The organism is Rhodococcus sp. P3_B8, from assembly GCF_056402775.1.
Window position 1 is genome coordinate 112150 of the sequence record NZ_JBFUGT010000002.1, and the last position, 57671, is coordinate 169820.

The window sequence follows — 57671 nt, forward strand, 5'->3', positions numbered from 1 at the left end:
GTCATCACCACCCCGCACGACGCGGAGCAGTTCCGCCGGCTCCTCGGCGACGGCTCCCAGTTCGGGGTGAACCTCACGTACAAGGTGCAGGAGGAACCGAACGGCCTGGCGCAGGCGTTCGTGCTCGGCGCCGACCACATCGGCAACGAGTCCGTGTCCCTCGTCCTCGGCGACAACATCTTCTACGGCCCCGGACTCGGTTCCCGGCTGAACCGCTTCGAGAACATCGACGGCGGCGCCGTGTTCGCCTACTGGGTATCCGATCCCAGTTCCTACGGTGTGGTCGAATTCGACGACACGGGCCGGGCGATGTCGATCGAGGAGAAGCCTGCCACCCCGAAGTCGAACTTCTCGATCCCCGGGCTGTATTTCTACGACAACGACGTCGTGTCGATCGCGCGCGACCTGAGGCCGTCGGACCGCGGCGAGTACGAGATCACCGACGTCAACCAGGCGTACCTGCAGGCCGGACGGCTACAGGTCGAGGTGCTTCCCCGCGGAACCGCCTGGCTCGACACCGGCACCGTCGATTCGCTGCTCGAGGCGGCGAACTTCGTGCGCACGCTCGAACACCGGCAGGGGCTGAAGATCGGCGTTCCGGAAGAGGTCGCGTGGCGCCGCGGGTTCATCACCGACGCCGAATTGTGCGCCCGCGCCGACACTCTCGGCAAGTCCGGATACGGGGACTACCTCCTCGAACTTCTCGAACGCGGCAAGGACTGGTGACGTGGAGTATCGGGAACTGAAGGTTCCGGGCGCCTGGGAGATCACCCCGCGGCAGTTCGGCGACGACCGCGGCGTGTTCCTCGAATGGTTCAAGGGCTCGGAGTTCGAGGCCGCCGTCGGGCACAGCCTCGAACTCGCGCAGGCCAACTGCTCGGTGTCCGCCGCCGGTGTCCTGCGCGGCATCCACTTCACCGACAACCCGCCCGGGCAGGCGAAATACGTCACCTGCGTCAAGGGTGCGTTCCTCGACGTCATCGTCGACCTGCGCGTCGGGTCGCCGATGTTCGGGCAGTGGGATTCGGTGCTCATCGACGACGTCGACCGCCGTGCGATCTACCTTCCGGCCGGTGTCGGCCACGCGATCCTGTCCCTCGAGGACGCGTCGACCGTGATGTACCTGTGCTCGATCGAGTACACCCCCGCCCTCGACCACGACCTCCACCCACTCGATCCCGAACTGGGAATCGATTGGCCCACGGTGGGCCGGGACGGCAGCCCGCTGACGTTCCAGCTGTCCGAGAAGGATTCGGCCGCACCGTCTCTGAAGCAGGCCCTGGACGCCGGAGTGCTGCCCACCTACCCCATGTGAGTGTTTTTGCGTGCCCGAGCACTCGATGGCACTCACATGGGGTGGCAGGATGCGGACATGACAACTGACACCGGCGAGCGGTTGGAGGTCCGGCGGGCTGTCGCCGCGGACCCGGCGACGATCTTCGGCCTCCTCTGCGATCCCGTGGGACACGTGGCGATCGACAGTTCCGGGATGCTGATGTCCGCGGAAGGGGACCGCGTCACGGCGGCGGGCGACACGTTCGTCGTGCACATGGACCGCGACGCGTTGAACGACTTCGACCTCGGTCTCTACGACGTGACGGTGACGATCGAGACGTTCGTGCCCGACCGGGAGATCTCCTGGAAGGTTCTCGGCCAGATCCGGCCGCAGATCGGGCACGTGTACGGGTACCGGCTCGAGCCGATCGACGAGGGAACGATGGTGACCTCGTTCTACGACTGGTCGTCCATCGACCCGGTGTGGCGCGATTCCGGGATCTTCCCGGTGATTTCCGAGAATGCCCTGCGCGCGACGCTGGGCATCCTCGCGCGCACGGTCGCCCCCGGGCGTCCGCGACCACAAATCGATCCACAGAATTGAAACGTGTTCTAGTATCGAGTGCGTGAACTTCGTCGTCGTCGACCACCCCCGGCCGGGCATCGCCCTCGTAACGCTCAACCGCCCGGAACGCATGAATGCGATGGCGTTCGACGTGATGATCCCGTTCCGCGACGCACTCGAGGAGATCAGCAACGACAACGCGGTGCGCGCGGTGGTGATCACCGGCGCCGGCCGCGGCTTCTGCTCCGGCGCCGACCAGAGATCCGCGGGCACGCTCCCCCACGTCGACGGCCTCACCCCGCCGACCGTCGCCCTGCGGGCCATGGAGATGCTCGACAACGTGGTGCTCTCGCTCCGCCGGATGCACCAGCCGGTGATCAGCGCAGTCAACGGCGCGGCCATCGGCGGCGGCCTGTGCCTGGCGCTCGCCTCCGACATCCGGATCGCGGCAGACGACGCCTACTTCCGGGCGGCGGGAATCAACAACGGCCTGACCGCGAGCGAACTGGGCCTGAGCTACCTGCTGCCCCGGGCGATCGGCTCGTCCCGGGCGTTCGAGATCATGCTGTCCGGTCGCGACGTGCACGCCGACGAGGCCGAGCGGATCGGACTCGTGTCGCGGTGCGTGCCCGGCGAGGACCTCCTGGACGAATGCTTCGACCTCGCCGAGCGCATGTCGCGGTTCTCCCGGCCGGGCCTGGAACTGACGAAGCGCACGCTGTGGTCCGGGCTCGACGCCGCCTCACTCGAAGCCCACATCCACCAGGAGGGACTCGGGCAGCTGCTGGTGCGGCTGCTGACCGACAACTTCGAGGAGGCCACCGCCGCGCGGAAGGACAAGCGCGAACCCCGGTTCCGGGACCGGCGCTAGGAGTATCTTTCGGACATGTCGAAGCCACCTCTGACACCGAAAGCCGCCGAGATGTTCGCTCGGCCCAATTACGCCACCATCGCCTGCGTCCGACCCGACGGCCAGCCCGTGTCCGTGGCCACCTGGTACCTGTTCGAGGACGGCAGGGTGCTGGTCAACATGGACGCCGAGCGTCGACGCCTGGACTACCTGCGCGGCGACCCCCGCGTCAGCCTCACCGCGATGGACCCCGACGACTGGATCACCCACGTCAGCGTCCAGGGCCGGGTGGCCGAGTTCGTGGACGACGAAGAACTCGCCGACATCGACCGCCTCGCGACGCATTACACCGGCAAGCCGTACCCCGTCCGCGACCGCAAACGGGTCAGCGCCTGGATCGAGATCGACACCTGGCACGGCTGGGGATCGCTGAAACAGTCCTGAACCGACTCCGCGACGACGACAACCGGGCATGACGACCCCCCGCGTCGCAACGGTCCTCGCCGTGGCCACGGCGGTGATCGGCAGCCTGCTGCTGAGCGCACCACCGGTCCGCGAACCGGGGACGCCCGCGGCGACGGTCGCTCAGCCCGCAGCGCCTCCTCCGCCGCCGCCCGTGGTCCTGACCCCGGAGGAGGTCGAGGCCAGGGCGATCCCGGCGATCGTCACGCTCGTCGCGGATTCGGGCCTCGTCGAAACCGCGGGAACGGGGATCGTGCTCACCCCCGACGGCGTCGTCCTCACCAACCATCACGTGATCGACGGCGCCCTCGACATCAGCGCGGTGAGCCTGGGCAGCGGTGCGGAGTACGTCGCGGACGTCCTCGGGTACGACAGTTCCCGCGATGTCGCGGTACTCCGGCTCCAGGGCGCGGGCGACCTCCCGGTGGCGACCCTCGCGAAGGACACCGCCATCGGAATCGGCGACCCGGTGACCGCGGTGGGTAACGCGGAGGGAGGCGGGGTTCCGGTGGCGGCCCGCGGGTTCGTGACCGACGTCGAGCAGACGATCACCGCCCGCAGTTCCACCGACGGTTCCCGGAACCGGCTGAACGGGCTGATCCAGATCGACGCGGCCGTACGTCCCGGCGACTCCGGCGGCCCCCTCGTCGACGCCACCGCCGCCGTCATCGGCGTCAACACCGCGGGCAACGCCGACTCCGACCCCACGAAACCCGCTCCCATTCAGCCGAGATCGTATGCGGTGCCCATCGACATCGCGATGACGATCGTCGATCAGGTCCGCGCCGGAACCACGTCCGCCACCGTGCACATCGGCGACACCCCTCTCCTCGGGATCAGCGTCACCGACGACGATCGGGGCGCCGAAGTGCTCTGGGTCAGCATCGGCACCCCCGCCGACGACGCCGGCATCGAGATCGGAGACGTCATTACCGAATTCGACGGAACACCCGTCCGGTCCTCGGACGATCTCAGCGAACGCATGCTCGCGCGGCACCCCGGCGACGAGGTCGCGGTGCGCTGGTTCGACGAGAGTGGACAACAGCGATCGACGACGATCGTGCTCGAGAAAGGCCCGCCGCGGTAGTCAGGCGGTCTTGTCCCGGGCGACACCGTCTTCCGGTCGCACGCGTGTCGTGACGAAACGCGCGATACGCCGAAGCACCGCACGGCTTTCCGGCAGACCGGGCCACAACGCCGGGAACGCGTGCACCTGGCCGTCCCAGATCTGCAGCGTCGTCGGAACACCCGCAGCGCTCAGCCGATACGCCATCAGCTCCGAATCCGACCTCAGCACCTCACCTTCCGCAGCGACCAGCAGCGCAGGCGGCAGACCCTCGAGAGTCCCGTTCACGGGCGACAGCGCGGGGTCGAGCACGCCGTCCACCTCGCCGCCGAGCTTGCCGATGGTGACGAGCGCCTCCACGGGCGCGAACACGTCGCGGGCGGCATTGGCGTGCACCAGCTTGTCTGCGCAGTCCAGGTCCAGCAGCGGCGACAGTCCGACCAGGCCGGCGGGCAGATCGACGCCCTCCTCGCGGGCCTTCAGCGCGGTCGCGAAGACGAGGAACCCGCCGGCCGAGTCGCCGGCGAACACCGTCCCGCCCGCGCGGGCTCCGTTCTCCAGCAACCACTTGTACGCCGTCAGGCAGTCGTCGACCGAACCGCTGATGTTCGTGTCGGGCAGTTGCCGGTAGCCGACGTGCATCACCGGCAGCCCGGTCAGCTTCGCGATCGTCGCGACCACCGGCCGATGCGTGTTCAGCCCGCAACACAGGAACCCGCCGCCGTGCAGGTAGAGGACGACACCGTCACCCAGATCCGGAGACACCCCCGGCGCGCGCACGATCTCCGCGTCGAATCCGGGCAGTCGCACCTTCTGTCGGCGAATTCCGGACGCGGGACGGATCCCCGCCGCCAAGTCCAGCAACGCGGCCCTGCGAATCGCCGATTCGTTGATCGGGGCCATCCGCACCACAGGCCGGAGAAACCACCTGCACGCCTGGTAGAGAACCTGGGATTCGATACTCGGCCCCGCGAGCCTCGCCCCCGAACGGTACTGGACGATCGGTGTCCCGCTCCGCTGCTGCGCGGACGGCTTGCGGTCGTTCGGCACAGATTTCATGCCTTCTCCCCTGGTCGCCGGTACCCGTCGCCGTTGACGGATACGTAACTTCAACCTTGGAGTACCCGCCGCGGTCGTGTGTCACTCATGGTGGCTTCGGCCCCAAGTCGTTATCCCCTTTGCCCGAATCGTTATCGCAGGCGTGGCAAGTGGGCCATCGAGGGGTCGACTCAGCCGAAATCGAGCTCGTCGAGCTCGTCCACCACGGTGACCTTGCGCTTTCGTCCGCCCATCATCCTGCCGATGCCGCGACGCCCGCCGGTGTCCGCGTTGCCCGAGGGCAGGATCCGCTGCGGCGCCACCCGGGGTCGTGCCACGTGCACGGGGGGAAGCGTCGCGGCCGGGGGTTCGACGGTGTCGGGAGTCGCTACGGGTGCCCGGGGCGGGAGGGGAGGCCGGGGCGGGAGCGGAGCCGGCACCGCGATCGCGGGCGGCGGCGGCAGGACCGGTTCGAAGACCCGCTCGCGGCGAGGCACGTCCGTGTCCCGGAGATCGACGTCGTCGAGATCGACCACCCACCGCACCCGGTTCTCGAGGCCGCGGTCCTGCAGCTCGGCCCAGATCTCGTCGTGCCACGTCGAGGGTTCGCCGCTGCCGAACGCCCGGGAGTTCGCACTGACCCACACCACGTCCTCGGACGGGCGGCGATCGGCGATGTCCAGGACCGTCAGCCAGTTCACCGTGGCGGTGTAGCCGTACCGCTTCTTGCCCACGTACGGGCGACGACGCTGCAACTCGCGACCGGCGATGTCGAGGTGCGATACGTGGGCCGGCTCGATCACGTCGCAGCCCATCGCCTCCAGCTGCCGGGCGAGCGAGTCGACGTACCCGTCGGCCTTGGCCCGGGCGGCGTCCACGAAGACCGACAGGTCCTCCCGGAGCCCGAGCCGGTCGTACATCCGCGCCTGGACGGTCAGGGCGTCGATCATGGCGACGGATTCCCGCTGGTACCGGTGCGCTACCTCGACGAGGACGAGGCGGGGAACGAGCACCCGGCCGCCGTGGTCGAGGGCGTCGCGGACGAACGTCTCGAAGCGCGCGTCTCGTGTGACGGCCGAGGTGTCGAGAACAATCAGCATTGATCGATTCTCACCGAACACGCCTGCCGCGCCAGAGAAGTTGCTGAGTCGTTACCGAAACACCCGGATCGGGGTCATCGCAGCACCCATCGGGGCATTGCCGTGTGGTTGCCCGGCAGGCCCTAGTGGATCTTGAAGATCACCGCGCGCTGCACGACGAAATTGATGACCGTCGCCGTGCCCTGGGCGATGACGAACGCAAGCGGCAGACGCCACCATTCGTCGGGGAAAGCGTGATACATCACCCAGTTGAGGCCCACCTGCACGGCGAACGTGACCGCGTAGAGGACGACGACGGCCACGAAGCGGGCACGGCTCGGTTCGGCCTTGAACGTCCACCGGCGGTTGATCAGGTACGCGGTGGTGGTGCCCGCGATGAAGCTGATCGACTTCGCCACGTTCACGGGGAGCCCGACCACTTCGAACAGCAGGACGTACAGGCCGAAGTCGACGATCGCCGACAATCCGCCGGTCAGGACGAAACGGATGATCTGCGTCTTCAGGTCCAGTGCGTCGTCCGCGATGTTTTCGGTGACGGGGATCTCGACGGGGAGCGGAACGTGCGGTTCGTGCTCGTGACTCGGCTGGGTTTCTGACACGACGACGAGGCTAGCGCCCCGTGAGTACTTGTCGACCGCGTGCGGTGGATAAGCACGCACGGGCCCGCGGGGCCGGCCTCCGGGTACCCTCTACCTCGATGTCCACGACAGCAGAAGAGACGCCCACCCAGGCGCTCCCCACACAGACCCGCACCCTCACCGGCTGGGGACGCACCGCGCCCACCACCGCGCAGGTGCTGTCCACTCCCGACGTGGAAGTGATCGCGCGAGCGGTCGCCCAGGTCGCGGAGCAGAACGAGTCGAAGCCCGCTCACCTGCAGCGTGGGGTGATCGCCCGCGGCCTCGGCCGCTCCTACGGCGACCCGGCGCAGAACGCCGGTGGCCTGGTCATCGACATGAATGCGCTGAACCGGATCCACCGCATCGACCGCGACACCCACCTGGTGGAGGTTGACGCCGGCGTCAACCTGGACCAGCTGATGAAGGCGGCCCTGCCGTTCGGTCTGTGGGTTCCGGTGCTGCCGGGCACCCGGCAGGTCACCATCGGCGGCGCGATCGGCTCCGACATCCACGGCAAGAACCATCACAGCGCCGGCAGCTTCGGCAACCATGTGGTGTCGCTGGACCTGCTCACCGCCGACGGCAAGGTGCGCACGCTGACGCCGAAGGGCGGCCGCAACGACCCCAGGGGCGCGCTGTTCTGGGCGACGATCGGCGGCATGGGCCTGACGGGCATCATCCTCAAGGCGACCATCAAGATGACGCCCACCGAGACGGCGTACTTCATCGCCGACGGCGACGTCACCCAGACGCTCGACGAGACCATCGCGCTGCACAGCGACGGCAGCGAATCCAACTACGAGTACTCGAGCGCCTGGTTCGACGCCATCGCGGCGCCGCCGAAGCTGGGTCGCGCGGCGATCTCCCGCGGTTCGCTCGCGAAGCTCGACCAGTTGCCGGCCAAGCTGCAGAAGAACCCCCTCGCGTTCGATGCCCCGCAGCTGCTGACGTTCCCGGACGTCTTCCCGAACGGCCTTGCCAACAAGTTCAACTTCTCGATGATCGGCGAGCTGTGGTTCCGGAAGTCCGGCACCTACCGCGACAAGGTTCAGAACTTGACGCAGTTCTACCACCCGCTCGACATGTTCGGTGAGTGGAACCGCGCCTACGGATCCAACGGGTTCCTGCAGTACCAGTTCGTGGTGCCGACCACCGCGGTCGAGGAATTCAAGGCCATCATCCGCGACATCCAGAAGTCGGGGCACTACTCGTTCCTCAATGTGTTCAAGCTGTTCGGCGAGGGCAACCAGGCCCCGCTGAGCTTCCCGATCCCGGGCTGGAACATCTGTGTCGACTTCCGCATCAAGCCGGGCCTGAACGAGTTCGTCACCGAACTCGACAAGCGGGTCCTGAAGTTCGGCGGCCGCCTCTACACGGCCAAGGACTCGCGGACCACCGCCGAGACCTTCCACGCCATGTACCCGCGGATCGACGAGTGGATCGCCACCCGCCGCAAGTACGACCCCACCAATGTCTTCGCCTCCGATATGTCCAGAAGGTTGGAACTCTAGTGATCAACGCTGTCGGGAACCCCCAGACTCTGCTGCTGCTCGGTGGCACCTCCGAGATCGGTCTCGCGATCTGCGAGGAGTACCTGAAGAAGGCGCCGATGCGGGTGATCCTCGCCGCGCTGCCGGGTGATCCCGGTCGCGATGCCGCCGTCGCCCAGTTGAAAGCGGCCGGCGCCAACGCCGTCGACGTCATCGACTTCGACGCCGTCGACACCGAGAGCCACCCGAAGGTCATCGACGAGGCGTGGGCGAAGAGCGACGTCGACGTCGCCATCGTCGCGTTCGGCCTGCTCGGCGACGCCGAGGAACTGTGGCAGAACCAGCGCAAGGCCGTCCAGATCGCCGAGGTCAACTACACGGCCGCGGTGTCGGTGGGCGTGCTCGTGGGCGAGAAGATGAAGGCACAGGGCTTCGGCCAGATCATCGCCATGTCGTCCGCCGCGGGCGAGCGCGTGCGCCGCTCCAACTTCGTGTACGGATCCACCAAGGCCGGACTCGACGGCTTCTACCTCGGACTCGGTGAGGCGCTGCGCGAGTTCGGTCCGCGCGTCCTCGTCATCCGTCCCGGCCAGGTCCGCACCCGCATGTCCGCGGACGTGAAGGAAGCCCCGCTCACCGTGAACAAGGAAGACGTGGCCAAGCTCGCCGTCACGTCGGCGGAGAAGGGCAAGGATCTCGTGTGGGCGCCGGGCGCCTTCCGCTACGTGATGATGATCCTGCGGCACATCCCGCGACCGATCTTCAAGAAGCTGCCCATCTAAGCTTCGCCCTCGTGACGGAAGCAGACGTAGCACCGGCCCGACGGTCCCTGTCGACAGCTGTCGAAATGCTGCTGGGGGCCGTCGCGGCCGCAGTGGTGGCGGCGGTCGGACTGTTCGCGTTCGCGCGGGTGCAGTGGCCGGCGTTCAACTCGTCCAACGTGACCCAGGCCGTCACCACGGTCGGCCAGGTCGTGGCCATCGCCGGTATCGCGGTGTCCGTCCTGCTCGTACGACTGCACCGGGCCCCGCGGTTCGCCCGGCTGCTGTCGTGGGCGAGCCTGTCCGGGTTCGTGACCGTCACCCTCGGTCTGCCTCTCGCAGCCACCAAGCTCTACCTGCACGGCGTCTCCGTCGACCAGGAGTTCCGCACCGAGTACCTCACCCGGCTGACCGACTCGGCGGCGTTGCGCGACATGACGTATGCCGACCTGCCGCCGTACTACCCGGCCGGCTGGTTCTGGGTGGGCGGGCGCGTCGCCAACCTCCTCGGCATGGACGGCTGGGAAGCCTTCAAGCCATACGCCATCGGATCGCTCGCCGTCGCAGCCGTCGTGGCACTGGTGTTGTGGAGCAACCTGATCCGCCACGACCTGGCCATCGTCGTGTCCCTCGCGACCACGGCACTCGTCCTGGCCTACGGATCACCCGAACCGTACGGCGCCGTCATCACCCTGCTGATCGGTCCCGCACTCGTCCTCGCCTGGGGCGGGCTGAACCGCGTCGACGGGCGCGGCGGCTGGGGCGCCGTGATCGGCACCGGACTGTTCCTCGGCCTCGCCGCTACGTTCTACACGCTGTATCTCGGGCTCGCCGCCTTCGCGATCACCCTGCTCGCACTGCTCGCCGCGACCCTGCGGATACGCGCCCGGAAGTCGTGGCGGGCGGCGATCGATCCGCTGGTCCGGCTGATCGTGATCGCCGCYGTGTCCGGCCTTCTCGCACTGACGGTCTGGTTGCCGTATCTGCTGAAGGTCGTGGGCGGTTCGCCCGCGGCGTCGGGAACAGCGCTGCACTATCTGCCCGAGGCAGGCGCACATCTGCCACTGCCGATGATCCACTTCTCCCTCACCGGGGCACTGTGCCTGCTCGGCACCATCTGGCTCGTCGCCCGCGCGTCGACGTCGCGGCGCGCGCAGGCACTCGGCGTCGGGGTGGTGGCCATCTACCTGTGGTCGCTGCTGTCGATGGCGGTCACCGTGCTCGGCAGCACCCTCCTCTCGTTCCGACTCGAGCCTGTGCTGATCGTCCTGCTCGGCGCGGCAGGTGTCTTCGGATTCGTCGAATTCGCAGGCTGGCTCGTGCTCGCGACCAGCGACAACCCGCGGGTCAAGGGGGCGGTCCTGGTGATCGGCGTGCTGGGCGCGCTGTCGTTCGTCCAGAACATCCCCAAGTTCCTCGACTCCGACATCGCCGTCGCCTACACCGACACCGACGGCAACGGTGAACGCGCCGACCAGCGCCCACCCGGCGCCGCCGCTCACTACGCGGCAGTCGACGAGCTGATCCAGGCGCAGGTCCCCCGCGACCGCGACGACACGGTGGTCCTCACCGCCGACACCAGTTTCCTCAGCTTCTATCCCTACCTCGGGTTCCAGGCGCTGACGTCGCACTACTCGAATCCCCTGGCGGACTTCGCCGGACGCGCCGGGACCATCGCGGACTGGAGCGAACTCGAGACGCCCGACCAGCTGGTGACCGCACTCGACGCGGCGCCGTGGCGCGCCCCCGACGCGTTCGTGTTCCGCCAGGGCCCCGACGGGTACACCTTGCGGCTCGCCGAGGACGTGTATCCCAACGATCCCAACGTGCGCCGCTACACCGTCACGTTCCCGAAAGAACTGTTCGACGACCCCCGATTCACGGTGTCGGAGACCGGGCCGTTCGTGGTCGTCACAAGAAACTGATCGGTCTGTTCACGTTTATCTCGCCACCTCGCGGGAACCCCGCAGCCAATCAGGGAGGCGGGTATTTCCCGCGCCCCGAGGGGAATTGTCGGGTCGTCGCGAGGAGCGGTCATGCCGGATGCAGTGGAGCCTCGACGTGCCGATAGCGGTGCCGAAGACTATCTCCTCGGCACCGCCGGCGGTGAGGTGGTCGTGCATGCCGGACTCGCCGTGACGATCGGAGCGATCGTCGGTGTCTACGCCGGGCACTGGGTGCTTTTCGTAATCGCCTTGCTCGGCGCCGCCGTATGGATCACAGGCGACGCCGTCGTCCATGTCAGTCGACAAAGGTCGCCGGACATCAGTCCGGCGACCCCTGTCAGGCACCCTGTCGGGCGGGCTGCCTAGTTGAGCTTCTGCGGCACACCGTAAGTCATCACGGTGTCACCGTTCTCCGTCACGGCCATTGCGTACGGACGGATGGTGACCGGCCCGATAGCACCGGAGATGGAGCCATGAACTCCCTGCATCCTGACCACAGCGGCCGATCCGTCGAACTCCTGACCCTCGAGGATCGGAACGGTGGTGATTCCACCGGGCTCCAGGTCGATGTCGAGTTCCTGCGACGGAATGATGTCACCGGCGAGTTCGACGTTCGTCCCGGCATTCAGACCCAGCGAGAGCTCCGGGAGGAGTCCCAGGTCGATTCCGTTGCTCGACCCGATCGCGAACCCGAGTCCGGGCGTGTTCAGGACGATCGTCGCGCCGGCCAGTGCGACCGGGTAACCGATCTGATAGCCGACGGTGAGCTGAGTTCCCTCGAACTCTTCCGCGTTCGGCCCGGTGATGGCGACCCCGGCGTAACCGTTGTGGAAGAACTCCACGCTGGTGGGTACGCCGTCCAGCGGCGGAACTGTCTGATACTGCGTGTCGCCCTGCACGACTTCGATGCGATTTCCCTGTGCATCGATCACGGAACTGGAATTGTCCACGCCGGCCGACGCGGTGCCATTGCCCATGACCATGGCGAGCGCGGCGATGCCAGCGACTGCCACCGAGCGTGTAAACCGTTTGTACCCAAATCGAGATGTGCTGATGTCCGTCATGCCGACCCCATTCAGAGTGCACTGCAACCGATACGAAAAAGCATGCTGAGCGTAACCAGTGGGGCAGGAGAATATCCCTGTATTGATCAGAAGTTCACAAATCAACTTGATGTGATACACGCAACAATCACGAGATCGCAACCAAGGAAGCTCTCAGCGACCTCCGGTACCCTCGGTCGATTGACATCGACCCGAGAACCGGAGGCGCAGCTGCGTGACTGAGATACTCACCCAGGTCGAGACCACTCGGCAGGCAGAGAGCACCAGCACCACTGCTCGCCCTCTCCGCTCCCGTCTCCGGCCACACCCGGCCGATGTCGCGGCGGTCGTCTTCTACGTCGGCCTCGCGGCATTCGTGTTGGCCCGCCAGTGGAAACACCTCGGGACCGGCTATCTGGTGCGCAGCGGCCAGGACCAGACGATGTGGGAGTGGTTCTTCGCGGTCGCCGCACGCTCACTGGTCCATCTGGACAATCCGCTCTCCAGCGACCTGCAGAACTACCCGCTGGGCGTCAATCTCATGGGCAACACGGCGATGTTCGGCATCAGCATTCCGCTGGCGCCGGTCACGCTGTTGTTCGGACCGAACGTCACCTTCACTCTCGCGCTCACACTTGGCCTGTCGGGCACGGCAATTGCCTGGTATTGGGTGTTTTCGCGGCATGTCGTGTCGTCGCGACTCGCGGCCGCCGTCGGCGGTGGTCTGTGCGGTTTCGCCCCCGCCCTGATCTCGCACACCAACGGGCACCCCAACTTCGTCGCCCTGTTCCTGTTGCCCTTCATCGCGCTGGCCGTGATCAGGCTGGGCAGCGGTGCGCGCCCGGTGCGCGACGGCATCGTCCTCGGCTTGCTGATCGCCTATCAGATCTTCCTCGGCGAAGAACCTCTGCTTATCTACGCGCTGGCGTTCGCGGTTTTCGGTGCCGCCTTCGCGGCGTCGCGTCCGCGCGCGGCATTCGCGGCGGTCACTCGCAGCATCAAGGGTTTCGCGATTGCCGGCGGCGTCGCGCTGGCCATCGCCGCCGTGCCCCTGTGGTGGCAGTTCTTCGGGCCCGACAGCTACCGGGCGATCGAACACGGCCCCGTCGGCAACGACACCGAAGCGTTCACCAGCTTTCCGACGTCCTCGCTGGCAGGCGAGCCCGGGTCCGCCGAGTTCAGCATGAACGCCACCGAGGAGAACGCGTATTTCGGCTGGCCCCTGCTGATCCTCCTCGGCCTGTCGGCTCTGTGGCTGTGGCGCATGCCGCTGGCTCGCGCCGCGGCCGCGACCGTCGCAGTGATGGGCGTCCTGTCGCTCGGAACTTCGCTGACGATCGGTGGCTGGGACACCGGAATTCCCCTGCCGTGGAAGCTGATCTCACACCTGCCGCTTCTCGAATCCGTACTCGAATCGCGCTTCGCGATGGGCTGCCTGCCCGCCGCCGCCCTGCTGCTCGCGCTGGGCACCGACCGCGCCCTGGCGTCCGCGCGCGAGGGCCAGCGGACCACCACCCTGCTGTGGGTCGGCTGGCTCGCGGTGGCGCTGCTTCCGCTGGCGCCCACGCCGCTCGCCGTCGTCCAACGCGATACCGCACCGAGTTTCTTCGCCGACGGCACGTGGCGGGAGTACGTCACCGACGGCTCCGTCGTCACGGTGCCGCTTCCCTCCCCGGAGAACGCGCGGATGCTGCGCTGGCAGACCGAGCAGGATCTCGCATTCCCCATCGCCGGTGGGTATTTCGTCGGACCGGCCGGCAGCGAGGACAGGGGTAAGTACGGTCCCGACGACCGCCCCACCGCCCTACTGCTCGCGTCCGCGCAGTCGTCCGGCCAGGTGCCTGCCATCGACGAGGCCACGAAAGCCCAGGCACTGGCGGACCTGAAGTTCTGGAACGCCGACGTCCTGGTCCTGCCGCACACCCAGAACGATCGCGTTCTGCGCGAGACGGTCCAGCAGCTCGTCGGGGCACCCGCGAAGCCGGTCGACGGCGTGTGGGTGTGGGACGTGCGAGCACTGACGTAGGAAAGTCCTACCGCGTCAACACTTCCGGTCCGTCCTCACCGATGGCGACGGTGTGCTCGCTGTGCGCGGCACGGGCGCCCGTCGCCGTGCGGAGCGTCCAGCCGTCGGCCTCGTGCCGGTAGTCGTCGGTGCCGTCGGCGATGAGCATGGGTTCGATCGCGATCACCATCCCGGGACGCAACAGCATCCCCTTCCCGACGCGACCCTCGTTGGGCACGTGCGGATCTTCGTGCATCTGCCTGCCGATGCCGTGCCCGCCGTGGTCGGCGAGCATGCCGTACCCCGCGCCGCGCGCGAACAGTCCGATGGCGGCACCGATGTCTCCCAACCGTTTTCCCGGCCGGGCGGCCGCAATACCGTGCGCGAGAGCGGCTTCGGTGGCCTCGACGAGGGCGATGTCGGCCGGGTCGGCCGTTCCCACGACGAAACTCACGGCGGCGTCCCCGCACCAGCCGGCGAGCCTGGCGCCGCAGTCGATGCTGACGAGGTCACCGTCGCGGAGTCGGTACTCGCCGGGAATGCCGTGCACCACCGCATCGTTCACGCTCGCGCAAATAACCCCGGGAAACGGGCTGGGCGCCCAGTTCGGGTGATAGTTCAGGAACACGGGCTCCGCCCCCGCGTCGCGGATCACCGTCGCGGCCACCGCATCGAGGCCCTGAAGTGTCACCCCGATCGCGGCCGCCTCGCGCACTGCGGCCAGGGCGTCGGCCACCACCCGGCCCGCCGCGCGCATCGCCTGCACCTCGGCCGCCGACTTCAACTCGACCACGGCTCACCCTCCACGTCGGGATCCAATTTCTATACCGGTATTACTATATGGCACATGGTGCGTGTGCCGTTGACAGCAGAGGAACTCGAACGCGGGCAGAGGCTGGGTGAGCTGCTGCGATCCGCGCGGGGAGACATGAGCATGGTCACGGTCGCACTCGACGCGGGCATCTCCGTCGAAACCCTGCGCAAGATCGAGACCGGACGCATCGCCACACCCGCGTTCTTCACGATCGCCGCGGTCGCCCGGGTTCTGGACCTCTCCCTCGACGACGTCGCCGCGGTCGTGACCTTCGGTCCCGTGAGTACTTCTTAACCGCCGCGCGTTAACAAGTACTCACGGGTGGCGGAGCCACCATCGCCTAACATCGTCCTGTGCCGTCCCAACCCCCGCCGCCTGACCTTCGGACCATCCGCACTTCCCGGCTCGTCGCGATCGTCACCGGCCTGATCGGGTTCGTGCTCGCGCTGGCCACCCCGTTCCTCCCGGTGAAGCAGGACGCCGCGTCGATCGACTGGCCGCAGGACGGCACCGTGAACAGCGTCGAGGCGCCACTCGTCTCGTACACACCGCTGGACATGCAGGTGACCGTGCCGTGCTCGGTGTTCACGCAACTCGGACCCGATGGCGGCACCGTCGTCTCCACCCTCCCGAATCGCGCGCCCGACTTCGAGAAGAACGGCCTCATGGTGAAGGGCGGCTCCGGCGGCACGGTCGACGTCACGATTCGCGGCATCTCCCTGATCTCGGCGGACGCCGCGGATGTCCAGGGCTGCACCGCCCTCACGGTCACGTCCGACCACCAGCGGACGTCGGCGGAGATCACGGGCACCGTCGAACCCCTCGCCGGTTCCGTCGAGGGCGACCAGCGCCCGCAGATGGTCGGCCTGTTCACCGACCTGCAGGGGGCGGCGCCGTCAGGGTTGAACGTGCACGTCCACCCGGACTCCCGATTCTCGTCCAGCCCCACCCTGCTCAAACTGCTGGCGATGATCGTGTGCGTCCTCGCAACACTGACGTCGCTGTACGCGTTGCACCGTGTGGACGGCATCGACGGTCGCCGCGCGCGCCGCTTCCTGCCCGCGCACTGGTGGAAGTTCACCGGTGTCGACGCCGTGGTGATCGGGACGCTGCTGCTGTGGCACGTGGTCGGCGCCAACACCTCCGACGACGGTTATCTCCTCGGCATGGCGCGGGTGTCGGAGCATTCCGGCTACATGGCCAACTACTTCCGCTGGTTCGGTGTCCCCGAGGCCCCGTTCGGGTGGTCGTACGAACTCCTCGCGGCGCTGGCGAAGGTGAGCACGGCGAGCATGTGGATGCGACTGCCGACGCTCCTCGCCGCCCTGCTCTGCTGGATGGTGATCAGCCGGGAGGTCATTCCCCGCCTCGGTGTGGCCGTGCGGCGCAACAGAACTGCCCTCTGGACCGGCGGACTGGTCTTCCTGGCGTTCTGGTTGCCGTACGACAACGGGCTGCGTCCCGAACCGGTCATCGCGCTCGGCGCCCTCCTCACGTGGTGTTCCATCGAGCGCGCCATCGCCACCGGACGACTCCTCCCCGGTGCCGTCGCCGTGCTCATCGCCGCGTTCTCCCTCGCGGCCGGACCGTCGGGCCTGATCTGCATCGCCGCCCTGATCGCCGGTGCGCGGCCGATCCTGCAGATCGTCATCGCGCGCGGCCACCGGGTGGGATTCGCGTCCCAGATCCTGCCGATCCTCGCCGCGGGAACCGTCGTGATGGTGGCCGTCTTCGCGGATCAGACATTGGCGACGGTGCTCGAGTCGACGCGGGTCCGCACCGCCCTCGGCCCCAACGTGGCCTGGTTCGACGAGCGGCTGCGCTGGGATTCGCTCATGGGGATCTCGCCGGACGGCTCGCTGGCCCGCCGGTTCGGCGTGTTCGTGATGCTGCTGTGCGTCGTGGTCTGCGTGATGCTGATCCTGCGCAAGGGGAAGGTGCCCGGGACCGCGATCGGACCGTCCCGCCGCATCCTCGGCATCGTGTTCGCGTCGCTGCTGCTGATGATGTTCACGCCCACCAAATGGACCCACCACTTCGGTGTGTACGCGGGTCTCGCCGGCTCCGTCGCGGTGCTCGCCGCGGTCGGGGTGGGAGCCGCGAGCATCCGCTCCAAACGGAACCGCACCCTGTTCGCCGCGGGTGTCCTGTTCATCCTCGCCGTCGCGTTCACCAGCTCCAACGGCTGGTGGTACGTGTCCAGCTACGGCGTCCCGTGGTGGGACAAGCCGCCGATGATCGCGGGCAAGGGCTTCTCCACGCTGTTCCTGGGCCTCACGGTCCTGACGCTGCTCCTCGCCGCCTGGTACCACGTCCGCGAACCGTACGAGAGCGGCAAGAAACCCAACGGCAAACGTGCCCGGATGCTGGCGCCGTCGCCGCTGACCGTCGCGGCCGGTGCCGTCGTCCTGTTCGAGGTGCTGTCGCTGCTGAAGGGTGCTGTCGCGCAGTACCCCGGGTACTCCATCGCGAAGGCCAACATCGAGTCGGTGACCGGCAACTCGTGCGCGCTCGCCGACGAGGTCCTCGTCGAGACCGACCCCACCGCCGCACTGCTGCAGCCGCTCACCCCGGTCACCGACCCGAACGGCGCAGGCGCGTTCGGCACGACGTCCGCGGAGGGCTTCACCCCCAACGGCATCGCCGACGACCTCACCGCCGACTCCGAGAAGATCGCCACCGGCGGCGCGAACACCGTCGACACCGAGACCGACGAGACGACGACGGGCACCAGCTCCGGCACCGGTGGCGGCACCGAGGCCACCGCCGGCGTCAACGGCAGCGCCGTGACGCTGCCGTTCGGCCTCGACCCCGCCCGGACCCCGGTTCTCGGCAGCTACCAGCCGGGCGGGGATCAGACACCCGCCTCCCTCACCACCGGCTGGTACGGGCTGCCCGACCGCAGCGACGACGCACCGATCCTCACCCTCTCGGCCGCCGGGCGCATCCGGTCGGTCGACGCGGACGGCGTCGTCACCCCCGGTCAGAGTCTGAAGGTCGAGTACGGGGTCACCGGCCCCGACGGGTCCGTCACCGCGCTCGGCACCGTCGACCCGATCGACATCGGGCCGTCCCCGTCGTGGCGCAACCTGCGCGTGCCACTCGACCAGCTGCCCGCCGAGGCGAACACGGTCCGGCTCGTCGCGGACGACCCGGATACCGACCCCGGCCAGTGGCTGGCGGTCACACCGCCCCGGGTGCCGACGATGCAGACCCTGCAGACCGTCGTCGGCTCCAGCGACCCCGTGCTCCTCGACTGGGCCGTCGGGCTCGCTTTCCCCTGCCAGCGGCCCTTCGACCACCGCTACGGCGTCGCCGAGGTCCCGCAGTGGCGTGTTCTCCCCGACCGCATCGGCGCCGAGTCCACCAATGCCTGGCAGGACAAGTTCGGCGGCGGCCCGCTGGGCTGGACCGACCAGCTGTTGTCGGCGAGCACCCTGGCCACCTACCTGTCGAACGACTGGGACCGCGACTGGGGCTCGCTCGAGCGGTACACACCGCTCGACGAGTCGGCGACGCCCGCGCAGGTCGAGTCCGAACAGGTGACCAGGTCTGGTACCTGGTCGGCCGGACCGGTGCGTTACTACTAGAAGTGTCCCTACCCTCTGGTAGGCGGCAATATGCCTACTCAGGTTCCTGACATACCATCGACAACCGTGCCCGACGCTCTGACAACTTCCGTCTCCGACGCCGAATCCACTTCGCCACCTGCTCGCCAGGACCGGCGGAGTGAATACCGGACCGCTCGTCTGATCGCCATCGTCACCGGACTCATCGGGTTCGTGCTGGCAGTGGCCACCCCGTTCATGCCGGTGCAACAGACCACCGCAGCGGTGAACTGGCCGGAGAACGGCGTCGTCGGCGACCTCGAGGCACCGCTGATGTCGCAGGTCCCGGTCGACCTGTCGGCGGCGATCCCGTGTTCCGCCGTGGCCGGGCTCCCCCCGCAGGGCGGAATCCTGCTGGCCACCGCCCCCGCACAGGGCGAGGGTGCGGCACTGAATGCGATGTTCGTGCGGGTATCGGACAGGTCCGTCGACGTGCTCGACCGCAACGTCACCATCGCGACGGCGCCGCGCGAACAGGTGCAGTCGGGCGCCTGCACCGAGATCCGCATCACGTCGAACATCGACGCGACGTCCGCCGAATTCGTGGGTCTGACCACTCCGACCGGTGACCCGATCGCCGGTTCCCTCACCGGCGACCTCCGCCCGCAGGTGGTGGGCGTGTTCAGCGACCTCCGTGACGGGGCGGCGCCGGCAGGCCTGTCGTTCACGATGAACGTCGACTCCCGGTTCTCGTCGAGCCCCACGCTGATCAAGCTCGTCGCCATGATCGTGGCCCTCCTCGCCACGGCCGTCGCCCTGGTCGCCCTCGGCCGCCTCGACGGCACGGACGGGCGCGGGCACCGCAACTTCCTGCCGTCGCACTGGTGGAAGTTCACCGGACTCGACACGATCGTCGTGGGCACGCTGGTTCTGTGGCACTTCATCGGCGCCAACACGTCCGACGACGGCTACCTGCTCACCATGGCCCGGGTCTCCGACCACGCCGGCTACATGGCCAACTACTTCCGCTGGTTCGGTGTCCCCGAGGCGCCGTTCGGCTGGTACTACGACGTCCTGGCCGCGATGGCGAAGATCTCGACGGCCAGCCCGTTCATGCGACTGCCCGCCCTCATCGCCGGCATCCTGTGCTGGATGGTGATCAGCCGGGAGGTCGCTCCGCGCCTCGGCCGGTCCGTCCGGCGCAACAAGGTCGCGCTCTGGACCGGCGGACTCGTCTTCCTCGCGTTCTGGCTGCCCTACAACAACGGGCTGCGGCCCGAGCCCATCGTGGCGCTCGGCGCCCTGCTCACGTGGTGCTCCATCGAGCGTTCCATCGCGACCGGACGTCTCCTCCCCGCGGCTGTCGCCGTCCTGATCGGCGCGTTCACGCTCGCGGCCGCCCCGACGGGACTGATGTGTGTGGCCGCCCTGCTCGCCGGCGCACGTCCGCTCGTCCGGATCGTCGTCAAGCGCCACCGCCAGGTGGGGACACTGCCACTGCTGGCTCCGATCGCGGCCGCGGGCACGATCGTCCTGGTGGTCGTGTTCGCCGACCAGACCGTCGCCGCGGTGATGGAGGCCACCCGGGTCCGCACCCTGATCGGCCCGAACCTCGAGTGGTACAAGGATTTCCTGCGCTACTACTACCTCTTCGTCCCGACCGTCGACGGTTCCGTGGCTCGTCGTTTCGCGTTCCTGACGATGATTCTGTGTCTGCTGACGACGCTGTTCATCCTGTTGCGCCGCAAGCGGATCCCCGGCGCCGCCACCGGACCGTCGTGGCGTCTGCTCGGTGTCGTGTTCGGCACGATCTTCTTCATGATGTTCAACCCCACCAAGTGGACCCACCACTTCGGGGCGTACGCGGGCATCGCCGGTTCCCTGGCCGCACTCACCGCCGTCGCGGTGTCGGCGTCCGCGCTGCGGTCGCGCCGCAACCGCACGATCTTCCTCGCCGGCCTGCTCCTCATGCTGGCCCTGACGTTCGCGGGCATCAACGGCTACTGGTACGTCTCGAGTTACGGGGTGCCGTGGTTCGACAAGACCGTCTCCATCGGCGGCCGCCAGTCCAACACGTTCTTCCTCGTCCTGTTCGCGCTGGCCGTCGCGCTGGCCGCCTGGCAGTACCTGCGTGAGGGATTCGCGGCGCCACCCGCCCGCGCCAACACCGAGAAGGGCAGGCGGATCAGGAAATTCGCGGCCGCCCCGCTCACCGTCATCGCCGGCATCATGGTGCTGTTCGAGGTCCTCTCGCTCCTCAAGGGCGCCGTCTCCCAGTACCCGGCGTACTCGCTGGCACGCTCGAACTTCGACTCCCTCACCGGGCAGACGTGCGGACTCGCCGAGGACGTCCTCGTCGAAGGCGACACCAACGGCGGAAACCTCACACCCATCAACGATCCCGCGCAGCCGCTGGCGAACCCCGCCGACCCGCTCGGCGGAGCCGATCCCGTCGGCTTCTCCCCCAACGGGGTGCCGTCCGACCTGACCGCCGACTACGTCGAGGTCAAGCAGGGCATGGGCAACACCGACAACCAGAGCGTCGGGCCCAGCTTCGAGACCGGATCGAGCGCCGGAACCAGCGGCGGCACCGGCAACGTCGGCGTCAACGGCAGTACCGCCAAGCTGCCGTTCGGACTCGACCCCGGCACCACACCCGTCATGGGCAGCTACCAGGAAGGCGTGCAGGAACCGGCGACGCTGTCGTCCAGCTGGTACGCACTCCCCGAGCGCAGCGACGACGCCCCGCTGATCGTCATGTCCGCCGCGGGCCGCATCTGGTCGGTCGACTCGACCGGCGCCCTCACCTACGGTCAGTCACTGCTCCTCGAATACGGCAAGCGTCAGCCCGACGGCACCGTGCAGGCCCAGGGCACCTACCTGCCCAAGGACATCGGTCCCGCACCGTCGTGGCGCAACCTGCGCGTCCCGATCAGCGAACTGTCCCCCGACGCCGACTCCGTCCGGATCGTCGCCAACGATCCCAACCTCACCGGCGACCAGTGGCTGGCCTTCACCCCGCCGCGGGTTCCGAAGCTCGAGACCCTCAACTCGACGATCGGCAGCTCACAGCCGGTGCTGCTGGACTGGGCCGTCGGGCTGCAGTTCCCGTGCCAGCGTCCGTTCGACCACCAGTACGGTGTCGCGGAGATGCCGAACTACCGCATCCTCCCCGACCGCCCGCTGGCCGTCAGCTCGACCGACACCTGGCAGTCCCCGGAGAACGGTGGCCCCCTCGGCTTCACCGAACTGCTCGCCAGCGCCACGGCCATCCCCACCTACATGCGGGACGACTGGGGCCGCGACTGGGGCTCCCTCGAGCGCTTCGACCGGTATTACCCGGACGCCACCGCGGCCACGGTCGACACCGAGACCGCCACCCGCTCCGGACTGTGGAAGCCGGGCACCCTGCGGGTGTACAGCAGCCCATAGACCTGCCTGCCTGCGCCTGCTCTGCTTGCGTCGCCCGATGTGACATTCGTTCACTCTGACTGAACGAATGTCACATCGGGCGCCCCGCCGGGTGGTCCGAAACGGCGAGACAGCTCCGCCGCCCGCGGAGTTGTCCACAACCTTCCGTCCATCCACAGGGCAATTTCCGACGTGCGCTTTCCGGCGACGGTCCGATTCGCCCGCGGCATGCTCGGACCCATGCGACGAGGAACCTGGGCCGAAGATCTCTCTGCGATAGCCGCCGTCAGCCGCGACGGTGTGATCCGCGCGGCCACCCTGGAACGGCTGGGGGGTCGCGAAGGGCACCATCTCCGCACGCTGCACCGACGGCGGTCCCTGGCAGCGGATCCTCCCCGGCGTAGTCCTGCTGCACAACGGGCCGCCGACGACGCTGCAACGCAATCTGGCGGCGCTCGAATACGGCGGTCTGGACGCGCTGCTGTCGGGTCACGCCGCGCTCGCCGCGTTCGGCTACACGTCGTCGGCGGCCCGGAACGACGTGCTGCTGCTCATCCCGTCCACCCGGCACCGTCGGGACTGGGCGTACGTGAAGGTCGAGCGGACGTGGCGCATGCCCGCACCGGTCCACCGGGGGCTCCTGCGCCTCGCTCCCCCGGCGCGCAGCCTCCTGGACGCCGGACGTCGCACGCTTCAGGCCGACAGCTGCCGGGCGCTCCTCGCCGGCGGCATCCAGCGCGGCGACGTGACCGTCGACGAACTCGTTCGTGAACTCGCGCACGGCAGCGACCGCGGAAGCCGCCTGCCCCGCGCGGTCCTGCGTGAACTGAGCGACGACGCGCATTCCGTCGCCGAGGTCCACGCGCAGAAGGTGTATGCGACGAGTGGTCTTCCGCCGATGCGGCACAACGTGGACGTCCTGTCCGCTGCCGGGCTGTGGATCGCCCGTCCCGACGGCTGGCTGGACGATGTCGCCGTCGCCTGGGAGATCGACTCGCTGAAGTACCACTTCTCGCCCGAACTCCACGAGGCGACGATGAGGCGGCGGGCGCGCATGCAGCGCGAGGGCATCATCGTCGTGACGCACCTGCCGAAGCAGATTCAGGCCGACCCGGCGACGGTGCTCGCGGACCTCCGCGCGGCGCACACGCTCGCGGCGTCGCGCCCGCGGCCGCCGGTGTTCGTCCACACCGAACCGAAGCTGCGGTCGGCATGAGTCACCTACAGAGGCATCAGATCGTGCTTGCGCGGGTTGCGCTGCACCTTCTTGTCGCGCAGCATCGTCAGCGCCTTGCGAATCTCGAGCCGGGTGGTGGCGGGCTCGATGACGGCGTCGATGTAGCCACGCTCCGCCGCGATGTACGGCGTCGCGATGTTCTCGTTGTAGAAGTTGATCAGCTGCCTGCGGACGGCGGGAGCGTTCTCACCCGCGGCCTCGATCTGCCTGCGCCCGATGAGGTCGACAGCACCCTCCGCGCCCATCACCGCGATGCGGGCGGTCGGCCACGCGAAGTTGATGTCGGCGCCCAGCTGCTTCGAGCCCATGACGGCGTACGCGCCGCCGTACGCCTTGCGGATCACGACGGTCACCTTCGGGACCGTCGCCGTCACGAACGCGAAGATGAACCGGCCGCCACGCTTGATGACGCCGATCCGCTCCTGTTCGAGGCCGGGAAGGAACCCGGGCGTGTCGACCGCGAACACCAGCGGGATGTCGAAGGCGTCGCAGATGCGGATGAAATGCGCGGCCTTGTCCGAGGCCTGGGCGTCCAGCGCGCCCGCCGCGACCAGCGGCTGGTTGGCGATCACGCCGACCGTGCGCCCGTCCACGCGGGCGAAGCCGGTGATGATGTTCAGCGCCACCTGCCCGCCGATCTCGTGGAACTCACCGTCGTCGAATATCCGCAGCAGGATGTCGTGCATGTCGTAGCCGGCGTTGTCGGCGTCCGGGATGAACGTGTCGAGGTCGCGGTCGGAGTCCGTGATCTCCGGTTCCAGACCCGGGTTGACCACCGGCGGCTTCTCCATGCAACTCGACGGCAGGAAGCTGAGGTACTTGCGCACCCACTCGAACGCGGCCTTCTCGTCGGCCGCCACATGGTGCAGGTTGCCGTACTGGGCCTGGTTCCGGGCGCCGCCGAGTTCTTCGAGACTGACGTCCTCGCCGGTGATCTTCCGGACCACGTCGGGTCCGGTGACGAACATGTACGACTCCTCGGTGGCCACCAGGACGTCGGTGTTGATCGGCGCGTACACCGCACCGCCCGCGCACTTGCCGAGGATCATCGAGATCTGCGGGCACATACCCGACAGCGGTTCCTGCCGACGGCCGAGCTCCGCGTACCAGGCCAGCGACGTCACCGCATCCTGCACCCGCGCTCCACCGGAGTCGTTGATGCCGACGCAGGGGCAGCCGATCTTGGCGGCGAACTCCATGATCGCGGCGACCTTGCGGCCGAACATCTCGCCGACGGAACCGCCGAACACGGTCTGATCGTGCGAGAACACCGCGACCGGGCGTCCCTCGACGGTTCCGTGGCCGGTGACCACGCCGTCGCTGTACAGGGCACCCGGATCACCGGGCTGGCGCATCAGGCCGCCGACCTCGATGAAACTTCCCGGGTCGAGCAGCATGTCGATGCGTTCGCGCGCGCTCGGGATGCCCTTCTTCGCGCGCTTGGCGATAGCCTGTTCGCCCGCGGGTTCCTTTGCCGTTTCAAGCTTTTCGCGCAGTTCGGCAAGCTTCTCTGCGGTGGTGGTGGTCACTGATGCGCTCCGGTTCCGGCGGCCTGGATCGCCGCCAGCTTCTTGGTGAGGTCGGCACCGACCTTCGCGATGTACGGCTCGTCGACGATCTGGATGTGATCGCCGCCCACGTGGATGATCTCCAGGTTCTTCACCGCGTCGCCCCAGCCGCCGTCCGGCTTCCGGGTCTTGAACGCGGGCTCCAGGTTCATCACGTCGTCGTGGTAGCGGTCGGCCATGTACAGGACGACGTCGCCGTCGTACTGCTCGAGCTCGGCGGTCTGGATGGCCCGGTTGTCGAGCCACGACGTGCGCTGGTGCTCGATGATTCCGCCCGGAATCTTCGTGCCACTCAGCTTGAGCAGTTCCGTCAGGATCTTGATCTGCTCTTCGTCGCTCTCTGCCGCGGCGAGTTTGTCGTACGGCAGCGGGTAGTCCACGTTGTACGTCTTCTTCGCGAACGCGGCGTACCGCTGCCAGCGCTTACGGATCTCGTCCGGGGTGTCCTCGACCTTCTCACCGGCCATGACCGTGTCGATCAGGCCGACGATCCGGACGTCGGCGCCCGACTCACGCAGCAGCTTCGCCACCGCGTAGGCCAGCACACCGCCCAGCGACCAGCCGTACAGCACGTACGGTCCGTCACCCTGGATCTCGCGGATCAGCGGCAGGTACTCCGCCGCCCGGACCTCGATCGGACCCTCGGTGCGCTCGAACCCGTACATCGGCGTGCCCTCGGGCAGACGCTTCAGCAGCGGCTCGTACGCGACGGTCGAACCACCGGCCGGGTGGAACACGAACACGGGGACGGCGTCGGATCCTTCCGGGCGAGGCCGCAGCGCGCGGACCAGCCCGTCGATCTTGCCGGAATCCTCGAGGAATCCACGCACCACGTTAGCCAGTTCCTCGATGGTGGTGGAGTCGAGGACGTCGTCGAACGTGATTTCACCGTTCGCGCGTTCCGACAACCGCGCCGCCAGCTTCTCGGCCGTCTCGTCGTTCAGGATCGGCAGCGTGTTGAAGATGCCCTTGGCGGACTCGCCGGTGACGACGGCCCACGTGGCGAACGTCAGACGCTCGGCGGCATCGCGCGGCGGAACGTCGGAACCGGTCGCGTCGGCGAACGCCTCCTTGCTGTCCACGGGGGCCGTCTCGGGAGCCGCGGCCGTCTCCGGCGCCGGGGTAGTGGCGAGGATCGCCTCGGCCTCGGCCTCCACGGACGTGTCCTCGGCGTCGAGCGGGGAGCCGGAAGCCTCCGAGTCACGGTCGGCCTCCGCGCCCTCCGCGGCCTCCTCCGCCTCCTTCTCGGCCTTCTGCTTGTCCGCCAGCGCCTGCACCTCTTCGCGGTTCTCGACCGCGTAGCGCAGGTACTTGCCGACCTCCATCAGATTCGCGTCGCGGACCGCCTGCAGCTGCAGCTGCGGGATGTCGAACTCGTACTCGACGCGGTTCTTGATGCGGACGGCCATCAGCGAGTCGAGGCCCAACTCGATGAGCGGGATCTCGGCGGGCAGGTCTTCCGGGGCGTAGCCCATGGACTCGGCGACGATCAGCGCCAGACGGTCTTCGAGGGTCTGCGAACCGTTGGGGTCCCACTTCTCGCCGATATCCTCGACGACCTCGGGCAGCTCCTCCACCGGGGAGGTCGACTGCACCGGCGGCGCGACGACGGGTTCGGGAAGCGCCTCACCGGACGTGACGGCGGCATCGAACAGCAGCGTGAAACTCGGGCCGCTCTTCGCGTGCACCTGCAGCGACGCGCCACCCGGATGCGGGTTGAGCGTGGTGGTGAGCGTTCCCTCCGCCGGAGCGTGGGCGTGCAGAACGGACGCGGCGAGCGTCACGTCCGACAGCACCTGCGACGCGGCGGCGGTGACCAATGCGGGCAGGTCGGTGACCGCGCCGGCCTGGACCTCCCACACGTGGCGGCCGTCGGGCAGCGACACGTGCGCACCGGGGACGCGGGTGTTGCCGCTGGAATCGATGCGGGTCTCCACCCAGTACGGCTTCCGGATCCACGCGGTGCGCGGAACGGACGCGAAGTCGCCCTCGGGGAGCAGCGACGACAGGTCGACGGCGTGCCCGTGCACGTACAGCTGCGCGAGCGCGGCGAGGACACCGAGCGGCTCGTCCTCCTTGCGCTTGAGCGTCTGGATGAGCTGCATGTCGTGCAGACCGGCGTCGAACGCGGTGGCGGCGACGGACATCAGGGCCACCGGGTTGGGCGCCAGCTCCACGAACGTGGTGTGCCCGCTGCCCACGGCGAGGCGGACGGCGTTGGTGAAGTACACGCTGTGGCGCAGACCCTTGGTCCAGTACTCCTCGCGGTGGATCGGCTCGTGGCCGGCGCGGTAGTACGTGTCCTGGTCGACCGACGAGTACACGCCCAGCTTCAGCTTGGTCGGCTCGATGCCCGCCAGTTCCGCGGCCAACTCACCCAGCAGTGGATCGACCTGGGAGGTGTGGCTGGCGCCCTTCGTCTTGAGGACGCGGGCCATCTTCTCCTCGCCCTCGGCGCGCGCGACGATGGCGTTGACCTCAGGCTCGGGGCCACCGATCACGGTGTGCGTCGGGGCCGCGTACACGCAGACCTCGAGGTGCGGGAAGTCGGTGAGGACGGTCTCGATCTCGGACGCGCTGTACTCGACGAGCGCCATCAGGCGGATGTCGTCGCCCTCGAGCGTGGCCTCGGCCTCACCCATGAGGCGGGACCGGGCGCAGATGACCCGCACCGCGTCCTCGAGCGGCAGACCACCCGAGATGTACGCGGCAGCAGCCTCACCCATCGAGTGTCCGACCACGGCCTCGGGCTCGGCGCCGTGGTGACGCAGCAGGGCCGCCAGACCGATCTGGATGGTGAAGATGCCGACCTGGGAGGTCTCGACGTCGTAGTCGATCGCGTCGTCGAGGAACTTCTCCTTCATGGAGTAGCCGGCCTCGTCCTCGATCAGCGCGTCGACCTCGTCGATGGCGGCCGCGAAGACCGGGTTCTCCAGGTAGAGCTGCTTGGCCATCTTGCGGTGCTGCGAACCGAAGCCCGACAGGACCCAGACGGCGCCCTTCGACGACGGCGAATCCGCCGAGAACACACCCTGCCCCGGCTTTCCGGCGGCGATGGCGCGGAGCCCGGTGACGGCCTCGGAGCGAGTCTTCGCCAGGACGACGGCACGCGAGCGTCCGTGGTTGCGGCGGGCGAGAGAGCGCGCGACGTCGGCGAGCGGAGTGGTGCTGCCCTCTTCGGTCTCCAGCCAGTCGGCCAGATCCGCGGCGGCACGGCGACGACGCGACGGCAGCGCACCCGACACCGCGAGAACGACCGTCGGCTCGACGGCCTCGGCCACCGATTCCTCGGCGGGAACAGCGGGCTCGGTGACCTCGGCCGCGTCGTCGGCGGCAGGCCCGGTGTACTCACGCACGACGACGTGCGCGTTGGTGCCACCGAACCCGAAGCCGGACACACCGGCGACGGCCGTGCCCGTGTAGCGCGGCCACGCCGCACCCTCGGGAATGACCTGCAGGTGCGCCTTGTCGAACGCGATGTACGGGTTGGGTCCGGCGAAGTTCAGCGTCGGCGGCAGGGTGTCTTCCTGCATCGACAGCACGACCTTGATCAGGCCTGCGGCGCCTGCGGCTGCCTCGAGGTGACCGAAGTTGGTCTTGGCAGAGCCGAGCAGCGCGGGCTGGTCGTCGGCGCGTCCACGCCCCACGACGCGTCCGAGCGCATCCGCCTCGATGGGGTCGCCGAGGATGGTGCCGGTGCCGTGCGCCTCGATGTAGTCGACGCCGGCCGGGTTGATGCCCGCGTCCCGGTAGGCGTGACGCAGGACGTCGGCCTGCGCATCCGGATTCGGCGCCGCGAGACCGTTGGAGCGGCCGTCCTGGTTGACCGCGCTGCCGGCGATGACGGCGAGGATCTCGTCGCCGTCCCGCTCCGCGTCCTCGAGACGCTTCAGGACCACGAGACCGCCGCCCTCGGCGCGAATCATGCCGTCGGCGTCGGAGGAGAACGCCTTGATGCGGCCGTTGGGGGCCATCACACCCAGCTGGTCGAAGCCCAGCGTGGCGGGCGGCGCCACGAGCATGTTCACGCCGCCGGCGAGCGCGAGATCCGACTCACCGGACCGCAGCGAGCGCACCGCCTGGTGCACCGCGACGAGCGACGACGAGCACGCCGTGTCGAGGGCGATGGACGGCCCGCGGAAGTCGTAGAAGTAGGAAACCCGGTTGGCGACGATCGACGTCGACGTACCGGTCAGCGCATACGGGTGCGCGTGGACGGGGTCGCTGACCGCGAGCAGCTGGTAGTCGTTGGCCGAGCTGCCGATGAACACACCGACCTGCTCACCCTTGAGGTCGCTGGCCGGGATGCGAGCGTGCTCGAGTGCCTCCCACGTCAGTTCCATCGCGAGGCGCTGCTGCGGGTCGACGTTCGCGACCTCCAGCGGGGACATCGCGAAGAACTCCGCATCGAAGGTCTTCACGTCGTCGAGGTAGCCACCCTGCGTGTTGGCCTTCTCGACGGCCGCCTTGATCTGCGGGTCGGAGGTGAACTCCTCCCAGCGACCCTCGGGCAGGTCGGAGATGCCATCGCGGCCCTCCGCGAGCATCTGCCACATCTCGGCAGGAGTCTTACCCGCGCCGGGGAAACGGGAGGCCAAGCCCACGATCGCGATGTCGTGCGCATCCGACGTCGGCGCCGACGCGTAGTACGCGGCGTCCGCGGAGTCGTCGAGCTGCTCGGGTTCGCCCTCGATGATGCGGGTGGCCAGCGACGCGATGGTGGGGTGCTGGTAGGCGACGGTCGCGGTGAGCGTGACGCCGACCAGTTCCTCGATCTCGCCGCTGAGCGCGACGGCGTCGCGAGACGACAGACCGAACTCTTCCATCGGACGGTCGTCGGTGATCTGACCGACCGGTTGCCCGGTTGCGTCGGCAATCCAGTTACGCAGCCACTCGCGCAGCTGCGCGACCGTCATGTCACCTGTGCTGCTGGTCCGGTCATCATCTTTTTCAGCCATCAACTCACCAAGCTACCCGTCAGGAAGTGGACTATTCGGAAACGCTATCGGGGAAGGCCGTCTGCGTGTATCCGCCGCGCAGGGTGCCTTCGATGTAGCTCGCCTTGCACGCGCGGCGGGCGATCTTGCCGCTCGACGTACGAGGAATCGAGCCCGCGGGCACCAGCAGGATGTCGCGCGCGGTGACCCCGTGCCTGCTCGACAACGCCGCCCGCACCGTGTCGGCGATCGGCTGGGGGTCGGCCTTGCCCGCACCCGGTGCGCGCTCGGCGACGATCACGAGCTGCTCTGAGGAGTCGCCCGCGTCATAGTTCAGACCCGAATGTGTGTTCTCGAACACGACGGCGGGCAGCTGGTTGGCCGGGACCGCGAATGCGGCGACGAAGCCGGGGCGGAGCGCGGTGCTCGCCTCCTGCGCCGAGTACTCGAGGTCCTGCGGGTAGTGGTTGCGGCCGTCGACGATCACGAGGTCCTTGACGCGGCCCGTGATGAACAGCTCGCCGTCGATGTAGACGCCGTAGTCGCCGGTCCGCATCCAGTTGGCGTCCTCGGGCGTGCCCTCCGCGTGGCTACCCTCGGCGAGCCGGTTGGTGAGCTTGTTGTGGAACGTCTCGGCGGTCTCGTCGGTGCGACCCCAGTAGCCGATCCCGATGTTCTCGCCGTGCAGCCAGATCTCTCCGACCCGGTCGTCGGGCTGCTCGATCCGCGACTCCGGGTCGACGATGGCGGCCCACTGGCTGCGGGCGACGTAGCCGCACGACACCTGCGGGATGGCGTTCTCGGCGTCCTGGTCCACCTTCACGACGCGACCGGCGTTGAGCTCGTCGCGGTCGACGTAGATGACGCGGGCCTCGTCCGAGTGCCGGGTGGAGGACACGAACAGGGTGGCCTCGGCCATGCCGTACGAGGGCTTGATCGCCGTCTTCGGCAGGCCGTACGGCGCGAACGCCTCGTTGAACTTGCGCATCGACGACGTGGTGACCGGCTCGCTGCCGTTGATGAGACCGATCACGTTGCTCAGGTCGAGGCTCTCACCGTTCTTCGGCAGACCGCGGGCGGCCGCGTGCTCGAACGCGAAGTTGGGTGCGGCCGCGAACGTGCCCGCACCGTCGGAGACCGCTGCCAGTTCCTTGATCCACCGGTACGGCCGCTGCACGAACGCGCGCGGGCTCATGATGGTGATGTACTTGCCGCCCAGGGCGGGCAGGATGACGGTCAGCAGACCCATGTCGTGGAACAGCGGCAGCCACGTGACGCCGCGCGAGTTCTCGGTGAGCTCGATGGAGTCGACCATCTGCAGCGCGTTGGTGCCGACGGCGCGGTGCGTGATCTCCACACCGGCGGGCACACGGGTGGAACCGGACGTGTACTGCAGGTACGCGATGTCGTCGAGATCGATCTCGGGGCGCACCCAGGACTCGCCGACGCTGTCGGGGATGGCGTCGACGGCGATGATGCGGGGGCGCTGGGCGGCGGGGAGGGACCGGAAGAACTGTCGAACACCCGCGGCGGAGGAGGTGGCCGTGAGGATGGCGGCGGGCGTGCAGTCACCGAGGACGGCGTGCAGACGGTCGGTGTGGCCGGGTTCGTCGGGGTCGAACAGCGGCACCGAAATCGTTCCGGCGTGGATGGCGGCGAAGAAGGAGATGACGTAGTCGAGACCCTGCGGCGCCAGGACTGCGACACGGTCGCCGGGCTTGGTGACCTGCTGGAGGCGAGCCGCGACGGCGCGCAGGCGATAGCCGAACTGTTCCCAGGTCAGCTCCTGTGCTTCGCCGTCTCTGTCCCGCGAATAGTCGATGTAGCGGTATGCCAGCTCGTCCGAGTTCTCCCGGGTGTGCCGCTGGACGTAGTCGACCAGCGTGCTTCCCGAGTCGAGCCTGATATGGCCCTTCTCGTCGATAAAATCATCGAACTTCGCGTTCATTCCATCTCCTCCGAAGCGATCACACAGGCATGCCACCGGCATGACTGCGCCCCAGACTTCCTTCGCCGAATCGGATCTTGTACAACTCGTGGGGAATGACGTAACACGCCACTCACCCGAATAAGTTCATCGATTCCAAACCATCGATATGTTACAGATTGGCATCGCCGCCCTCGGTACGCTGCGTCTACTCGCCCTTCAGTTGCGAGATGATCGGCGCGAACGCATCCATCTGTGTGGGGAACACACCGACGTAAGACATTGTCGTCTTTTCTCGCACCATACGTATCTGATCGGCGATCTCCTCGAAGCTTCCGATCGCGAGATACGGCGAGCTCAGGATGTCTTCGACGGACAGTTTGGTGTCGACCTCGATGTTCGGAGGGAAGCCCTGATCGAGTGCGGCGAGCGCCATCTCGGCGGTCTGCTCACGGTCGTCGGTGATGACGATGGTGGTGATCGTCCAGTTCAGTTCGATGTCGTCGAACCGGTCGCCGGCAGCCTCCCGGATCCGGTCGACGCGCTCCATCGTCTTCTCGAGCGTGACACCCGAGAGCAGGAGCTTGCCTTCCTTGCTGGTCGGCGTCGCCACGGAGATGATGTCGGYGTACTTGGCCGCGAGCGCCAGCATCTTGGGGCCGCCGCCGCCGACGGCGATCGGGGGACGCGGGCCCTGCCGCGGTCGCGGGCTGCCCGTCAGGCCCTTGATCTGGTAGTACTTGCCGTCGAAGTTGCACTCCTGGCCGCGCAGCAGCACGTCGAGGATCTGCAGGGTCTCCTCGAGCTTGGCGATCCGGATGCCCGGGCGCTCGTAGTCGATGCCGCCCTTGTCGAACTCTTCCTTCATCCAGCCTGCGCCGATGCCGAGTTCGAGGCGACCACCCGACAGGACGTCGATGGTGGCGGCGTCCTTGGCGAGGATCGCCGGGTGCCGGAACCCGTTCGCGAGGACGGCGGTGCCGAGCCGGATCTTGTCCGTGGCGATCGCGAGTGCACCCAGAGCGGCGATCGGTCCCACCTGGTTACCCAGGTGGTCGGGGATCATGAAGCTGTCGAACCCGAGTTCCTCGGCCTTCTGCGCGAGCTTGACGAACCGACGCGCGCCGCCCTCGTCCGCGTTGCCCTCTCCGCCTGCTGCGAATCGGAACTTACGCAACGAGCTGGCGTCGGAACTCATGAATAGCTTCTCCTGTGGTGAAACGCCCGCGTTTCAGGACGTGAACATCGGTGGGGTCGGGCACCGGTGATGCCGCAACAGTGCAGCACTCTACCGGTGCCGAGAAACGCACACTACCGGCCAGTACGCGTCTCGCCTATCTGTTTGGGACGTTTCACGGCTCACCGACCACGGTGAACCCATCCGCCACAAAATCAACTGTGTGCCGGGGTCGGAGCGGCTTCGATCTTCTCGGCAGCCCAACCGGCGATCCACTGCGTGGCCGTGGTGCCGGAGTCGTCGACGACGTACGAGTTGTACAGCGCGTGGACGGGGTTGTTGTTGTACTCGAGCAGACGCAGACCGCTTCCGATCCAGTTGCTCGGTTTCAACGCCTGCGCTGGGGCGTCACAGATTCCGTCCGACGGGGCGCAGATCTCGACCGCCCGGTCGGTGAGATCACCGAAACCGCCGGGGCGGGGACCGGTCATCGTGATTCCGGGGATCTGCAGACCGGCCAGCGACAGTTCGGCTCCGACACCGGCGACCGGCTGCCCAATATTCGTGGCGGCGGCCGGGTCGCGGCGACCGTCGGCGATGAGCCCGACACCCAGTACGAGATCCGCCGGAACAGGACCGTCACCTGCGCCGATACTCGACGCGACGTCGCCGGCGATGACCGCGCCCTGGGAGAATCCGGTGAGCAGGAAGCTGGTCAGCGGGCACTCGGCATGACGACGGATCAGGATGTCGTTGGTGGCGGCCGTGCCCGCGCCGCGGCTGTTGTTGTACGACTGCTGCCCGTCCGGCGGGAAGGCGACCGGGTTGGAGAACTGTGCGACGTACGGAACCGTGTACACATCGGCGCGCGACGGCTCGAACTGCTCCTGCAGCGGCCGCGACACGTTGAGCATCAGCGACGCCGGGTTGGCCGTCGGGTTGTACGGGTCGTCGACGGCGCTGGACTCCCACGTGCCCGGGACGACCACCACCTGGACGTCGGGGCAGCTGGCCGGCTGGGCGTTGGGACGCTCGGGACCGGGCGGGGTCGGGATCGGCTTGGGCAGCCGCCCTGCGAGGAGATACCAGAGCGCGATCACTGCGACGAGAATCACCAACAGGATCACGATCAGCACCATCAGCTTGCGCAGGAGGCTGCTCTTCTTCTTCCGCGTTCCGCGCCCGGTCAACGACATCGGCGTCTACTTGCAGTACGTCGCGTGGGCGACATCCATGTAGGTCTGTGCGTTGGCCGTCGCCTGCTCCTGGGTCAGTTCCTGACCCGCAGCCGACGCCTCGGTGCCGACCATCGCTGTGACGAACACCATCGCTTCGGCGTCGCTCTTGCCTTCGGCCTTGGCCTGGCAGATGAAGTCGGCGGTGCTCACGGCCATGGTGCCGTCAGCGGCCGGCTCGATGCCCTTGCTCTTCAGCGCGTCGAGGAACTTCTGGCCTTCGGCGCTGACCGGGACCTCGGCGGGGCCGGGGAAATCGCCCGGAACTTCCTCGGGCTGCTGCGGCGGCGCGGTCGCCGCCTCACCCGGGCTCGTCACCGGCGCGGAGGCCGAAGCCGAGGCGCTCGCGCTGGGCGCGGCGGACGCCGAACTCTCGGCGGAACTGGACGCCGCAGCCGACGTCGCGGCGCTGGTGGACGGGTTCGACGTCGCCGTGGAATCGTCGCTGCCGCACCCGACCAACAATCCGCTCGCTGCGACGGCGAGCGCGCCTACGGCGATCGCCCGTCGGAAGGTGGTGCTGATACGTGAGTGCTGCGGCATCTATTTCCGTCCTTGCTTTCCAAGTCGTTGTCTCTCGACAGGGTACAGACGCAGATCGGGCGGAAGCCGGGTCCGCTGGACCCCGCCCCGCCCGCTGCGCGTGAGATTTCTAGTGCGGTCCGGCCATCAGTGAATCTCGGCCTTGTTGTCGATCACTGTGACGTAACCGGTCTGGAAGTTCTGCTGAACTCCGCCGGGGATGGCGAATTTGTCGCTGATCGGGAAGCCGAGTCGGCCGCCCTCGTAGCCGGCGCTCTTCCAGGCGTCGAAGATCGGTCCGTTCTCCACGGCCCACGCACCCGACAGCGGACTCCAGTAGATGTTGCCGCCCTCGAACTGGTTGAACCGGCCGCCGTCCTTGACCGCGATCTCGCTGGTCTTCGGGAATCCGAGCCACCCGCCCTCGTAACCGAGTTCGGCGTACTTGCCCATGATCATTCCCTGCACGCGGTGGGTGCCGTTCGCCGGACTGAAGTACATGGCGCCGATCTCGAAGCCCTGCACCGCGCCGTCCTTGCCGGGCGTCGGAACTTCCTCGGCCACCGGGTATCCGAGCGGTCCGCCCTCCCAGCCCTGACGTGCCCACTCGTCGCGGATCGCGCCGCGGACGGCGTGCGCCCCGGTCTGCGGCGACCAGTACACGGACCCGTGCTCGAAGTGGTTGAAGCGACCGCGACCGTCGGGTGTGGCCAGTTCGGGCGTCGTCGGGTAGCCGAGCGGCCCACCCGGACCGCCGGTCGCCTGGTAGACGCCGCCGATGGCGCCGGCCACCGGCTGCGCGCCGGTGTCGGACTTGGCGAAGATCCGGCCGTTGCGGAAGTCCTGGACCGTGCCGCCCGCGAGGCTGTACTCGGGGGTGAGGCAGTCGCCGATCCACGGGTTCGCGCCGGCGACCCCGGCGATGGAACCGCCTGTGGTGCATACCGGCTTGTCGGGTTCGACGTCGACGGCGCTGGCGAGCTGCGGCCACAGCTGGTGGAGCTCGAACTGCCAGTACGGCCATGAGTGCGTGCCGGACGGCCGGTAGTTGACCTGGGCGGGGATGCCCAGCTTGTTGAGCTTGGTCGCGAAGGTCTGGGACGTAAGCCGCGACAGGATCTCGAGGCCCATGCCCGCGTAATTGGTGCTGACGCCGGGGATTCCGGAGGGCTGGTCGTACGGGCCCGTGGTTCCGCTACCGCTGGAGATGTACAGGCTGACGCCCTTGAGCTTGTCGGCCAGCAGGTAGGGGTCGTGTTCCTCCCACGCCGAACTGGTCGGGGGACCCCACATCGCGTCCGCGTCGAATCCGCCCGCGTCGCTCATCGCGTACGCGACGGCCTGCGGCATGCCGAGCGCGGTGGTGGTGAGCATGCCCGACAGCGACGCGGCGAACGTGAAGAATCCCTGGTTGCGGGCCGCGAGGAACATCGCGGAGGTGCCGCCCATCGAGAGTCCGATGACGCCGCGGGTCTGCGTGGTGCGCCAGTCGCTTTCGAGGATCGGGGGCAGTTCCTTCGTGAGGAACGTCTCCCACTGGTAGTTCTGACCGTTGTCCTGGGCCACCCAGTCGGAGTAGAAGCTGGACTGGCCGCCGACCGGGAGGACGACGTTGATGTTCTTGTCGGCGAAGAACGATTCGGCGTCGGTCTCGAGCGTCCAGCCGTTCTCGTTGTCCTGCGCGCGGAGTCCGTCGAGCATGTAGACGGACGGGAACTTCTCGGTGGGCTTCGAGTTCCAGTCGCGCGCAAGCAGCATCTGCACCTGGATCGGCACGCCCATCGACGGGGAGTTGATCCAGATCGCCACGCGACGGTCGGTGAGCCAGTCGACGTGATGGATCGTCGCGCCGCCCGGGGCCTGTGTGGCCACCGGAGCGTGCGCGGCGGCGGGCGCAGCCGAGACGGTGGCGGTCTGGGTGAACCCGACCGCCACCGGCACCACGAGCACAGCGGCAAGCGAGGCCAGCGTCCGCCTTCGAACATTTCCGGCCGACGAACGCTGACGTTCTGCCTTGAACAGGCCTACTCGCATGACGTTCACTCTCTCTCTGCGCGTCGAGGCCAACACGGAGCACGGCCTCGCGTTCCGGTTCTTTCTACACGCAAACGACAGACGAGTGGGAGTGCCGCGCTGTTACAGCTGGTGCAATTGTTACTTCCGAGCTACCCGATCGTGTTGCCGAGGTCGCCGGCCAGATCGTGGATCTGCTGCTGCCAGTAACGCCACGTGTGGATGCCGCGGGGCGGGAAGCTGTAGGTGACGTTCTTCGCGCCGAGGGTCGCCATCTTGACCTGGAAGGCACGGGTGTTCGCCAGCGACAGCGCCTCGAGGCTCGCACCGGTGCTCGCGTTGAAGACGTCCATGAATCCGGTCGGTGCGGCTCCGCCGGGGGCGGGGATGCCGTTGGCGGCCGACACCCACAGGCGGGTGTTGTTGTCGCGAAGCTTGTTCGCGAACACGAACGGGTCGTTGCGCAGCCACGCCGGGTTCCACGGCGGGCCCCACATCGAGTCGACGTTGTAGCGGCCGGCGTCGAGCATCGCGATGCGGATCGCCTCACGCATGCCGGGAGCCGAGATGTTCAGGTAGCCGGACAGCGAGCCCGCGTAGTTGAACTGCTCGGGGTGGTAGGCGGCGAGGGTCAGGGCGGCGCTGCCACCCATCGACAGGCCGATCACGCCGTTGCGGGTGGACTGGAACCCGAGGCGGTTCGCCAGTGCGTCGCGAAGTTCCTGAGTGAGGAACGTCTCCCACTTGTACGGGGTCTTCTGGCCGTTGAGGTTCGAGTTCGAAATCCAGTCGGAGTAGAAGCTGGACTGTCCGCCGACCGGCTGGACGACGTTGATGTTCTGCGACGCGAGGAACGGGCCCGCGTCGGTGTTGACCTCCCAGCCGCTCAGGTCGTCCTGCGCGCGCAGACCGTCGAGCAGGTAGACGACCCGGTTGGTGTTGCCGTCGGCGGCACGCCAGATGCGGCTCTTGATCGGTCCCATGGCGGAATCGACCCAGAAGTCCTGTGCGGCGGGATCGAAGGCTGCGGATGCCGTTGCGCCGCCGCCCACCATGGTCACGCCCAGTGGCAGTGCGACCGCCAGAGCAATTGCGGCGGCGGTACGCCTGGCCCATCCGCTTGTTCTCGTCGAACCCCCAACTCGCATGAACTCGTCTTCCCTCCGCTTGATCCGTCTCGCGCCGCGGCCGCGGCAACCTCTCGATAACTCTCGTGAAAATCTCACGTACAGACGCCACCCGCGCAGCGCTCGCTGCGCGGGTGGCGTCTCGACGGGATCACCTTACTGACAAAACGTTCCGTTGTGCACTCCCGGGGAAGGGAATCCTGGGTTTTCCCTCACGTTCCCGGTCCGGGCACATGCACTCCAGAGCGCACGAGTGCCGCCCCGCCGGTGAGGCGGGGCGGCATTCGTCACGAGGGTGGTGTCAGATCACCAGGCGCCCAGTGTGTCCAGGATCTGGCCGCGCGCCTTGAACAGCTCCGAACCCCAGTACGGCCACGAGTGCGTGCCGTTGGCGGGGAAGTCGAAGGTGGCCGGGACACCGAGGGTGGCCAGACGCACCTGGAAGGCGCGGGTGTTGGCCAGGGCGAGAGCCTCGAGGCCCATGCCGTTGGCGGTGTTGTAGTAGTCGATCGGAGCGCGCGGGTGGTCGAACTCACCGGGCAGACCGCTGGCAGCCGAGATGAACATCGACAGGCCGTTCAGACGCGGCGCGAACACGAACGGGTCGTTACGCAGCCACGCCGGGTTCCACGGCGGGCCCCACATCGCGTCGACGTTGAAGCGGCCGGCGTCGAGCATTGCGACGCGGATCGCCTCACGCATGCCGGGAGCCGAGATGTTCAGGTAACCGGACAGTGAACCGGCGAACTTGAACTGGTCGCGGTGGTACGCGGCGAGGGTCAGGGCAGCACTACCACCCATCGACAGGCCGAGGACGGCGTTGTTCGTGCGCGAGACGCCGTAGTTGGCCAGGAAGTCGGGCAGTTCCTGCGTCAGGAACGTCTCCCACTTGTACGTGACGGGCTGACCGTTGAAGTTGCTCGCCGAGTACCAGTCGGAGTAGAAGCTGGACTCGCCACCGACGGGCATGACCAGGGTCACGTTGTCGTTGCGGTACTGGTCGAACGCGTTGGTCTCGAAACTCCACGCGTTGCGGTCGTTGCGGGCGCGCAGTCCGTCGAGCAGGTACAGGGCGGCGCTACCGCCGCGGGCTGCCCACTGGACCTGGACCTTGATCGGTCCCATGGAAGAGGGAACCCACAGTTCCTCGTAGCCACCGGCCGGCGCGGTCTTGGCGGGACCCGCGTGCGTCGGTGCTGCTGCGGCGACGGCTCCACCAGCGATTCCTGCGCCCATAGGCAGTACCAGTGCGACGGCTCCGATGGCCATCGCACGCTGCTTGAGGCGCTGAGACAACCTCGGTCTGGCAAAACGCATGAATACTGCTCACTCTCTTCGTCTGCGGACTCCGCCACTGGGCGGCTCCGGCGGATTCCGTCGGGGAACAGGCGACCTGCCGGCCCGGGCGTTGAAGCCGGGTCGGCAGCGGACCTCTTCCAAGTCACACTGCGCTCGGTGGACTGTATGTCACACGAACTTCCCTGACAAACGCTCACGGAGCGCTTTTCGAGGAACTTCCAGACCACCGTCACGATGACTCATCATCGACGTACATCGTCGCCGACAGTTCCCGCGTTACACAAACGAGATCTGGTGTTCCGACATCGAGATCTACCCGGGACGCCCCGGTGACACCCGCCCCGCCCGGTTCGCCCTATTTGGCCGGTTCCGGGAACGGCGGCTCGAGATTGCACCGCTGAATTTCATATGCGGGCACTCGCTCGAATCGATAACTCGCGAAATGCAGCGCATCCTTGAAATTCTGCTTGAATCGCGGCCACGTCAGTTCCGACCGGTACGACGTCAGCAGGTCCTGCGTCTCGGGGCACGTGAGCGCGACCCGCGCCTCGGTCACCCATTCCTCGTCGAGGAATCCGGGCATCCACGGGTGCTTGTCGATCATTCCCGTGTCCACCACGACCCAGTCGGGGTAGAGGGCCTTGTCGTGCCCGATACGGCCGTCGCCCAACCGTTCGGTGTGCGCCGCGAGCGGGTAGGCGAGACCCATCTGGTCCAGCACCCGCACGTCGAGACCGACGTTCATGCTCGTCATGCCGAGGTTCAGGAAGTACACGGTGTGGCCTGCGCCGCCGTCCGGGATCGGAAGGGGCGGAGGAACGACGAACCAGTACGTGTAATCGGCGGACGGGATGAGCAGGCCGCCGTCGGGGGTGTCCGAGATGGTCTGGACCATGGCGCGCATCCGCGGGTAGTCCAGATAATCGTCCGCGCGAATCGGGTGCGCATGACCGGTGTTGAGAACGTAGAAGGCGCGTTCGTCGACAATTCCGGACCGTCCGATAACGACGCCCTCCGGCATTCCCGTCGTGTTCGACGCGAAGAATGCCCACACAACGGTGCCGACCCACAGGGAAGCCATTGCGAGGAAAATCGACGATTCCCTATTACGCCCCCACGCGGCCCGGTCCGGAATTCGCACCGGAATTACGGCGACGGGAACGATGAAACAGAACAGAACGGGGAGAAGAACGCGGCCGTGCATGAAGTCGCCGCCGACGCGCAACGAGTACAGACCGAGGATCAGCCCGCTCGCGAGAATGAAGACGACGACGGCATTCTGAGTCCGCAGCCATCCGCGCAGACGCGTCAGCCGATTCCCCTCGGTGTGACGAACACCATCTTCGATGGACTTGTCCCGGCCCCGCCAGGCGATCACGGCGCCGGCGAAAAGGAAGACCAACGGCAGCCACAGCAGGTACGGGCCCAGCAGATTCCAGAGGTAGGCGAAACCCTGCGCCCACTTGGCGCCGCCGGCGTCCTTCGACACCGCGGTGTTCGGGTACGGGAGGGCGTAGTAACCCATGCGCCAGATCTGGTAGCCCACCGGAACGATGCCGGCGACGAACACCATCGCCACGCGCACCACCCACGTGAGACCGGGCGCGAGGAAGACCATGGCCAGCGACAGCACACCCAGGATCGCCAACTCGGGGCGCACGAGGGGCCCCATGCCCGCGACGAACGAGAGCACGAGCACCGAGGTGGTGGACGGGGTGGTCGCCTGACTCCATCGGACCAGCAGCAGCCAGAGCAGCGCGATCCAGAAGATGACGAGGCAGCTTTCGAGACCCGACGTCGCGAAATCGCGGGCCGGGGGCACCGCGATGTAGACGAGCACACCGGCGGGCATCAGGAACAGCGTGCCGCCGCCGGCGAAGGACCCACCGCGGTACAGGCGCGCGGTGCCGAACATGGCGAGCACGATCGCCGCCGTGGACAGGATCAGCGCGATCGTCAGGACGACGTATTCGAGCCGGGCCTGGGAGAGCCAGCCGAACGCGTAGACGATGTACGTCCACGCGGTGCTGGTGTTGGCCTCGACACGCTCGCCCGAGTTGAAGACCGGACCGTTGCCTGCGAGGAGGTTGCGGACCGTGCGCAGCACGATCAGGCCGTCGTCGGCAATCCATCGCCGTTCCCAGGCACCCCAGAACATCAGGAGAGCCGAGACGGCCACACCCCCGAGGAAGACCACCCTCGAGAGGATGGCCTTCCGGTGGCGTTCGGTGGTCCGCTCCGCGGCGGCGTCCGAGTCCTCGGCGCCTCCTACCAAGTCAGACGAGGTAGACAGCGACACCCACCACTCCGATCCAGGCAATCGCGAGGAGTTGGAGCACGCGGTCGCCCAGCGCAATCTCCTCGGGCTCCCCCGCCTCACCGCCGTCGACGTCCACGGCGTAACGCAGGATCGCGATGGTGAACGGCACCATGGAGATGGCGTACCAGTTGGTGGCCTTCAGGTCGTCTTGCTGGAACGCCCACAGCCCGTAGCAGAGCACGACCGCGGTGGCGCTGAGCGTCCAGACGAAACGCAGGTACGTCGTGGTGTAGTTCTCGAGGGATTTGCGGATCTTCGCGCCGGTGCGCTCCGCGAGCTGCAGTTCGGCGTACCGCTTACCGGCCGCCATGAACAGCGAGCCGAAAGCCATGACCAGCAGGAACCACTGCGACAGTGCGATCTCGGCGGCGACACCACCGGCGATGGCGCGCAGCAGGAACCCGGACGAGACGATGCAGATGTCGAGGACGGCCTGGTGTTTGAGACCGAAGCAGTAGGCCAGCTGGATGCCGATGTAGACGGCCATCACCACCGCCAGCTGCCAGTTGGCGAGGAACGACAGGGCGATCGACGCACCGAGCAGCACGACCGCCATGCCGAACGCCAGGTTGACGGGCAGCACACCGGCCGCGATGGGACGGAATCGCTTGGTGGGGTGCGCGCGGTCGGCCTCGACGTCCATCGCGTCGTTGACGAGGTAGATGCCGGACGCTGCCATGCAGAACACCACGAAGGCGAGTGCGACGGGAAGCAGGACGTCGGATTCCGTCGCCGTGCCCGCGGCGACGGGAGCTGCGAGGACCAGGACGTTCTTGACCCACTGACGCGGGCGAACGGCCTTGACGATGCCTGCCGCCAGGGATGTCGGGGGTCCGGTGACGACGGCCGGTTCCTCGCTCATTTCTCTCCAAACTTCTGCTCGGCCTTCAGCACCGCGACCGCAGAGGCGGCCCCCAGGGCAGATCCGGCGAGCACATCGGTCGGGTAGTGCACTCCCAGAACGAGCCGGGAGAGCAGCATCGGCGGTACCAACAACGCAGGCAAGGGTAGCCCGGTGAGGCGGCCGAGCAGCACGGCAGCCGCTGTCGTGGACGTCGCGTGCGACGACGGGAAGCTCAATTTGCTGGGCGTCGACACGTTGACCTGGATCGACGGGTCATTCGGCCGGGGGCGGCGGACGATGCGTTTGATCACGATCGACGCGGCGTGGGCGCCGACGGCACCCACCGCGACTCCCGCCCACTGCCGGCGACGAGGCTTGTCGAGTGCCGCGCCGATGCCGGCGACGGCCACCCACCCGAGGGCGTGCTCACCGAAATGGGACATACCCCGTGCCGTCGAGACGACGCCGGGACGGCTCGCGATCGTCGATTGGACGGCCGCCAGGATCTGGACCTCACTTGATGCCGAAGACACGTTCCCACCTCTCCTTGCTGGTCAGGGCAGGAACGGCGTCCTGGTACTCGCGCTTGAGTTCGGGGAACCGCTGGGCCAGTTCGCGGCGCAGCCGGATCGCTTCCTTCAGCAGCGCGAGCGCCAGCTTGGGGTTGCGCTTGCGGTAGACGACTCCCCGCCCGTCCGCGGTGGTGACGGTGACGCCGTCCACCTGGGACAGCAGGAACCACCGCGCGTCGATGGTGGGCACGTTGAGCTGGGGGCGCTCGTGGTGCTGCTCGTGCGCGGGCTTGACGTTGTGGATCAGGCCCTTGCCGAGGCGCACGATCTTCGCGAGCGGGTTCGTGGGCAGGCCGACCGCGCCGACTTCCTCACCGGAAGGCAGCGGCAGGCTCGTCGACGACGGCAGGACCACCGCGTCCGGGTACTCCTTGCGCATCGCGTGGACGTTGCCGAGCGCGGTGGGGAGCAGTTCGAAGATGTGCTCGGGGCCCTGCAGGAAGTCGGCGATGGCCTGGTTCTGGATCGCGACTGTCGAGTATTCGAGGCACAGCAGGTGCTTGATCGTGGCCTTGACGGTGTTGATCACCAGGCCGCGGCCGTTGCCCGGCATGTGCAGGGACGCGACGACGAGCCGGTTCCGCAGGTGGAAGTACGCCTGCCAGTCGATGGCGTCGTCCTTGTCACTCCACGCCATGTGCCAGATCGCGGCGCCGGGCATGGTGACGGTCGGGTAGCCGGCATCACGGGCACGCAGGCCGTATTCGGCGTCGTCCCATTTGATGAACAGCGGCAGCGGCTGACCGAGTTCCTCGGCGGCCTGCCGCGGGATCATGCACATCCACCAGCCGTTGTAGTCGACGTCGATCCGGCGGTGCAGCAGACGCGAGTTCTCGCGGTCGCTGAGCGGGTAGCGGGAGAAGTCGTGGTCGTACTCGACGTTCGGGGCGGCAGTCCACATGAAGATGGACCGGTCGACGACCTCGCCCATCGAATGCAGGTGACTGCGCTCCTGGAGGTTCAGCATCTGCCCGCCGACGAGCATCGGCGTCTTCGCGAACCGCGACATCGCCAGCGCGCGCAGGATCGAGTCGGGCTCGATCTCGATGTCGTCGTCCATGAACAGGATGTGCTGGCAGTCGGTGGTCTTCAGCGCCTCGTACATGATCCGGCTGTAGCCGCCGGACCCGCCGAGGTTCGCCTGGTCGTGGATGGCCAGCCGGTCGCCGAGCGCTTCGGCGGCCTCCGTGAAGCCGGGCTCGTCCTTGACCTTGCGGGTGCCCTGGTCCGGGATGATGACCGCCTTGACCACGTCCATGACGAGTTCGTCGGACGCCAGCGCCGTCAGTGCCTTGACGCAGTCGGTGGGCCGGTTGAACGTGGGGATGCCGACGGCGACGGTGGCCTCACCGGGGGCATCGACCGGTGCGTACCAGCCGGCGCTCTCCAGCACGACCTCGGTGTCGGTGGTGATGTCGAACCAGATCCAGCCGCCGTCCTCGAACGGGGCGAGTTCGATCTCGAACTCCAGCGCGGCGTCACCGTCCTGGAACTCGCGGCCCTCGACGTGGATGCGCGACGAGTCGGCCTTCGAGCGGTACACGTCGATGCGGCAGTGCCCCGACAGCTCGAGACGCAGCACCACCGAGTTCAGGGTGCTCCACCGGCGCCAGTAGCTGGCCGGGAACGCGTTGAAGTAGGTGCAGAACGACGCCTCCGCCTCGGCGCCGACCGACAGCGAGGTGCGCGACAGCGAATGCGCGCGGCGGCTGTTGGTCTTCGCCTCCTCCAGGTAGAGGGTGCGGACGTCGAGCGGCTCACCGGCGCGCGGCAGGATCACCCGTTGCAGCAGCGACTTGCCGAGTAACGGGGCGTCGTCGGTGACCTTCTCGGACTCGAGCAGATGTCGGGCGCTCATTCGGCATCCCCCACGAGGGCCGCACCGGATTCGAAGTGCGGTCGCAGGGAGTTGTCGAACATCGACAGCGCGCTGGCGATCGCCATGTGCATGTCCAGGTACTGGTAGGTGCCGAGACGGCCACCGAACAGAACCTTGTTCGACGCCATCTCCTCCTTCGCGCGGTCGCGGTAGGCGGCGAGCATCGCGCGGTCGTCGGGAGTGTTGATCGGGTAGTACGGCTCGTCCTTGCTCTCCGCGAACCGCGAGAACTCCCGCATGATGACCGTCTTGTCCTTCGGGTAGTCCCGCTCCGGGTGGAAGTGGCGGAACTCGTGGATCCGGGTGAAGGGCACGTCGGCGTCGTTGTAGTTCATGACCGGGGTTCCCTGGAAGTCACCGGTCTCCAGCACCTCGGTCTCGAAGTCGAGGGTGCGCCAGCCCAGCTCGCCCTCGGAGTAGTCGAAGTAGCGGTCGAGGGGGCCGGTGTAGACGACGGGGGCGTCGGGGCTCTCGGCGCGCAGGTCGTCGCGGACGTCGAACCAGTCGGTCTCGAGCCGGACCTCGATCTTCGGGTCCTTCGCCATGTTCTCGAGCCACGCGGTGTAGCCGTCGACGGGCAGGCCCTCGTACGTGTCGTTGAAGTAGCGGTTGTCGAACGTGTACCGCACCGGCAGGCGGGTGATGTTGCCCGCGGGCAGGTTCTTGGGGTCCGTCTGCCACTGCTTGGCGGTGTAGTCGCGCACGAACGCCTCGTACAGCGGCCGCCCGATCAGGGAGATCGCCTTCTCCTCCAAGTTGGACGCAGATGCGGAGTCGATCTCGCTGGACTGCTCGGCGATCAGCTTCCGCGCCTCGTCCGGGGTGAAGTAGCGCCCGAAGAACTGCGACACCAGGCCCAGCCCCATCGGGAACTGGTACGCCTGCCCCTTGTGGAGCGCGAACACGCGGTGCTGGTAGTTCGTGAATTCGGTGAACTGGGTGACGTAGTCCCACACCCTCTTGTTCGAGGTGTGGAACAGGTGCGCACCGTACTTGTGGATCTCGATGCCGGTCTCGGGCTCGGCCTCCGAATAGGCGTTTCCGCCCAGGTGATGACGTCGGTCGAGCACCAGCACACGCTTACCCAGCTGTGTTGCTGCACGCTCGGCGACGGTCAGTCCGAAAAATCCGGAGCCGACGACGATGAGGTCGTACCGGCCAGGGGCGGTTGTCTCTGGGGTTGCAGCGGTCACGATGAACCAGGGTAAGCGACTCCGCCGCCCGTGCGCGGCCAAGGGGGGCAAGCACCCCCTCGGCACGCACGAGGAGTTCTCCCTGTATTCACCGGTTCTGCAGACCTCGTTGTTCCCGCCGACGCGGCGATCGCGCTTGATGAGCGGGTGCGCATCGTCCAGCTGGCGAACTTCTACGGACCGCGGTCCGGTGGGCTCCGCACCGCCCTCCACAACTGGGGTCAGGGCTACGTCGAACGCGGACACGAGGTGATCCTCGTCGTCCCAGGTCAGCGCGACTGCGAGGAGCTGCTGCCGAGCGGGGTCCTGCGGATCACCCGGTCGGCTCCCACCATCCCCGCGACCGGGGGTTATCGCGTGGTCAATCCGCGGCGGGTGGCCGACGTGGTCAGCGGTCTGCGGCCCGACGTCCTGGAGGTGTCCGACCGGCTCACACTGCGCGGTTTCGGGGGCTGGGCCCGCGCCCGCGGGGTGCGCAGTGTGGTCGTGTCACACGAACGCCTCGACCGGCTGCTCGGCCAAGTCGCTCCGCGCCGCGTGGCCCGCGGCTGGGCCGATGTCGCGAACCGCCGGATGGCACGCAACTATGACGCCGTGGTCTGCACGACGGACTTCGCGAGCGAGGAGTTCACCCGCATCGGGGCCCCCAACCTGCACCGGGTCCCGCTCGGTGTGGACCTGACGATGTTCCACCCCGGCAAACACGACCAGGTGATGCGCGACTCGTTCGCCGACCCGGCGCAACGCTTCCTTCTGCACTGCGGCCGGCTGTCGGTGGAAAAGCAGGTGGAACGGAGCATCGACGCCGTCCGGCTGTTGCGCCGGCAGGGTCACGACGCCCGGCTGGTCATCGCCGGGGACGGCCCGCGGCGCGAGGCGCTGCAGTACCGGGCCCGGGGGCTCCCCGTGCACTTCACCGGGTTCATCAGCGACAAGGGCCGCCTGGCGTCGCTGTTCGCGTCGGCGGACGTGTCGCTGGCACCCGGACCGCACGAGACGTTCTGCCTGTCGGCGCTCGAGTCGCTGGCGGCGGGCACCCCGGTGGTCGCGTCACAGTCGTCGGCGCTCGCCGAGATCATCACACCCGGCTGCGGCGCCCTGGCCCGGGACCGCGGTCCTGCGTTCGCCGAAGCGGTCAGCGGCATTCTCGCGATCCCCTCGCACACGCGCCGGGCGTCGGCCCGCCGGCGGGCCGAGGACTTCGGCTGGGGCGAGTCCGTCGACGGGATGCTCGCGGTGCTCGAGGGAACCGGTCCTCGCTGCCCGGCCTAACTGCCGCCCGTCGGTAACCACTCGCGCAGCACGCTGGCGTCGATCACCTGTGCGCCCAGCTTCTTGGTCCAGATGATGGTTCCGTTGGTGTACATCCGGAACTTGCCCGCCTCCGACGGCAGCATCAACTCGGGACCGATCGGCGCTCCCAGCGTGCTGTTGACGCCGCCGAGTTCCTTGTACTTCTCGGCGATCGGCGAACCCTCGGTGGTGCCGACGGTGTCCTCGTCCTCGCCCGCGGACGCGAGGGTGGACTCGGGTTCGGGGGCGACCGGCGGCGCGGGGACGCCGAGCCCGTCACCGACCGTGAACCAGTCGGACTTGAGCTTCAGCTTCGACCGCGCCTCGGCGCCCGTCGCCTCGGCGGTGCCCGACGATCCGACCACCTTCACACCGGTGACGCGTCCGCCGTCGACCCCGAAGTTGTTGCGGGTGACCACCTCGAACGATTCGAGGTCTCCGACGTTGAACGCGGATGCGATGTCGCCCGCGGTGAGGGTCACCGTCCAGTCGTGGTTCGGCGACACGGTGTCGCCCTGGTCCTCGACGGCCGGGAACTCGCCGCCCGCGGTGTATCCGCCTGTGGACGAGGAGAATTCGGCGGCGACGGGCTTGTTGTCCTTCGTCAGGATCATGCCCTTGGTGGAACGGACGGCGTCGGTGGTCCGCGGGTCTTCCTTCGCCGAACCCCCGTACACCTGGCAGCTCTGGGTGTCGCAGGTCTTCGCCCACTCTTCCCGGTTCTCGGCAGCGGCGTAGGAGCGGGCCGCGACGGCCTGCGCCCGAAGTGCCTCGGCCCCACCGGTGTCGGCCCAGCCGGCCTTCGCCTCGGCGGGCACGACACCGAGGAGGTAGTCGTCCATGTCGAGGACGTTGACGGTGCGCACGGCGGCGCCGTCGAGTGCGACCCCGAGGGCGCCGCGATAGGGGGTGTCACCGGCGCACAGCTTCAAGTGCTCGTTCGCGGGACGGTCCGGGGCCAGGTCGACCGGGTCCACCCACGGGTGGTCGGTGGCGTCCTGCCACAGGACCTCGCCGGCACATCCGCGGGTGACCACGACGTTGGCGCCGCCGTCGGCGGTCGGCGTGAGGTGGACGGCCTCCCCCGGACCGACGGGTTTGCCGGCGACGACGGCGCCGGCGTCCGAGTAGACGTCGAGCGGCTGATCGTCACGCGCCTGCAGCCGGACGCTGATCTGTGCGTCGGCGAGGGTGCCGAGCGTGGTGCCGCCGTAGTAGTGGCCGAGGATGCGCTCGGCCGCCCACCCCTGATCCTTCGCGTATCCGTAGGCACCCCACTGGCCCATTCCGCGGCCGTGGCCGTTGCCGTGGCCGGAGAGCGTGAACGGCGTGTCGGAGGCGACGGTTTCCCGGACGTCCTGGCCGGGGGAGCGCAGGTGCACGACGACGCCGGTGACGGCGCCGATGACGAGGACGGGTGCGATGCCGAGCGCCGACGCGCGCAGAAGCTTGGCCCGGAATCCGCGCGGGGCGGGAGGGCCCGCGATGTACCGCCTCCTGCGGGTCCAGGCAGGCCTACCTGCACGAACCCCGAATTCGGTCTTCGCCATCACTGCACTCCTCATCGCTGAACAACGAGCGCTGAGACGGGGCGTGCACCTCGTCTCAGCGGGTCCGAGAAATTCGGGATAAAGTCTCAATGTAAGGTTGAGCGTTATGGACCTGTGTGACTAGTGTGGCAAGAGTGGTTGGAGTTAGCAACAACAGTCTCTTCAGTCACACGAGCATCACGAGTTGCAGACACGCGAGGTCGCTCGCAGGAAACTACAACTGAGGAGAGTCCCCCTTGCCGCACCGTCGACCGAAGCCCTCGATTGTCCTCGGGGCTGTCGCCGCTCTGGCTGTCGCAAGTCCCGTTGCGGTCTACGGCATCAGTAGCGCACCCTCCGACGTCAAATCCACGAACGAAACCTCCAACTCCGCAGTGTCCACCGAGATCGCGCAGGTCGTGCTGTCGCAGATCCCCGACATCGTGATCCCGCTGAAGGAACTGACCGGGCTGAACCTGCCCGACGTCAACATCGGCGACCTGCGGAACCTGAAGATCCCGCCGTACCTCCACATCCCCAGCAATGTGCAGCTCCCCGGCGGAATCCAGATCCCGAACCTGCAGATCCCGTTGAAGCTCCCCGCGCCGGCCGACGTCTCCGACCCCGCGATCCTGCCCCCGGCCGATCAGCAGCCCGGCGCGATCGTCAAGGAACTGTCCCGCGACACCCCGTTCAGCATGGTGGCGCTCACCTCCGAGACCCTCGCGTCCGCGGAGTCGAAGGTCCGCGCGCTGCAGGCCGACGGAACGTGGGGACAGTGGGTCTCCCCCGACATGATCGACACGCGACGCACGGACAAGACGGCGTCGGACGGCAAGGTCGCCACCGAACCCGTCTATGTCGGGCTGACGAAGGCGATCCAGATCCTGACCCCCACCTCGACGCCCGCACCGGCCGGTGCACCCGCTGCAGTTCCCGCTCCCGCACCGGCACCCGAAGCCCCTGCTCCCGCAACGGCTCCCGCCGCCGGAGGTGCCGCACCGCTCGGTTACACCCCAGCCGCCGTCAACACGCCGTTGCGGCAGCAGCCGGCACGCGCTGGCGCCGACGACGTCACGGCCGTCCTCATCGAACCGGGCAGCGGCCCCGGCGACGCGACGCTCGGCGACATCGCGAGCCCGCTCGACAGCGGCGGTCCCAAGGTCATCAGCCGCCAGCAGTGGGGTGCCGACGAGTCCATCCGGTGCCAGGACCCCGACTACGACGACTTCATCGGCGGTGCCACCGTGCACCACACCGCAGGAGCCAACGACTACTCGAAGGCCGAATCGGCCGAGATCGTCCGCGCGATCTACGCCTACCACGCGCAGACGCTGGGCTGGTGCGACATCGGATACAACGCACTGGTCGACAAGTACGGCCAGATCTTCGAGGGCCGCGCAGGCGGTCTCGACCGTCCGGTCCAGGGCGCGCACGCCGGCGGGTTCAACGAGAACACCACCGGAGTCGCGATGATGGGCGACTTCTCGTCCGAGGATCCGCCGCAGGCCACCCTCGACGCTGTCGGCAAGTTCCTCGGCTGGAAGCTCGGCAAGGCCGGACTCGACCCACTCGGTGAGACGACGATGTACTCCGAGGGCACCGAATTCACTCCCTACGCGGAGGGTGAGGCTGTCGATCTTCCGGTGATCTTCGCGCACCGCGACGTCGGCAACACGTCCTGCCCGGGAGACGCGGCGTACTCACACATGGACGAGATCCGGCAGATCGCGGCGGCCAGCCTCGGCGGCGGCAACGCCTCGCTGGCCGCGGACGCACCCTCGGGTGAGGCTCCGGCGCCGTCCGGCGGTCCCGGCACGGACGCCAGCTCCAGCCTCGGTTCCGGGATCCCCGCCCTGGTCAACGAACTGCTGCGGCTCACCGACCCGTCGCCGGTCGCCCAGAAGTGGGTGGCGGAAGGCGGCGACACCGGCCGGCTCGGCCAGGCCATCACCGGACTGCTGCAGGCCAAGGCTGGGAACTCGGGCGCACAGTTCGCCAACGGCGCCATCTTCACCTCGCCCAACGGCGGTGTGTGGGCGGTCCTCGGCCAGATCTTCAAGACGTGGCAGAATCTCGGAGCCGACAACGGCGAACTGGGTCTGCCGACCAGTGACGAGTACCCGATCCCGGGCGGTCTGCGCACCGACTTCGAGAACGGTTCGCTGATCTTCAACGAGATCACCGGCATCGTCACCAAGGTGCTGAAGACGTACAACGACACGTATGCGGAGGCCTACAAGAACGGTGCCCGGGTCGATGCCGCGGCCCCCGTCGCACCGCCCGCGGACCCGGCGCAGGTTCCGCCGGCTCCGGCAGAGCCCGCTCCAACTCCGGCTCCGGCTCCCGAACCGGCTCCCGCACCCGCTCCCGTCGAGCCGGCACCGGTTCCGGCCGGCTGATCCGGTTTCACCCTCTCGGGCGCTGGTGGTCTCAGGACCACCAGCGCTCGAGTACTTTCGCGACCCCGTCGTCCCAGTTGGTGGCCGTCACCTCGTCGGCGGCGGCCTTGGCGTCAGGGTGCGCGTTCTCGACGGCGACACCCCGGCCCGCGAGGTTCAGCATCGGAATGTCGTTGGGCATGTCACCGAAGGCCACGATGTGCGACGCCGTCACGCCGAGCCGTTCCGCCACCAGCGCGAGACCCGACGCCTTCGTGATCCCCGACGCCGACAGTTCGATCAGCCCGTTGTCGGTGGAGAACGTGACATCCGCCCGGCGACCGATGTGCGGCGCCAGCGCGTCGACCATCGCCTGACTGGACATTTCCGGCACCCGGATCAGCAACTTCACCGCGGGGGCCGCGACGACCTCGTTCTCGGACATCTCGGTGTTGTCGGGATTGAGCCAGGCGTGCTGGTAGCCGGGTGAGCTCACGAACTGCGGTGTCGCGGCGTCGTGGGCGCTGACCCCGACACGCTCGGCCGCGAGCCCGGCGCCCGGCAGCACGCGGAGCGCGATCTCCGACAGCCAGGTGAGGGTGTCGACGTCGAGGGTCGCGGCGCTGAGCACGCGGTCGCTGTCGCTGTCGTAGATGACGGCACCGTTCGCGCAGACGGCGAGCGGCGCGTAGCCGAGGCCCTCGACCACGGGATGGATCCAGCGCGGGGGCCGGCCGGTGGCCAGAACGAAGGGCGTTCCCGACGCGACCACCGACGCGACGGCGTCGCGGGTGCGGGCGCTGATGCGCTCGTCCTCCCCGATCAGGGTGCCGTCGACATCGGACGCTACAAGGCTCGGTCGGTCTGGGCTCACCCAGCCATTCTGCCTGCCGAGTCCGCGGCGCCGCCGGGCGGCCGTTACCGGGTCCGCCGTTCCTCGGCTTCGCGGCGGTCCATCTCGGTGGCCTCCTCGATGGTCGGCGCGCTACCGCCGAGTCGCCGGGGCACCCAGTACGCGCCCGCCGGATGGTCGAATCCGCCCTGAACCCGGCGCAGGATCGCGTCCATCTCCGTGTGCAGGGTCGCGGTGAGGGCCTCCGCCGGTTCTCGCGGCTCGATCGGCCTGCCGACCTCGACGGTCACCGGGAACCGATGCCGCCCAAGTTGTCTCGGCTGCCCTTTGGTGGCGATCCGATGAGCGCCCCACACGATGACGGGCACGAGCGGCACCCGGGCGTCGATCGCCATGCGCGCCGCACCCGACTTCAGTTCCTTGATCTCGAAGCTCCGGCTGATGGTCGCCTCCGGGTACACACCCACCAATTCGCCCTCGCGCAGCCGGTCCACCGCAGCGAGGTACGCGCCCGCGCCTGCGGTCCGGTCGACCGGGATGACCCCGCAACCGCGCATCAGGAACGCCATCACCGTGTTGTTCGCGAGTTCGGCCTTGGCCATCAGCCGCAGTGTGCGGTCCACCGCACCGACCGCCAGTGCCAGCTGGACGAAGTCCAGGTAGCCGGTGTGATTGACCGCGAGCACCGCACCACCCTCGGTGGGAATGTTGTCCAGGCCGACTCGCGTCATCCTCAATCCCTGGAACAGGGACAACGCCTTGGCCGTCGACTCGACAGCCGCGTAGACAGGCTCCACCGCCACCCTCTAGCTACCGGTCTCCCGGGCCCGACGGGACTGCGCCTTCGCCTCGGCGTCGGCGGCGTCCATCTTGTTCGCTTCGTCGAGTGTCGGCGCGCTGCCACCGAGGCGCGCGGGCACCCAGTACTCGCCCGCCGGGTGGTCGTAGCCCTGCTGGAGGTCGGCGAGCATCGTCGTCATCGTGGCGTGCAGCTTCGCGGTCAGCTCGGCCGCGGGTTCGAACGGCTGGATCGGCTCACCGACGGCGATCGAGATGGGAGTGTTCGTGCGGCCCAGCCGCTTCGGGAACCCCTTGGTCCACACCCGCTGCGCCCCCCAGATGACCACCGGGATGATCGGGACATTCGCCTCGATCGCCATGCGCGCGGCACCCGACTTGAATTCCTTGATCTCGAAGCTCCGGCTGATGGTGGCCTCCGGGTAGACGCCCACCAGTTCGCCGCGGCGCAGGAAGTCGACGGCCGCCTTGTACGAATCCGCGCCGGCGGCCCGGTCGACCGGAATGTGCTTGAGCGCGCGCATGATCGGGCCCGAGATCTTGTTGTCGAACACTTCCTTCTTCGCCATGAAGCGGACGTACCGCTTCACCCTGCGGGCCGGAAGTCCGGCGTAGGTGAAGTCCATGTAGCCGGTGTGATTGATCGCGATCACCGCCCCACCCGTCGACGGAATGTGCTGATCGCCCTTGACCGTGAACTTCAGCCCCTCGAGGGCGAATACGGTGCGGGCGATGCCGATGACGGTTCGGTAGACGGGTTCCACAATCGGCTAGCGTAGCCGGGTATCCGCGATCTGGCCCGCCGTCGGGGACGGACATTCGGTGGGGAGTCGAGAGAAAGGGCGCGCTGGAGATGGCTGGCAGGGGCAGGAGGGCGCTCATCGCGCCGGTCGTCGCGGTGATCCTCGGCGCGGGGGTGGCGTGCGATTCGCAGTCCGGCATCCCGACGGACGAGCCCCCGGCCGACACCGTGTCCGCGCCCACATCCGCCGCCGAGCCCACGACCGCCACGCCGCCTGCCCCGGTGCCGCAGGTGATCGTCGGCGAGGTGCCCGGCAACCCCGCAGCGGTCGACGCGGTCCGCGCCTGGGCCACCGACCTTGTCACCCGGCCCCGGACCGTCCCCGCGAAATGCTGGACGCTGCCGCCCGCCCAGGCCGCCGACCAGTACGCCGACACGTCCGCGATCCTCGGGGCGCTCGCGCAACCCGGCGTCGACGGACAGTTCGCGGTGTCGTGGACCGGCGGCGGCACCACGGTGTCCGTCAAACGCAGCGAGATCGCCTCCGGCTACGCCTGCCCACACGTCCACCCCGCCGGGACCGTCGACTTCTACACCCCCGCCGACGCCGAGTACGCCGTCGCCCGATTCCTGTCGCGGGAGTCGGGCGCGCCGGTGAACAGGGCAGACACCGAGACCGCCTACCCGCTGATCTGCCCCGGCTTCAGCCCCTGGGACCCGTCCGGCACCGGCAACGGAGGCCGGCCGCCACTCCAGCTCGACCCCGACGTCCTCGCCGGGACCACGGCGTTCGCCGCCGACGCGATGACCGCCACGCCGGTCCGCGGCGACTACCTGGAAGTGTCCGTTCCGGTCACCGACGTGTCGGGGGTGACGAACACCCGGCAGGTCACGCTGTCCATCGGCCCCGACGGCTACTGCCTGGGCGAAGTGACCTGACCGCACGTGAGTGGCACGGTGTGCTGGAGCGCGCATTGCCACTCACCTGGGGGGAACGCCTACTCTGGAACAGTCGCTCAGCTCCCAGGAGGCATACCAGTGCAGGTCACCAACGTCGGACACGCCGGATTCCACATCCAGACCGAGGCAGGCTCGATCCTGTGCGACCCCTGGGTGAACCCCGCGTACTTCGGGTCCTGGTTCCCGTTCCCGGACAACACCCAGCTCGACTGGGACGCCCTGGGCAATTGCGACTACCTGTACGTGTCGCACCTGCACAAGGACCACTTCGATCCGGAGAACCTGAGCAAGCACGTCAACAAGGACGCGACGGTCCTGCTCCCCGACTACCCGGTGCCGGACCTCAAGCGTGAACTCGAGGCGCTGGGCTTCCACAAGTTCTTCGAGACCGAGGACTCGGTCAAACACAAGGTCACCGGCCCCAAGGGTGACCTCGACATCATGATCATCGCGCTGCGCGCCCCCGCGGACGGTCCGATCGGCGACTCGGGTCTCGTGGTGTCCGACGGCGAGACCACGTGTTTCAACATGAACGACGCGCGCCCCGTCGACATGGACGTCCTGCACGACGAGTTCGGCAAGATCGACATCCACCTGCTGCAGTACTCGGGCGCCATCTGGTACCCGATGGTCTACGACATCCCCACCAAGACGAAGGCCAACTTCGGCAAGCAGAAGCGTCAGCGCGGCATGGACCGCTGCCGCAGCTACATCGAGCAGGTCGCGGCCACGTGGGTGGTGCCGTCCGCCGGGCCGCCGGTGTTCCTCGACGACGCGCTGCGCTACCTGAACGACGACCGGGGCGACGAGGGCAACATCTTCCCCGACCAGATCACGTTCCTCGAGCAGATGCGGATCCACGGCAACGACGGCGGCATCCTGATGATCCCGGGGTCGACCGCGGACCTGAAGGGCGGCGAGCTGACGCTCACGCACCCGATCCCGGACGCCGAGGTCGACAAGATCTTCTCCGACAAGGCCGCGTACATCGAGGACATGGCGAAGCGCATGGCGCCGGTCCTCGCCGCCGAGGAGGCCACGTGGGCCCCCGCCGAGGGTGAGCCGCTGCTGGAGGCGCTCAAGGCGAAGTTCGAGCCGATCATGAAGCAGTCCGACCTGATCTGCGACGGCATCGGCTACCCCGTCGGCCTGGTGATGGGCGACGAGACCGTCGTCCTCGACTTCCCGCAGCGCACCGTCCGCCCCCGCGGCGAGAAGGACGGCAAGTACCGCTACGGCTTCCGGATCGCCCCCGAGCTGGTGCGCACGGTGCTGCGCGACGACGAGCCCGACTGGGTGAACACGATCTTCCTGTCCACCCGCTTCGAGGCGTGGCGCGTCGGCGGATACAACGAGTTCCTCTACACGTTCTTCAAGTGCCTCACCGACGAACGCATCGCGTACGCCGACGGCTGGTTCGCCGAGGCCCACGACGACTCCGCGTCGATCGAACTCGGCGGGTACGAGATCCAGCGCCGCTGCCCGCACCTGAAGGCCGACCTGTCGAAGTTCGGCGTCGTCGACGGCACCAACCTCACCTGCAACCTCCACGGCTGGCAGTGGGACCTCGAATCGGGGCGCTGCAAGACGTCCAAGGGCCACGAACTGCGGTCCACGAAGCTCTGACCCCGGCGGGCGAACGTACCCTTCGGCGCACCTGAGGCGTCGAAGGGTACGTTCACCCGGCAGAGGGGGCGTCGGCTCGGACGGGCGGCAGCCACCGACGCACCAGGACCGCCGACAGCAGCACCGGAACGGCGAGTGCCGCGACGAGCGTCGTGACCGACAGCCACAGGGATCCGACGGCGACGCCCGCGTAGATCAGCACCGCGGCCACCTCACCGAACAGTCCGGCCACCGATGTGACGGTGGCGCGTGCGGGACCGGTGATCGCGTCCTGCACGCGCGCTTCCGACACGATCATCGCGTTGCCGAGGATGCCGTAGCCGACGCCGAGCGCGAGGAATCCGGGGACACCGCCGAGCAGCGCTCCCCCGCCGAGCAGGATCGCGGCGAGGGCGACGGCCCGCCCCATCGTCACGGCACGCATCGACGCCGTGCGTCCGKCGAGGGCTGTGCCGACGACCTGACCGCTCACCGTGATCGCGACGAGCAGCGGTACGGACGCCGTCGCCGTTCCACCGTCGCGCGCGAGTAGCCCGAAGTACTCGTCGAACGCCAGGAACGCGATCAGCACTGCCGACAGCAGCACTCCGCACCGGACCACCGCCTCGCGCGTCACCTCGCCGAGGCCGGCCCGCAGCATCGAGGCGTACCGGGCACCGAGTCCCCGTCGTTCGTCCGTGGCTTCGAGAGTCTCGTCCGCCTCCTCGACCTTCGGCGCCGCGGGCAGCAGCAGGGCGAAACAGCCGTGGACCACGGTCGCGCCGACGCTGACCCACCCGACCAGTGGATATCCGCCGAGGATGTAGAGTGGTGCCGCCGTCAGGGTCGCGAGAAGGTTGCACACCATGGCGCCGGAGTTGGCGTAGCCGAGCAACCTCGCGAAGTCACCGGCAGCGCCGCGCGCCACGAGTTCGTCGTACAGCAGCGCCTCGAACGTGCCCGACTGGATGGCGCCGCTGATGCCCCACAACACGAATCCGGCGGCGAATCCCGCGTACGACGGCACGACGATCCACACGGTGAATCCGGCCGTGTACAGCACGGATGCGAACACCAGAAGGCCACGTCGAGACACGGTGTCGGCCCACGCGCCGGACGGCACCTCCGCGACGAAGGACACGACCGACCAGATGACGAACAGCGACGAGATCTGGCCGACGCTCAGTCCGTGGTCGGCGAACAGCAGGTCGTACAGACCGTAGAGCGGGATGAGGTCGCGCGTGGACACGTAGCCGACCACGCGGAAGGCGAGAGAACGCTGCGAACTGGGTCAAGGCTGGGCGGCGGGATATCTCACGCGCCCAGTTTCGCACTCCGCACCGGGGGTGTCACCCCGTTTTCGGCCTATCCGACGGTCGGCGGCTGATCGACGAGCTGGGCCATGTAGAGCTGGTCGCCCATCTTGTCCATCAGTTCGATCTGCGTCTCCAGGTAATCGATGTGATCCTCTTCTTCCCCGAGGATCGTCTCGAGCAGTTTCGCCGACGTGGCATCGCCCTTGTCGCGGCACATCTGGATGCCCGGACGCAGGCGCTCGACGACCTCGACTTCGATGGAGAGGTCGGAATGGAACTGCTCGCGCAGGTCCTGCCCGATACGCAGCGGCAGCAGCTTCTGATAGTTCGGAAGCGCCTCGAGAAACAGG

43 protein-coding genes and 1 pseudogene (2 of these 44 only partly in view) are annotated in these 57671 nt (G+C 68.0%); 19 read left to right on the forward strand and 25 right to left on the reverse strand.

Translation table 11 applies throughout. The features are described from left to right. The 6 genes in view from rfbA to AC1D1G_RS01905 are tightly spaced (at most 57 nt apart) and all read left to right on the forward strand, a layout consistent with a single transcriptional unit that may run on beyond the window. Window positions 1-726 carry the 3' portion of a glucose-1-phosphate thymidylyltransferase RfbA gene (gene rfbA, locus AC1D1G_RS01880; RefSeq protein ID WP_283353590.1) on the forward strand. It extends 150 nt beyond the left edge of the window, so the window shows 726 of its 876 coding nt (coding positions 151-876); the start codon falls outside the window, past its left edge; the stop codon is at window positions 724-726. A gap of 1 nt (window position 727) precedes the next feature. After that, window positions 728-1315: a dTDP-4-dehydrorhamnose 3,5-epimerase family protein gene (locus AC1D1G_RS01885; RefSeq protein WP_283353591.1), complete on the forward strand. Its 588-nt coding sequence runs from the start codon at window positions 728-730 to the stop codon at window positions 1313-1315. 57 nt (window positions 1316-1372) lie between these two features. Next, a complete protein-coding gene (locus AC1D1G_RS01890) occupies window positions 1373-1879 on the forward strand; it encodes an SRPBCC family protein (protein WP_283353592.1) in 507 nt (168 codons plus the stop codon). Window positions 1880-1901: 22 nt separating this feature from the next. Beyond that, window positions 1902-2711, forward strand: coding sequence for an enoyl-CoA hydratase (locus AC1D1G_RS01895; RefSeq protein WP_009477166.1), 810 nt, complete (start codon window positions 1902-1904; stop codon window positions 2709-2711). A 15-nt stretch (window positions 2712-2726) separates the two neighbouring features. Beyond that, on the forward strand, window positions 2727-3134 hold the full coding sequence (locus AC1D1G_RS01900; RefSeq protein ID WP_105414012.1) for a TIGR03618 family F420-dependent PPOX class oxidoreductase: 408 nt from the start codon (window positions 2727-2729) through the stop codon (window positions 3132-3134). 28 nt (window positions 3135-3162) lie between these two features. Next, window positions 3163-4239, forward strand: coding sequence for a S1C family serine protease (locus AC1D1G_RS01905; RefSeq protein ID WP_477950760.1), 1077 nt, complete (start codon window positions 3163-3165; stop codon window positions 4237-4239). Here AC1D1G_RS01905 and AC1D1G_RS01910 read toward each other — a convergent pair whose 3' ends face one another. The 3 genes from AC1D1G_RS01910 to AC1D1G_RS01920 form a co-directional block, all read right to left on the reverse strand. Beyond that, complete coding sequence (locus AC1D1G_RS01910; protein ID WP_280781862.1) at window positions 4240-5277, reverse strand: alpha/beta hydrolase; 1038 nt, start codon at window positions 5275-5277, stop codon at window positions 4240-4242. Window positions 5278-5447: 170 nt separating this feature from the next. Further along, window positions 5448-6356, reverse strand: a complete 909-nt coding sequence (locus AC1D1G_RS01915) for a PIN domain-containing protein (protein WP_477950763.1) — start codon at window positions 6354-6356, stop codon at window positions 5448-5450. A 122-nt stretch (window positions 6357-6478) separates the two neighbouring features. After that, window positions 6479-6955, reverse strand: a complete 477-nt coding sequence (locus AC1D1G_RS01920; protein WP_280781864.1) for a GtrA family protein — start codon at window positions 6953-6955, stop codon at window positions 6479-6481. A gap of 98 nt (window positions 6956-7053) precedes the next feature. On the opposite strand from AC1D1G_RS01920, the gene AC1D1G_RS01925 reads away from it, so the two are divergent. The 4 genes from AC1D1G_RS01925 (at window position 7054) to AC1D1G_RS01940 (ending at window position 11539) form a co-directional block, all read left to right on the forward strand. Further along, the gene (locus AC1D1G_RS01925; protein ID WP_280781865.1) at window positions 7054-8487 is read left to right on the forward strand and encodes an FAD-binding oxidoreductase; all 1434 of its coding nucleotides are present in this window, start codon (window positions 7054-7056) and stop codon (window positions 8485-8487) included. Further along, window positions 8487-9248 carry a decaprenylphospho-beta-D-erythro-pentofuranosid-2-ulose 2-reductase gene (locus AC1D1G_RS01930; RefSeq protein WP_005248822.1) on the forward strand — a complete coding sequence of 254 codons (762 nt, stop codon included), beginning with the start codon at window positions 8487-8489 and terminating at the stop codon, window positions 9246-9248. The genes AC1D1G_RS01925 and AC1D1G_RS01930 overlap by 1 nt, the downstream gene beginning before the upstream one ends. 11 nt (window positions 9249-9259) lie before the next feature. Next, window positions 9260-11152 carry a galactan 5-O-arabinofuranosyltransferase gene (locus AC1D1G_RS01935; RefSeq protein ID WP_283353595.1) on the forward strand — a complete coding sequence of 631 codons (1893 nt, stop codon included), beginning with the start codon at window positions 9260-9262 and terminating at the stop codon, window positions 11150-11152. Window positions 11153-11263: 111 nt separating this feature from the next. Then, window positions 11264-11539 carry a hypothetical protein gene (locus AC1D1G_RS01940; protein WP_283332647.1) on the forward strand — a complete coding sequence of 92 codons (276 nt, stop codon included), beginning with the start codon at window positions 11264-11266 and terminating at the stop codon, window positions 11537-11539. Here AC1D1G_RS01940 and AC1D1G_RS01945 read toward each other — a convergent pair. Further along, window positions 11536-12237 carry an MspA family porin gene (locus tag AC1D1G_RS01945; RefSeq protein WP_280781868.1) on the reverse strand — a complete coding sequence of 234 codons (702 nt, stop codon included), beginning with the start codon at window positions 12235-12237 and terminating at the stop codon, window positions 11536-11538. The genes AC1D1G_RS01940 and AC1D1G_RS01945 overlap by 4 nt on opposite strands. Window positions 12238-12451: 214 nt before the next feature. Between AC1D1G_RS01945 and AC1D1G_RS01950 the strand changes: the two genes are divergently transcribed. Further along, window positions 12452-14242 (forward strand): glycosyltransferase family protein, encoded by a 1791-nt coding sequence (locus AC1D1G_RS01950; RefSeq protein WP_280781869.1) that lies wholly within the window; start codon window positions 12452-12454, stop codon window positions 14240-14242. Between the two features lie 7 nt (window positions 14243-14249). On the opposite strand, the gene map is transcribed toward AC1D1G_RS01950, so the two are convergent. Next, window positions 14250-15014: a type I methionyl aminopeptidase gene (gene map / locus AC1D1G_RS01955; RefSeq protein WP_283332645.1), complete on the reverse strand. Its 765-nt coding sequence runs from the start codon at window positions 15012-15014 to the stop codon at window positions 14250-14252. Between the two features lie 54 nt (window positions 15015-15068). On the opposite strand from map, the gene AC1D1G_RS01960 reads away from it, so the two are divergent. The 4 genes and pseudogenes from AC1D1G_RS01960 (at window position 15069) to AC1D1G_RS01975 (ending at window position 23210) form a co-directional block, all read left to right on the forward strand. Further along, window positions 15069-15329 carry a helix-turn-helix domain-containing protein gene (locus tag AC1D1G_RS01960; RefSeq protein WP_005572349.1) on the forward strand — a complete coding sequence of 87 codons (261 nt, stop codon included), beginning with the start codon at window positions 15069-15071 and terminating at the stop codon, window positions 15327-15329. Window positions 15330-15388: 59 nt separating this feature from the next. Then, entirely contained in the window at window positions 15389-18625 is a 3237-nt protein-coding gene (locus AC1D1G_RS01965) for an arabinosyltransferase domain-containing protein (RefSeq protein WP_477950768.1), read from the forward strand. Window positions 18626-18691: 66 nt separating this feature from the next. Further along, window positions 18692-22015 carry an arabinosyltransferase domain-containing protein gene (locus tag AC1D1G_RS01970; RefSeq protein WP_280781872.1) on the forward strand — a complete coding sequence of 1108 codons (3324 nt, stop codon included), beginning with the start codon at window positions 18692-18694 and terminating at the stop codon, window positions 22013-22015. A 219-nt stretch (window positions 22016-22234) separates the two neighbouring features. Further along, window positions 22235-23210: pseudogene (locus AC1D1G_RS01975) on the forward strand (hypothetical protein). A 5-nt stretch (window positions 23211-23215) separates the two neighbouring features. On the opposite strand, the gene AC1D1G_RS01980 reads toward AC1D1G_RS01975, so the two are convergent. From AC1D1G_RS01980 to glf, 14 genes are all read right to left on the reverse strand, one after another. Further along, window positions 23216-24760, reverse strand: coding sequence for an acyl-CoA carboxylase subunit beta (locus tag AC1D1G_RS01980; protein WP_005565873.1), 1545 nt, complete (start codon window positions 24758-24760; stop codon window positions 23216-23218). Continuing rightward, window positions 24757-29715 (reverse strand): polyketide synthase Pks13, encoded by a 4959-nt coding sequence (gene pks13, locus AC1D1G_RS01985; RefSeq protein WP_477950771.1) that lies wholly within the window; start codon window positions 29713-29715, stop codon window positions 24757-24759. Before pks13 ends, AC1D1G_RS01980 begins: the two co-directional genes overlap by 4 nt. Before the next feature lie 73 nt (window positions 29716-29788). Continuing rightward, window positions 29789-31684 (reverse strand): long-chain-fatty-acid--AMP ligase FadD32, encoded by a 1896-nt coding sequence (fadD32, locus tag AC1D1G_RS01990; RefSeq protein WP_317569593.1) that lies wholly within the window; start codon window positions 31682-31684, stop codon window positions 29789-29791. A 187-nt stretch (window positions 31685-31871) separates the two neighbouring features. Further along, on the reverse strand, window positions 31872-32861 hold the full coding sequence (locus AC1D1G_RS01995) for an LLM class F420-dependent oxidoreductase (RefSeq protein WP_477950773.1): 990 nt from the start codon (window positions 32859-32861) through the stop codon (window positions 31872-31874). A 194-nt stretch (window positions 32862-33055) separates the two neighbouring features. Continuing rightward, window positions 33056-34036 carry a cutinase family protein gene (locus AC1D1G_RS02000; RefSeq protein WP_005260436.1) on the reverse strand — a complete coding sequence of 327 codons (981 nt, stop codon included), beginning with the start codon at window positions 34034-34036 and terminating at the stop codon, window positions 33056-33058. A gap of 6 nt (window positions 34037-34042) precedes the next feature. After that, window positions 34043-34618, reverse strand: a complete 576-nt coding sequence (locus AC1D1G_RS02005) for a DUF732 domain-containing protein (protein WP_005260437.1) — start codon at window positions 34616-34618, stop codon at window positions 34043-34045. 126 nt (window positions 34619-34744) lie between these two features. Further along, window positions 34745-36631, reverse strand: a complete 1887-nt coding sequence (locus AC1D1G_RS02010; protein WP_283332642.1) for an alpha/beta hydrolase-fold protein — start codon at window positions 36629-36631, stop codon at window positions 34745-34747. Between the two features lie 131 nt (window positions 36632-36762). Beyond that, window positions 36763-37758 carry an alpha/beta hydrolase gene (locus tag AC1D1G_RS02015; protein WP_280781876.1) on the reverse strand — a complete coding sequence of 332 codons (996 nt, stop codon included), beginning with the start codon at window positions 37756-37758 and terminating at the stop codon, window positions 36763-36765. A 285-nt stretch (window positions 37759-38043) separates the two neighbouring features. After that, the gene (locus tag AC1D1G_RS02020) at window positions 38044-39054 is read right to left on the reverse strand and encodes an alpha/beta hydrolase (protein ID WP_283332640.1); all 1011 of its coding nucleotides are present in this window, start codon (window positions 39052-39054) and stop codon (window positions 38044-38046) included. A gap of 337 nt (window positions 39055-39391) precedes the next feature. Then, window positions 39392-41311 (reverse strand): arabinofuranosyltransferase AftB family protein, encoded by a 1920-nt coding sequence (locus AC1D1G_RS02025; protein WP_477950859.1) that lies wholly within the window; start codon window positions 41309-41311, stop codon window positions 39392-39394. 1 nt (window position 41312) lies between these two features. Then, on the reverse strand, window positions 41313-42218 hold the full coding sequence (locus AC1D1G_RS02030) for a decaprenyl-phosphate phosphoribosyltransferase (protein ID WP_280781878.1): 906 nt from the start codon (window positions 42216-42218) through the stop codon (window positions 41313-41315). Then, on the reverse strand, window positions 42215-42733 hold the full coding sequence (locus tag AC1D1G_RS02035; RefSeq protein WP_477950777.1) for a phosphatase PAP2 family protein: 519 nt from the start codon (window positions 42731-42733) through the stop codon (window positions 42215-42217). The genes AC1D1G_RS02030 and AC1D1G_RS02035 overlap by 4 nt, the downstream gene beginning before the upstream one ends. After that, window positions 42714-44630 (reverse strand): glycosyltransferase, encoded by a 1917-nt coding sequence (locus AC1D1G_RS02040; protein ID WP_280781879.1) that lies wholly within the window; start codon window positions 44628-44630, stop codon window positions 42714-42716. The genes AC1D1G_RS02035 and AC1D1G_RS02040 overlap by 20 nt, the downstream gene beginning before the upstream one ends. Then, window positions 44627-45844: a UDP-galactopyranose mutase gene (gene glf, locus AC1D1G_RS02045; RefSeq protein ID WP_005248845.1), complete on the reverse strand. Its 1218-nt coding sequence runs from the start codon at window positions 45842-45844 to the stop codon at window positions 44627-44629. Before glf ends, AC1D1G_RS02040 begins: the two co-directional genes overlap by 4 nt. Before the next feature lie 147 nt (window positions 45845-45991). Between glf and AC1D1G_RS02050 the strand changes: the two genes are divergently transcribed. Continuing rightward, on the forward strand, window positions 45992-47116 hold the full coding sequence (locus tag AC1D1G_RS02050) for a glycosyltransferase (protein ID WP_283332637.1): 1125 nt from the start codon (window positions 45992-45994) through the stop codon (window positions 47114-47116). Here AC1D1G_RS02050 and AC1D1G_RS02055 read toward each other — a convergent pair. Beyond that, window positions 47113-48687, reverse strand: a complete 1575-nt coding sequence (locus AC1D1G_RS02055; protein ID WP_283332636.1) for a SpoIID/LytB domain-containing protein — start codon at window positions 48685-48687, stop codon at window positions 47113-47115. The genes AC1D1G_RS02050 and AC1D1G_RS02055 overlap by 4 nt on opposite strands. A gap of 236 nt (window positions 48688-48923) precedes the next feature. Here AC1D1G_RS02055 and AC1D1G_RS02060 point away from each other — a divergent pair, with 236 nt between their 5' ends. Then, the gene (locus AC1D1G_RS02060) at window positions 48924-51068 is read left to right on the forward strand and encodes an N-acetylmuramoyl-L-alanine amidase (RefSeq protein ID WP_477950780.1); all 2145 of its coding nucleotides are present in this window, start codon (window positions 48924-48926) and stop codon (window positions 51066-51068) included. Between the two features lie 31 nt (window positions 51069-51099). Here the strand turns inward: AC1D1G_RS02060 and AC1D1G_RS02065 are convergent, their stop codons facing one another. From AC1D1G_RS02065 to AC1D1G_RS02075, 3 genes are read right to left on the reverse strand one after another with little or no spacing between them, the layout of a single operon-like run. After that, window positions 51100-51921 (reverse strand): Cof-type HAD-IIB family hydrolase, encoded by an 822-nt coding sequence (locus AC1D1G_RS02065; protein WP_005248850.1) that lies wholly within the window; start codon window positions 51919-51921, stop codon window positions 51100-51102. Between the two features lie 44 nt (window positions 51922-51965). Further along, window positions 51966-52697: a lysophospholipid acyltransferase family protein gene (locus tag AC1D1G_RS02070; protein ID WP_477950782.1), complete on the reverse strand. Its 732-nt coding sequence runs from the start codon at window positions 52695-52697 to the stop codon at window positions 51966-51968. A 9-nt stretch (window positions 52698-52706) separates the two neighbouring features. Then, the gene (locus AC1D1G_RS02075; RefSeq protein ID WP_120659924.1) at window positions 52707-53462 is read right to left on the reverse strand and encodes a lysophospholipid acyltransferase family protein; all 756 of its coding nucleotides are present in this window, start codon (window positions 53460-53462) and stop codon (window positions 52707-52709) included. 89 nt (window positions 53463-53551) lie between these two features. Between AC1D1G_RS02075 and AC1D1G_RS02080 the strand changes: the two genes are divergently transcribed. Together AC1D1G_RS02080 and AC1D1G_RS02085 are read left to right on the forward strand one after the other, a co-directional pair. Further along, window positions 53552-54379 carry a hypothetical protein gene (locus AC1D1G_RS02080; RefSeq protein WP_283353601.1) on the forward strand — a complete coding sequence of 276 codons (828 nt, stop codon included), beginning with the start codon at window positions 53552-53554 and terminating at the stop codon, window positions 54377-54379. Window positions 54380-54478: 99 nt separating this feature from the next. Continuing rightward, on the forward strand, window positions 54479-56026 hold the full coding sequence (locus AC1D1G_RS02085; RefSeq protein ID WP_477950785.1) for a Rieske 2Fe-2S domain-containing protein: 1548 nt from the start codon (window positions 54479-54481) through the stop codon (window positions 56024-56026). Between the two features lie 52 nt (window positions 56027-56078). Here the strand turns inward: AC1D1G_RS02085 and AC1D1G_RS02090 are convergent, their stop codons facing one another. Together AC1D1G_RS02090 and bfr are read right to left on the reverse strand one after the other, a co-directional pair. Further along, complete coding sequence (locus tag AC1D1G_RS02090) at window positions 56079-57266, reverse strand: MFS transporter (RefSeq protein WP_477950787.1); 1188 nt, start codon at window positions 57264-57266, stop codon at window positions 56079-56081. Between the two features lie 104 nt (window positions 57267-57370). Beyond that, window positions 57371-57671: the 3' portion of a bacterioferritin gene (gene bfr / locus AC1D1G_RS02095; RefSeq protein ID WP_280781890.1), read on the reverse strand. It continues 185 nt past the right edge of the window; only the last 301 of its 486 coding nucleotides appear in the window; the start codon falls outside the window, past its right edge; its stop codon occupies window positions 57371-57373.

Coding starts and splice junctions, on each gene's coding strand:
- AC1D1G_RS01890 (WP_283353592.1), top strand. CDS start 1,373: ATGACAACTGACACCGGCGAGCGGTTGGAGGTCCGGCGGGCTGTCGCC.
- AC1D1G_RS01900 (WP_105414012.1), top strand. CDS start 2,727: ATGTCGAAGCCACCTCTGACACCGAAAGCCGCCGAGATGTTCGCTCGG.
- AC1D1G_RS01905 (WP_477950760.1), top strand. CDS start 3,163: ATGACGACCCCCCGCGTCGCAACGGTCCTCGCCGTGGCCACGGCGGTG.
- AC1D1G_RS01910 (WP_280781862.1), bottom strand. CDS start 5,277: ATGAAATCTGTGCCGAACGACCGCAAGCCGTCCGCGCAGCAGCGGAGC.
- AC1D1G_RS01915 (WP_477950763.1), bottom strand. CDS start 6,356: ATGCTGATTGTTCTCGACACCTCGGCCGTCACACGAGACGCGCGCTTC.
- AC1D1G_RS01925 (WP_280781865.1), top strand. CDS start 7,054: ATGTCCACGACAGCAGAAGAGACGCCCACCCAGGCGCTCCCCACACAG.
- AC1D1G_RS01940 (WP_283332647.1), top strand. CDS start 11,264: ATGCCGGATGCAGTGGAGCCTCGACGTGCCGATAGCGGTGCCGAAGAC.
- AC1D1G_RS01945 (WP_280781868.1), bottom strand. CDS start 12,237: ATGACGGACATCAGCACATCTCGATTTGGGTACAAACGGTTTACACGC.
- AC1D1G_RS01960 (WP_005572349.1), top strand. CDS start 15,069: ATGGTGCGTGTGCCGTTGACAGCAGAGGAACTCGAACGCGGGCAGAGG.
- pks13 (WP_477950771.1), bottom strand. CDS start 29,715: ATGACGGTCGCGCAGCTGCGCGAGTGGCTGCGTAACTGGATTGCCGAC.
- fadD32 (WP_317569593.1), bottom strand. CDS start 31,684: ATGAACGCGAAGTTCGATGATTTTATCGACGAGAAGGGCCATATCAGG.
- AC1D1G_RS02000 (WP_005260436.1), bottom strand. CDS start 34,036: ATGTCGTTGACCGGGCGCGGAACGCGGAAGAAGAAGAGCAGCCTCCTG.
- AC1D1G_RS02005 (WP_005260437.1), bottom strand. CDS start 34,618: ATGCCGCAGCACTCACGTATCAGCACCACCTTCCGACGGGCGATCGCC.
- AC1D1G_RS02010 (WP_283332642.1), bottom strand. CDS start 36,631: ATGCGAGTAGGCCTGTTCAAGGCAGAACGTCAGCGTTCGTCGGCCGGA.
- AC1D1G_RS02015 (WP_280781876.1), bottom strand. CDS start 37,758: ATGCGAGTTGGGGGTTCGACGAGAACAAGCGGATGGGCCAGGCGTACC.
- AC1D1G_RS02020 (WP_283332640.1), bottom strand. CDS start 39,054: ATGCGTTTTGCCAGACCGAGGTTGTCTCAGCGCCTCAAGCAGCGTGCG.
- AC1D1G_RS02030 (WP_280781878.1), bottom strand. CDS start 42,218: ATGAGCGAGGAACCGGCCGTCGTCACCGGACCCCCGACATCCCTGGCG.
- AC1D1G_RS02040 (WP_280781879.1), bottom strand. CDS start 44,630: ATGAGCGCCCGACATCTGCTCGAGTCCGAGAAGGTCACCGACGACGCC.
- AC1D1G_RS02055 (WP_283332636.1), bottom strand. CDS start 48,687: ATGGCGAAGACCGAATTCGGGGTTCGTGCAGGTAGGCCTGCCTGGACC.
- AC1D1G_RS02080 (WP_283353601.1), top strand. CDS start 53,552: ATGGCTGGCAGGGGCAGGAGGGCGCTCATCGCGCCGGTCGTCGCGGTG.